This is a genomic window from Vibrio sp. RC586, from assembly GCF_000176715.1.
Lineage (GTDB): Bacteria > Pseudomonadota > Gammaproteobacteria > Enterobacterales > Vibrionaceae > Vibrio.
The window spans coordinates 403,700-461,370 of record NZ_ADBD01000008.1 but is presented as its reverse complement, the minus strand read 5'-3'; the positions used below and the strand labels follow the sequence as shown (position 1 = coordinate 461,370).

Here is a 57,671-nt window from a genome sequence, read left to right as displayed (position 1 = left end):
AGCAGGTAGCGGAGAGTTTTTCGGTGGGTTGGCGATTTTACTCGGTGTATTCACTCGCCCTGCGGCTTTCGTTTTGTCGATCACCATGCTGGTTGCCATCTTCAGCGTTCATTTCAGCAGCGGTCTATTTTTAGCAAATGGCGGTTACGAGTTTGGTTTAGCTCTGCTCGCAGGCGCTTTATCGCTCCTCATCTCTGGTTCAGGTCGCCTGAGTGTCGATAATCTGCTCGCGAAACGTTACTCATAATCCACAGCAGAGCATTCGCAAAAGCAAAAGAGGATCGCCAAAAGCGATCCTCTTTCAATATCGATCCCTCAACCCTTGTGTTTCAGGTCAACGACAAGGAGAAATAGGGGTAAACGTGGCTAGCTTTCAACTCAATACTCAGTTATCAGCTAATCTGGCCTCGGTTTTCCCTAAGCTACGCGCAAAGCTGAGTGGATCGAGCGTTTTCATCAATTTTTCAACTTGTACAATCGCCTCAATCGATGAGCTATTTTTACGATAGCTCAGATAAAGTGGTCGCTGCCATTCATTGACCTCAAACACTCGATACAATTGCCCTGCATCTAACAAAGGTTGCACCATGGTGTAAGGTAAGTACGCGCTTCCGCCTTTCTCAAGAATAAAGTCGAGAGCGATTCGCGCCGTTGACGTTCTCAAAAAAGGTGCCGGTGCTTTCGGGTGACGATCCGTGTGCTCGGATGCAAAACGTGATCCCCAGTCCACATAGACATAACGATTTTCAAAAACACTTTCGGCATCATCTGGTCGGGTGGAAACCAAAACCAAAACGAGATCAGCGACTTTCTTACACTGCAACTCTTCCGCTTTGATAGGATCCAGTGCAAATGCCATATCTAAAGTGCGTTCAAGCAACCCACGATTAAGCTGCTCACGCCCCATCACTTCGGCCAAAAAACCGTAGCCTTCAAAAGTATCGGTTATCCGACTTAAACAATGCTGTAAATACGCATCCCAAATGTTTGGCGTACCACCTAAAGTAAGCTGCAACGCCTTACCGCTTTCCAACGACAACTCAAATTTTGCCTGTTGTAGAGTTGCCACCATCACTTCGGCATACCCCACCAAACGCTCGCCGGCTGAAGTCAATTTGATGTTATTACGGTCGCGGGTAAACAGTTGAGCATCGAAATGATTTTCGAGTTGTTTGATGCGCGCACTCACCGCCGCTTGAGTTAAATACAGATTTTCAGCAGCTCGACCAAAGTGACGAACTTTGGCCAGTTCAAGAAAGGTGCGAAAGACTTTTACGTCCATATAGTTTCCTCTGATGTTACCCGTGAAGATTAACAAGTAAGAAGTATTATGACGATAAAAAATTTTTGTTTTTCTTTTCCGAAGATTACGCCTAACTTTCGCCGTAACCCACGGTTACACGGTGGTTGAACATATTCACACGAGGTTGACATGTCTGAGACAGCATTTCGTCAAGGAAAAAAACGTTTTTTCGATACTAAGAAGTTCCCAAGAGGCTTTGCTAAATCTGGCGACTTTACTCTGGCAGAAGAGAATATCCTAACTCATTATGGTGACACTATGCTCGGTTTGGAGAGTGGTGAGCTACACCCCGAAAATGCTGAAGAAGAGCATTTCTTGAAAGCGCTAGAAAAACCAGAGTTGGCAGAAAGTAAATTAGAAAAAGCCTGGTTGAAGTACACCCGTTTGGCTCGTGGTCGCAAGCGTTTCCATACCTTGAATGGCCGCAACAAGCCTGATGGCGTTGAAGATTACACCGATGACGAACCAAGCTTGACTGAGGAAGATTAATTCCTCCCTCGGGCTACATCATCTGTTTGTAGCCCGTCTAGCATGGATGGACGTGAATTTGCGTCCCTTTTGGGGGAAAAATGCCCAACCCAGTTTCCAACATCTATTCTCTTGAAGAGATGCTCTCGCTGATCCAGCGCGAGCAGCCTTTCGCAGGGGAACTCGAATCCGCTGGCTGCTTTATCAAGATTGAAGACTATCTGCCCGTGGTGTGTACCGCCATCCATGCTGGAAGCCGTTTGCGCGATGATCTGCTCAAGCAGTGTCAACTCAGCAAAACTGAGCGTAATCTTGAAGAAGCTCCCTACACAGATCAATTCATCGCTTCACAGCCCATCACTTTGTGTGGCCTAGATTCCCGTTTCGAATACGATCTGAACCGCGCAAAAACCCTCAGTACCCGCTATAAATCGGCTTGGAATCGCCCTTTAAGTGATAAGCAGCGTACCGAAAGCCATCGCAAGCACAGCGAATTTTATCAGCTTTATGAAGCCTTAATTCGCAAGCTCGAAGCCATGCACGGCATGGTCATTGTGTTCGATATGTATGCCTACAACTACAAGCAACTTGGCAACAAACCAGCGCCAGTATTTAACGTAGGTACCGCACAAATCGACATGCAGCGTTGGGGCTCGGTTGTAAAGCGCTTTTGCGCCGAGCTAAGCAAGATCCAGTTGCCGCATATTGAAAACAAAACAGAAATCAACGCCGTGTTTGAAGGCCGTGGTTATCTAATCGCTCATACCAACGCCCATTTTGACCGTACTTTGGTGCTCCCCACTGAAGTTAAAAAAGTGTTTATGGAGGAAGATACCGGTACTGTTTATCCCTTGGTATTGAACGCGCTGTGCAGTGGTCTCAAAGGTGCTCTCAGCCATACAAGTGCTTATTTTCAGCGTCGCCATAATCGCCGCCGGATCAGCAAAGCGAAAATGCTTGGCTCATCGATCGAACCTGCGATTCTGAGTATTGATGATGCGCTGTCCAAACTGACCCGCAAAGTGGAAACGCTCAAATACGTCAACCCAACCAATATTAATATTGAACAGAAGCGTTTTGAGTCAGCACCGAGCCGCTATAAGCCCGAATTTCGCTACAAACAGTTACCGATCAACGCCAATGAATTTAAGCAGCATCTTTACCAATTGCCGATCGATACGATTTCCGATCCCGACTTAAAACAGCTGTATGGATCTATGGTCGATAAGCTGAGTGAAAAGATCGATTTGCTTACGAGCATTGGTCAGGAATCGTTTCTGTATAACTCGCTACGCTTTTATGGCCGCCCCAACCGCACTGCCATTGAAAACGCTAAGTTTCTGCTTTATGCCAAAACCTTGCCTGAAGAGAAAGGGCAGCTATATAACGCAGATCAAGCCGCAGAGATCATGCTGAAAAAAGCTCAGGAGTGGGGAATGCACTGTCATATTACCCCAACAGCATCATTAGCCGCGCGTGCAATGGTGAGCGGCAAGAAGCCACCAACCTTATATCTCAACAGCAAAGTGATGTATTCACATGCCGAAATACAGCGCCTTATCCAACATGAGATTGGCGTACATTTAGCCACGACCTTTAATGGCCGAATGCAACCTTTGCGCGTGTTCTCGATTGGGCTACCTGGTGCGACCGAATCACAAGAAGGCTTAGCTATTTTGGCGGAATACAAAGCGGGTTATATGTCTCATGAGCGACTCAAGACCTTAGCTACACGGGTGTTGGCGGTCGATTCTATGCTCAAAGAGCACAATTTTTACCAAACGTTCAGCTATCTCACTGAAGAGTATGGGGTAGATCGTGATACGGCTTTTGTGACCACCACTCGGGTGTATCGTGGCGGCGGCTTCACTAAAGATCACCTCTATCTTGAAGGATTTATCAACACCTTGCAGCAAGCCCAAAAGCGTAGCTTAGATAATCTGCTGGTCGGAAAATGCAGCTATCAGTACCTCGATTTGATTGATGAACTGGTCGAACGGGGTTGGCTCATCAAACCGCAGTTTAGATTTGATGATTTAGGCAGTGAGCCGGAGCCAACTCTCAAATATTTAATTGAATCGCTACGCCATTAATAGCCTGCTCACTTTGTGTTTCAAATACAGAAATTTTTCCTCAAGCCCTGATGCCAACAACCTTCAGGGCTTGTTTTTTCACTCGTCCCCACTTACTTGGCGAGCATATTCAATTTCTTCAAGAAACTATCGCGCAGGTGCTCCTGCTCATAGTCCAAATGATAAGTATTGTGGAAGCCAACTTTCAACTCGACTCCGTTACCACGCATGAACACGTTGTAGCCATCATAATCGGCATACGCCTCAATGCCTTCATAGAGCTTACCAAACTCAGTGGGTGAACCGTTTTCCATCACCGCTTCATAGGCTAACAAGACTTTGCTCGGATCCAGTTCATTTTTCATGATCTTATCCCTCTAGATTTATCCATCTTAAGTATTGGCAATCTGGAGAATACCCGCCAGTCTGTAATCTGAGCTACCTCAAAGAACCACTTAATTTTGTCTATAAATTTTTTATTGCTTTGCTTTATGAAGCTAGAGCGAATATGGTGTCGAGTTAGTTAAGAGTGCTGAATGAACGTGCAGTTAAGGGCGATTTACTATGATGTTTTAGTCAAACTATAATTTTTTGACCTAAAACAATAGCAGTCAGAGACAACTTATTTTATAATAAAAATTAACATATACCCACACTACTTGGTGCAGCAACCATGACTGCAGCTTTAAGTAGGAAGGGGATTGTAAAGCATCATAAATCTAATCTAGGGGCAATACATGAGACTTATCCCACTGAAAGCCGCGGCACAAGTTGGTCAATGGGCAGCAGCACACATTGTTAAGCGTATCAACGAGTTTAAACCTACCGCTGAGCGTCCTTTCGTTTTGGGCCTGCCAACAGGTGGTACACCACTGGCGACCTACAAAGCATTGATCGAGTTGCATAAAGCGGGCGAAGTAAGCTTCAAACACGTTGTGACCTTCAACATGGATGAGTATGTTGGCCTAGCGGCAGACCACCCAGAATCTTATCGTTCATTCATGTACAACAACTTCTTCAATCACATTGATATTCAAGAAGAGAACATCAATCTGTTGAACGGTAATACCGAAGACCACGAAGCTGAGTGCAAACGTTACGAAGACAAAATCAAATCTTACGGCAAAATCAACCTGTTTATGGGTGGCGTAGGTAACGATGGTCACATCGCATTTAACGAACCGGCCTCTTCTCTTTCTTCACGTACTCGTATCAAGACGCTGACCGAAGATACTCGTATCGCTAACTCACGTTTCTTCGATGGTGATATCAACCAAGTACCTAAGTACGCGCTGACTATCGGTGTAGGTACTCTGCTGGATGCACAAGAGATCATGATCCTTGTCACTGGCCATAATAAAGCTCTGGCACTGCAAGCCGCGGTTGAAGGCAGCGTAAACCATCTGTGGACAGTATCCGCACTGCAACTGCACCCTAAAGCAGTAATCGTGTGTGATGAGCCATCAACTCAAGAGCTGAAAGTAAAAACTGTAAAATACTTCACTGAGCTTGAAGCAAAGAACATCATCGGTTTCTAATCAGAAGCTGATTTAAAACCTACAAAAACGCCCCAAAAATCGGGGCGTTTTTTATTACTCAATGTCCAAAAATATCGTGGTTCTAACTCTATTATCTTTTATCCATTGAGCCTTGAGAAAAGTCTAAGCGTTCACTCTTCCCCTCTTGCGGTAGATCAGCGAGTCCATTATGCCCCTCTAACTCAACAAGTAAGGAGTCTGCTTCTTGTTCAGCCAAAGGATCCACATCGTCCTTTGTTGGAATAGGGATTTGGCGTTTATACAGCTTATTAAGCGCACGGATAATTGAATGCTTGGTCACAGAACCGGAGGCCAATTTACGTTGCAGTGGCTTAGCTAAAGATTGCAAGCCAACAATCGACTCAACCCCCATTCGGCCACCAATCATATCACGCAAATTTTTCGCCTTTTCATAACCCATTGAGGAGGAGAGAAAGAGCCAAATATAAGCAATCGGATTGCCATGTGCACCTCGGTCAATCCAAGCCTCACCAGCGTGGTACATCGCTTCTGGGTGACCTTTTTCTGACGCACGTTCTAACCAATAGCACGCTTTAGGAAAATCGCTGGCTCCACCAACGCCATGAAGTAAGTTTTGCCCTAATCTCATCATCCCTTCAGCGCTGCCCATATTGGCCGCTTTGCTATACCAGAATGTGGAATCTGCCGGTGTTGGGGCAATATTGTCTTTTGAAACACACCAACTGCCCATAAACAAAATTGCATCAATAAAATTGGCTTCTGCCGCTTCTTGGATGAAACCAATGCCTTTCGCCACATTGACTTCAATCCCACGACCATACAGCCATGCCATACCGGTTTCGAATTTAGCCGCCAATTCCCCTTCCATACCACGCACGCAGGTGTGCCAAAACTTAGCTTTCTCTTTAGCAATCACATCCTCACGGATACGCTGACAAACTCGGACGATGCCATACATCGCGGAGATATTGTCGAGATGTGCGGCCTTTTCGTACCAAAATAGTGCTTCTTTTAAACTGCTGCGCTCCGCTTCTTTGGCTAAAAACAGAATGGTCGGAATATGGCCAGCTTCTGCTTTGAATAGACGCTCTTTGCGCTCTTGCTCGCGATTACGTTCTAAAGCTTTGCGATAGGCCTCTTCTCTGGCTTTACGCTCGGCTTCCAGTCGCTTACGTCTTACAGATAACGCTATCATCCAGACAAAAATCAGGATCAAGGTTAACCCTGTAGCGCCAATCGCAATTCCAATAATATTCATAGTTTCTCTAATTGGGTAACCACATTTGCCACTGCGAATTTGGCAGTGCAAGAAAAGATGAGCTGAATTGTACTTTACATCCAACTCAGAAACTATGTTCGAAAAAAAATGGGTGAAGATCCTTCACCCATTTTTATCGATTCAGCACATTATTTGCGAGCGTTAACCGCTTTCACAAATACCTCTTGCACCCCTTCAACCCCAAGTGCTTTCGCTTCATCTAACAAGCTCAGGGCTTTAGGCAAATCATTGACTTCCACGGCACGTTCAATCGCGGTGAAATAATAGGTTTGCGTATCGGGTTGAACCTTGAGTGAGGTTTTAGCCGCATCAGCATCAGAAGATGTCGCAGCTTGGCGATCTTCACTGCTCACAAAAGAAAGGAAGGAAGGCCCCGACACATCCAGCTCAATGGTGCCAGTTAAGGCATGCGAAACCGGAATATCTTTTACTTCAGGCAGATAGTTCCCCCGAGCCTCTGCATCAATTCGAGCAGGATGCGCAACATAAGTCACAGCTTGTAAGTCTTGCTCTTGAGTGTAAACCAATACGAAAAGTGATTTGTAACCTTGCGGTGGATAGAACGCCAACTCAGCCACTAAGCGGTTGCCCAAATTCAAGCGCGGCTTACGGTATTCAAACACCGTATCCTCATACGATTCCACCACTTGACCTTTGGCATCGACAATCATTACATGCGGGTAGAATACCGAATCACCGATCTCACTGGTGATGGTCAAGGTCATTTGCCCACGATCCGCGGGAATCTCAAACAATGCGACAGGGCTTGCAATCACCTGATTGCGCAAATACTGCGTTTCCTTGGTCAACGCCACCTTAGTCGTGCTAGGTAATTTCACCTTGGTCGCTTGCAATTGCCCAATCTGCTGCACCTCCTGCCCTGTATTAGGCTTTACTTGCTCAACAACAGCCGTACTCTGACAACCCGCTAAGGCAATGCATCCCCCCAGTAATAAAGCTCTAAGCACCATAACAACTCCTATTTATCATTTTTTTAAAGACTCTCACCAAACCGATCTGCGAGAAACCACCACACCACAATTTTGTGCGATATACCCAAACTACAATGTGAAAACCCGTCAACGTGTGAACCTTGAAAAAAATAGCCGATCAATATCGGCTATTTGGATTAAGGACAATAAATGTTAAGAGCAAGTAGGTTGATTACCACCAAGCTTCAACTTGGATACCCACTACGAAATCAGAATCACCTTTGCTACCGAAGTTAGTGCCTTCGTGGTCAGTCAAGTATGAACCGTAAACACGCAGCTCAGGGCGAGACCAGAAGCTGTTGCCCATCGCCCAAGCTTGAGCCACGGTGAACTTACTGTATTCGAAATCCGCACCTGATGTATCTTCACCGCTGTTGTAACCCGCTTCAAACACAGTACGCATCGTGTCATTCCACTTGTACATTGGGCGAACCACTACTGAGTATTGATCAATATCTGCTTTAGAAGCACCGATGTCAGAACCAGACAGGTAAGCAAGTTGGTGCCCCATTTCCCACGTTTCACCAAGGTTAATCACACCCCAGTTCAACAGGCGGAAACCATTCGCATCGTTGTTGTCAGCAGAACCACGACCATAGTAAGCGCCCGCCCCCCAGAAGTTGGCCACTTGAGCACCGTAACCCGCTGTACCGTATTGGAATACTGTTTGGTTAAAGCCATTGCTCAGGCCTTGATGCAAAATTGCAGTACCCATCACGCCATCGTCAGCCGCTTCGGTTTTATTGTCTTTTTCGGTTGCAAAGTTGTAAGCCACGGCTAGCTCAAGTGTTGCATCAGACCACAGGCCAATATTCGCTAGACGAGCATCAAAAATGTAACCAGAAGAATCTGTGTTATCGCCGTCTTGGATCAAAGCTACCGAAAGTTTTTGATCACCGATAGAAAGGTTTTCAATACCACCACCAGTGCCAGATGTGTTCAAGAAGTAGAAGTCAGTAATGTGAATGTCTTTACGTTGGTAGTAACGCTTACCTGCCCACAGAACGGCTTCTTTATCCGATGTTAGCAAGCCTTTAGCTTGTACGTTGAATTGAGCCACGTTGATTGCATTGTCTGATTCCCAACCAACTTTGCCGTCATCACCTTTAGCCAACATAGAGTCGATCTTCCACGTTTGGTCGCCTGTTTTCAGCTCTTCTGAAAAACCAAACTCATAGTAGTTGTCGTTTTCGTTACCAAGACGACCGATACCATTTTTTTGGAAAGCGACATCCGCAGTACCATTACCACTGATCCCAGTACCAGCACGGAAGTAGCCATTGAAATCGACAGCGAAAGCAGAACCAGCTGCGAGCGTTGCAGCCACTGCGGCAGCAATTACACTTATTTTTTTCATCGTTAACTCCATTTAGGTTTTTTATTTTAGATTCTTCGCTCTCTTTTCTGTCGAGCCCCCAAAGGCAGAAAGTTGGCAGCATAAAAGAGAGATAAGATGGGAACGAATCCCCAGTTGTTTCAACTGTCGAGAGCTTACGTGAGGAGGAATAAAGGCACTTCCTCCACCCTACTTTTATTTAAGGGGGAGGAGAAAGGATGAGAAAAATTACAGCATGCCATTTTTAAAACTTGGATCACGTTATTTGGGGGGAGGAGGTTACTCACTTTCTAAATAGCCTAATACAAAGTGTATTCATGATCACTTTTCCGCCCTAATGGGTTCATAAAAAAGAAATAAAATTACAAAGAAATATTTGTGAGCCTGCGCTTGACCTGAAGCGGTCAAAGCCTTTTACTTAAAACAATGGTGCGCTAAAACAACGACTAAAAATGAAAATGAACCCATCAACACCTTTTCCATTAGGGGCAACGCTCGATACTGGGGGTTGTAACTTCGCGGTCTATTCGCCCGCCAATAAACATATTTTATTGGCGCTGTTTCATTCCGATGGCAGTTATGAAACTCATCAACTTGAACAAGAATATGCAGGCATTAAACACACTTATCTAGCAGGCATTCGTGCGGGCCAAAAATACGGTTTTTTAATTCAACTTAATGACGAGCTTCATTATATTGCTGACCCTTATGCTCGTGCGCTTGATTGCCCGTTACACTATGAGCCACCGTTTGATAGCCACAAAAGTTTCGACTTACCCAAATGCGTGGTTACGGATACCCAGTTCAATTGGCAAGGAGTCGCGAAACCAAACATTGCGCGCGATGAAATGGTATTGTTTGAAACGCATGTCAAGGGCTTAACTCAATTAAATCCACAGGTAGAAAGCGCACTGCGTGGCAAGTATTTAGGCTTGGTGAGTGAGCCAATGCTCCATTTTTATCGCCAACAAAATATCAATACCTTGCAGCTGCTGCCGATTGCCGCTTGCATGCATGAGCCACACTTACTGGAAAGCGGCAAAGTAAATTATTGGGGATACAACCCCTATGTGTTTATGGCGCCGGATCCTCGTTACGCAAACCAAGATGCAGTGAACGAGCTAAAATCCACCATTCGTGAACTACACCGTAACGGCATTCAAGTGATTTTGGATGTGGTGTACAACCACACTGCAGAAGGCGGAGCCAGTGGGCCGGTGTTTAACCTAAAAGCCCTCGATCCAAATTACTATCTGCACCACGGTGAGCACTATGCCAATTACACTGGGTGCGGCAACACGGTGGATCTTTCGAATCAAGCGGCACTGAATTTAGTGATGGATACCTTGCGCTGCTGGGTAACGGAATATCACATTGACGGTTTCCGCTTCGATTTAGCCGCAACGCTCGGTCGCCGTGGCGATGAATTCAGTAGAGAAGCCGCATTTTTCAAAGCCGTGGCGCAAGATCCCGTATTACGCCAAGTAAAGTTGATTGCAGAGCCTTGGGACATCGGCCCAAATGGTTACCAAGTGGGCAACTTCCCTTTCGGCTGGAACGAAACTAACGACAAATTGCGCGACATCACCCGCAGCTTCTGGCGTGGCGATCTCGGTTTTTTGAAAGAGTTTGCGACCCGTCTTATGGGGTCACGTGACTTGTACAGTGCCGCCAACTGGCCATACAAGCTCACCGTTAACTACATCACTTATCATGATGGCTTTACTCTACAAGATCTGGTGTCGTACAAACACAAGCATAATGAAGCCAATGGCGAGCAGAACCGTGATGGGCATGGCGACAATCGCTCAGATAACTACGGCTGCGAAGGGGATTCCGACAGTATAGTGATCCGCGCTACCCGTGAGCGACAAAAACGTAACTTTATGGCCAGCTTACTGTTTGCGTTTGGCATTCCCCATATTCTCACGGCCGATATGCTGTCTCATACCCAGCAAGGTAACAACAACGCATATTGCCAAGATAATGAGATCAGTTGGCTGAACTGGGAAAGCAACGAAACGAAACAAGATTTTCGTGAATGGCTCGCTGGCATGGTGGCGGCTCGGCAAACCTACATGGTGCCTTTCATCCGTGCTTTCAGTGGAGAAAAACGCAACGATAACCGCATCGCATGGCGGCGAGTGGATGGCAAACCAATGGAAATGGATGACTGGAATCGTCTTTCCTCGGTGGCATTGCATATCGGCATTGGCAGCGATGGACCAGAAATGCTCTATTTAATCAACCAGACCAATGCTCCAGCACGTTTCTTGCTGCCAAGGGAGCAACAACAGGAATGGTGTTTGATCTGCGATACCAATATGCGCCATGCCCAACCAGGGCACGCACAAGGGGAAATTTTACAACTCCCCGTTTCGATGTCGATTTTGTACTATCAACCGAAGAAGAAACACGCTTAAGTCATTAGCAATGCAAGGACAGGCAAAAATATCGCCTCGCGAGCAAGGCCACTGAGTAACAACCACATTAAATTTATTGATTTTAGTGATTGACATCTCTGGCCTTACTCTCTAACATTCGCGCCCAACAAAAACGGAGCCGTAATGGCCCGACAATTCAAGAGCTTAACTGCTCTATGCCAGCTGATCTCGGTCAGTTGTCTTTCCTTTTTTATAAATAGAGAGACAACAAAAAATCGAGATTCGGCATGACCACCAAAGCACACACTCATCTCAAGACTGACTGGCAATCCAAGGCGATTCTCAGCGTTGCATTCCTGATGGCGACAACCTCTGTTGGCCCTGGATTTCTCACCCAAACCGCGGTTTTTACCAATATCTATAAAGTCGATATGGCATTCCCCGTGTTTGCTTCGATGTTCATCACCTTTGGTATCGTTATGAACTTGTGGCGAATTGTGGGTGTATCAAGTCTGCGCATTCAAGACATCGCCAACAAAATTGCCCCAGGTGCGGGTTACTTTATCGGTGTTTTACTGGCGCTTGGCGCTGTCGCCTTTAACTTCGGTAACGTAAGCGGTGCAGCACTGGGGATTAATGTACTGACGGGCGTAGATACCACTTGGGGAGCCTTGTTTACCGGTGTGGTCGGTTGCCTACTCTTTGTGGTGCACAATGCCTCAAAACGTATGGATCAGATGGCGCGTTACTTAGGCTTCTTCATGATCATCTTGATTGCATATGTCGCAATGACCAGCCTGCCTCCAATGGGAGAAACCTTAACCGCAGCAGTAATGCCAACCGACATGGGTAGCCTGCTACTCCCAACCCTAACCATTGTGGGTGGTGCTGTCGGTGGTTACTACACTGGCGCACAACGTCTGGTTGATGTCGGCCTACAAGGTGATCACAACGTTGAGCACATTAAAAAAGCGGCTTGGGCAGGCATTTCGATTGCAGTGGTGATCCGCATTCTACTGTTTATGGCCATTTTCGGTGTGATCGCCACCGGTGCAGTGCTAGATAAAACCAATCCTGCTGCCGATGCGTTTCGTCAAGGCGCTGGGGACATCGGTTATTTCATCTTTGGTCTGGTACTGTTTGTGGCTTCTATCACTTCAGTTGTCGGTAACTCTTACATGGCTATTTCACTGATCAAAACCCTATTCCCTGTCGTAGCTCGCAATGAAAAAGCTTGGTGTGTCGGATTTATTATTCTGACCAGTGTCGGCACTGTGATGATGAATATGCCCATTCTTCTGCTGATGTTGGCAGGTTTGATTAACAGTATTATCCTACCTGTGGTGCTTGGCTTCGTTCTTGCGGCAACTCGCCGTAAAGATATTGTCGGTGATTATCAGCACCCAATTTACTTGACTGCGATTGGCGCACTGATTGTGGTTGTGATGGCCGTATCCAGTTTCAGCAACATCCAAAACTTTATCGGAAAATTCATCGGTTAATTTTCCATAGGGAGGTGATGTCGAGTTGTATCGATTTTGCCGCCCAAAACCAAGATGAATAGAGGAAATCAAATGAACCCAATTCTAGCCATGTTGAAAGAAAACAATATCAGCAATGAGCAGATCAACGCGCTATTTCAAACCCTAACCCAAAACCCTTTCGCCGCGATGGCAACATTAGCGCAATTGGGGCTTCCACAAGACCAATTGCAACAGTTGGTCGCGCAAGTGATGCAAAACCCTACACTCATCAAACAAGCGGTTGAAGAACTGGGGCTAGACTTCGCCAAAGTGGAAGAAGCCAAGGCCAAATTACAGCAGTAGCTCTGTCGCATACACAGGCAAAATCACTACGCTTATTCTTTGAACCTACCAGCTGTTGGGCTGCACTCTAACGGCTGGTATCGCGTTCATCACCTCCCCCAGGTTCACCGCCAATTCCATGTCCAGAAAAATGAACACTTCACGCTATGAAAGTTGTCATAAGAACGACAAAAAAATGTGATAAAAAACACGCAAAATCATCCCATTAATGCAATTAGTGTTATACTCCGAGCCGATTTTCAGCCAGAGCCTCTACGCATCTTGGCTAAGTGCAACTTGGATAGCACCTTTAACATATGGAAGTGGCCACCCCGTTTATCACTAGGTCACGTGCTCTATGTCCTTCTTCAAAAACTTAGCGATCGGTAAAAAAATTGCCGTCGCACTTGCTGTGATTGCTTTGATCAACTTAGCATTTGGTAGCTACCTGTACCGCTCACTCGACACTATTAACGCTGATGTGCTTAACCTCACTGACGATACCCTGCCTTCCATGATGTTGGTTAACAGCATTAAATACGACATGTCTTCTGTGCGTCGAGCGCAAATCGGCTTACTGTCTTCAACCGATGCAGCAGAAATCGCTGACGATATCCGCTGGATGAACGACCACTACAAGCAAATCGAAAAAGATTTGAATCAATATGAACGTAGTATTTGGACTGACAGTGAACGCCGTGTATTTATGCCGGTGAAAAACCTGTGGCAAGACTACTTACACCAGCTCGATTCCTACAATAACGATATTCTGAACAAAGATTTCGATACAGCACAACTAGACATTCAACGTACCCGACCAACCTATGAAAAATTGGAAGTCGCGATTGATGAATTGCTGAAACTCAACCTTTCTTATGTTGATGGTAACCGCACCGAACTCACTTCGCTGATCGATACCATTACTCACTTTTCCATCACTAGCATCATCGCTCTTCTGGGTTTTATGTGCCTTATCACTTGGTTACTGACCAACCTGATCTGCCGCCCACTGCAACAAGTCGTTGCTCAAGCAAACGCGATTGCTGAAGGCAACTTAGGGCACCGTTTAGACCGAGAAACAATCGGTAAAGATGAGCTCGGCGAGCTAGCAGATGCCTGCAGCAAAATGCAAAACAACCTGCGCTTAATGGTTGAAGAAATCATTACTAGCGCGACCCAATTGGCTCATGCCGTTGATGAAGTGAGTGCGGTGTCTGAGCAGACTTCACAGGGAATGCAGATCCAACAAGGTGAAGTGATGCAAATTGCCACAGCAATGACGGAGATGAAATCCACCGTTGAAGAAGTGGCACGTAACACCGAAATCGCATCCGATTCTTCTCGTGAAAGTAGCCAACACGCAGACTTAGGTTCACAACAAATGCGTGCAGTGAACGACTCGATTGAGCAAGTTAATCAAGAGATCGGCCGTACTGAGCAACGTGTACTTGAGCTAGAAACTCAGGCGCAGCAAATCAATATGGTGGTAGATGTGATCAGCAGTATTGCCGAGCAGACTAACCTGTTAGCATTGAACGCTGCGATTGAGGCGGCACGCGCTGGTGAACAAGGTCGTGGTTTTGCGGTGGTGGCGGATGAAGTTCGCTCTCTAGCCGGCAAAACTCAACAGTCAACGGGTGACATCGTTGAGATCATCCGAAACTTGCAGGTTTGTGCACAAAAAGCACGCGAAACAACCAACAACAGCCGTGAATTGATCAACCACTGTGTGCAGCAAAGCCAAGAGACCCAGCAGGCGATTGAGCAGATCCGCTACCAAAGTAGCCAAATTGCCGATATGACAATTCAAATCGCTAGCGCCTGTGGTGAGCAAGATTCGGTGAGTGAAGAGCTTAGCCGTAATATCGAACGCATTAACGATTCCGCTAAAGAAGTGGCGCAAGGCTCCACTAGCGCAGCGCAATCTTGTGCTGAACTTAGCCAGCTTGCAAGCCAATTACAGCACACGGTACAACGCTTCCGCCTGTAATCAAGGTATGCGTTTGAGGAACACCATGAGTCATCCCCAACGCAGCCATTAAAAGCACAAGGGCGAATGATAAGTTCGCCCTTATTTACATCACTTGAACCGTGCGCAGGCTCTGTCTACAATGGCGCACTTTTATCGAGTCAGGTCACATACAATGAACGACACTACAACAAAACCCGCTTTACCTGATCGCCTATCAGGCAACTCACGCAGCCCATTCTTCGTTAAAGAGTGCTTTGAACACCAAATCGGCATTCGTTTTAACGGTAAAGAGCGTACCGATGTAGAAGAGTACTGCATCAGCGAAGGCTGGATTAAAATCCCATCACCAAAAGCGAAAGATCGCTACGGCAACCCAATGCTGATCCAATTGAAAGGCACAGTAGAAGCTTATTACGTGTAAGTATTCACTTTGAGGCTAAGCTTGCTGTGGCAGCCTTCCTCTTTGAAAATGCCAATAAAAATCCGCCCTCTAGAAGGCGGATTTTTTTATGTGTTCCTTATTTGCAAACGTGATTACTCATCACGCAGCAGTGCTTTGGCAAGCAGTGATACCGCAGCAGAGAGCAACACAATATCTTTTAGCAAGAATTGCCCCGGTACAACTGAAATAGCCGGGAAACCACCTAAGCTTGGTTCTGTAATTGGAGCACTCAGCAAGAAGCTACTGGTTACCGCAAACGTGAGTGTGGCACTGGCTGCACCTAATACGGCAATGATGCGATGTACTGGAGCGAATAGCAGAGCAAGCGCTGTCACCACTTCAACAAAACCAATCAGGTTTGATGCACCTTGTAAACTAAACACACTGTACAACCAACTGGTTAGAGGACTTGAGGCGACAAGCCCCTCAATCGCACCTGCTTCATAGCTGGTAAATTTCATCGCACCGATCCAAGCCAGCACAATAACGATGGAGAAACGTACGGCGTTATCGGCCACTTTATCCAACGAATATACCCAAGCTGGGTGATGTTGAGCGTTGTGTAGTGTTTTCATAATTTATTCCTTTAACAATCTGATTTATATATTAATTTTTGAGTTATCTAGTGTTTGTTTAACGAGCTAACGCCTTCTTAAACTGGCCGTTTTTTATCGCGATCACTAAGTCGTCATAACCGCCGATATGTACATCACCGACAAAAATCTGTGGCACGGTTTTGCGCTGACTGCGGTTAAGCATTTCGTTAAACAAAACCTGACTATCACTGACTTCTATTTCGCGATAGCTCAACCCCATGCTGTTCAAAGTTTGTTTTGCGGCTTTGCAATAGGGGCAGTAGCTTTTGGTGTAAATTTCAATCTTCGGCATGGTAGTGACCTCGTTGTGTTGTGTATGGTGCTACTTTAAGGCTTGCGCTCAGTACTATCTATGCACAATAATCTTGAATTAATACATCGATCGTACATTCTAAGAGAGAATTTAAATGGAAGTGATGAGCGACATTCTCCGCGCGATACGGGTGTCTGGCAGCGTCTATTTTTGCAGTCAGGTCGAAGCTCCTTGGACAAAAAACTTTCATGATGCCGAGCAAGCCAGCTTTCACATGATTCGGCGTGGCACGTGTTGGGCGAGTGTCGATGGCGATGTTGAGCGTTTGGAAGCGGGTGATTTGATTTTTCTTGGCCCAGGCCAAGAACATGTACTTTCCAGTCAGTCTCCGGTTAAGGGGAAGCCAGATTTTGAAGAGTCAACTCTGCTGCTGTGTGGATCATTCAGCTTCACGCGCACGGCGACGACACCACTATTGAGTGTGTTTCCTCGCGTTACGATAGTGCGAGACAAGGACTTTGCTAAATACCCTTGGCTGCGCAGCACTTTTGATCAGTTAAGTGCGGAATACCTATCGCAAGGCCCCGGCTCTGAGCTGATTGTGAACAAGCTGACCGAGATCATTTTGGTTGAGCTGATCCGAATTAACTTTGGCCGTGAACAAAGCAGTCCATTCTTAGAAGCGTTGAACGACAAACGTATTTCTCGCGCACTACAACTGTTGCATGATCACCCGCAGCAAAGTTGGACACTCGAATCACTCGCTAACCAAATTGGCATGTCGCGCGCCGCTTTTGCGAACCGTTTTTCCAACTTGGTTGGCCGCCCGATGTTTGAGTATTTAACTCACCTTCGAATGCAAAAAGCGCAGGAATTGCTGCAAGAATCCCTGCTGCCTATTGATGACATCGCCGAACAAGTCGGCTATGAATCAGAGCGCGCTTTTACTTTAACCTTTAAAAAGCACACGGGCACCACGCCCAAGCGATTTCGCTCGCAAAGCTGACGGCATAGGAATGAACTCGGTAGGCATCAATCAATTAGCCTGTTCACGCAATAGCATCAGGCTAGGTTGCGTGATATCTTTTTGATTCAAAGAGCAAAAACTAAAAAATGCTGTTGGTGACAGAAGGAGGCTAGGGATCACAATGAGTCAAATCACATTCAAAAACATAGAAACCGCGAAAAGTGTCACGCTTGATTCTCATCTCTGCACACTAAAATCGTCTGGACGAGAGGTTTTTATCCAAGATGCGGCGATCTCGGTTCTCCTTCACCACCTTTTCACTCTTCAAGCACCATTAATCAGCTACAGCGATATAGGCAATATCGTCAGAGATCAGAAATCCACCTTCCATATGGAAGATAGTCCAGACAGTATTATCGCCAACAAATACGTATTCAAAGCTCGTGCAGTATTAAAGAGCGTCATGATCGAAGATTTTATCGTGACTGTACGCGGACGTGGGTACAAAGTTTCCAACAAATGGCTGCCTCTTGTCGAAGAGCAAACCGATGATAAAAGTAAAAATGCATTTCTGGCAGAAATCACCGCTATCATTGAAAACTGTATTGCCTACAGCGAATCCGCCGACATTACGCAAGACAAAAGTGGGTTATCGTTTATCAAGCCAGATCAAGAGATTGTGATGGAACATTTTCGAAGAATGAACGATTGCTATCATGCTTTCCTGCGCCGTTATTCTGCGCCGGGCAACAGTATTGAACTGTTCGAACTCCGAGAGAAAATCACCAAAGTGCTTCTTTACGCCATCTATTGGCGAGTCGGCGATAGCCTGACCGATGAAAAATTTCGGTCAGACTATAAAAATGAACTCAAGCTGCTCCTAAGGCAAATTAACCAAGCGGCAGCCCTACTCAGCTAACAGCATAATGCACAGGCTTAAATCGACTCATCTGTTCAAAAGTTTGATCGATAAGTGATTTATCGTTTCCACAACAGGTGACGTGCGCACAGTAATCGAGGTTGGAGAAACAACCTTGGTGTATATCTCCAATCGAGGCTTGATTTAAAAAACGCATACTCAGTTGATCATGCGTTGGAGGGGTGTTGAGCAATTCAACGCGCCCCGTACCTTTGGGATACACCAAATAGAACGCATGTTGTTGTCTAGAAAAGTGAAATGCAGCAGGTACTGAGTGTGTCTGAATCATAATATCCAGATTGAGCAAATTCACTCCCGTCGCTTTCTCATACATGGTCGTCACCAGCATACCGGGAGGCCTCGCCCCGACTTCCAAAAAAACCAAGTCCTGAGTGCTATTCTGCCGCACGAATATTTCCATGTGATAAACACCATCTCTCGCCTTCAGCACAGATAAGGCATTTTCGGCAAACTCGATGAGTCGCTGCCGCAAAATATTCTCAACATCCATAACCCTTCCGCCAAGCGGTGAACCAGATTGAAAATCTATCGTGGGACATAGATATTCCGTACATTCCGAGAAGAGGTTTTCACCTTGCCAAATCGCGATATCACAATGATACAAATCACCCTCAATATACTCTTCCACTTCGTATTCGCTGAAAGCACATCCCACCTGCGATCTCATCTCGATGAAATCGCCTTCAGTGCGAACGATATAAATGTTATTTGAACCAGCCGAACGCTTGGGTTTCACCACAAAAGGTGAACCAAGAACCGATTCTATAGAACGATAGCCTTGTTCATCATCCAACGTTTCCAAAAAGCGTGGTGTGGTGATGTGTTGTGCAGATAACCATTTTTTCATAGTCACCTTATCTCGAAACCGTTCAAGTTCACTGTCATTGAAAGAGTTGTGACGCAGTGCATGTGTAAGCTCGACATTACCTTCATCAAAACAGATGAAATCGATATCGGGGTACGAGGCTTGAATCAAACCCACAACATGAGCAATCTCTTGATTATCGTATTCGACGATCACGCCATCATTTGCCGTAATGGATACTGGAAATTGACGAGAAAAAACCGCCGCAATATGCGAAGGCAATTTGTCTAGTTCTTGAGCTGAAGCGATGACAATAAGGTCATAACTATTGAAAAGAGGCATTGAAAAATCAACCTGAGTTAACTGCCTCGTTGAGAGAAATACCATTGCTTGGGTCATTTTATTTCATCCTTGAAATCATGCGGTTTTCAGAGTGGCCTGATAAAGCATTGTCAACGCAATCAGGAGAGTTAAGCCAATTTCTAAAACAGAGAAACGTTGGTTTTCTACCAAGCTCATAAACAGCAGGCAAAGAATGGGCGTCAACGGGGTAAATTGTGCTGTCACTTTGGCACCAAGTTTCTTAATCGATTTTTGCATCAAGAACAAAGGCACAATGCTGCCTGTCACCGCAATTAAACACAGTAATGCCAAGTCGTTGAAGGCTAGACCTTGCTGACCAATAACAAACAAGCTGTAAAGGCCACATAAAATGATGACAAAAAAGAATCGGACTGAGAGGATTTGCGAGGCAGAGATTCCTGTTTCTTTGTGTAAATTCGCACTTTCTCTCATGTAAAAAGCACCAAAAAGCGTTGAAATGAGTGTTAACCCCAAGCCAACCACGGTGTCTTGAGGGGCCGCATCTGAAATCAAAAACGACACAGCAATCGCAAGCACCATCGCTACGATATTCACGGAGATCTCAAGGTGGCTTATCGCTTTTCGGTTATGAAGCATATTGAAAAACGACAGCCCTGAGAAAAACACCATGATGTAGGCGATTGGGCTAATGTAAAGCACGACATAAAACGCCAATACCGTATTGATTAATGTCGACAAATTGATTTTTAAAACCAACTTCTTTTGGCTAACCAGAACCCCCCATATCACCTGGCGGCTTTGCACATTGATAATAAAAAAGAACACGGCAGCTAACCCGTAGGTAATAAAGGTCGACACAATGGGGTCCACACTTTTCACCACTTTTGACATAAAGACAAAAGACAGTGAAAAGAAAATGCAGAACGCAATGATTTCTTTATATTTAAGCATAATGACTCAACAACCCCATTTTCGTTTGGCGATCAGACATCGCGATATGAGAAACAATTTTTTCCGCTTGAATAACGGAAGAGCGCACGTAATTGATGATGGGAACTTCTCCGGTTGCGGGTCCACCAATCACGTACAGCGGAACCACATTATTGTCGGAACGAACTTTCATTGTGCTGGCATCAAGGCTAAGCCCACCCGATTTATTTCGGCGTACTGAGAATGCAGAAAGGGCTCCAATTAATTCATCGTTCAATGGCTTATGAGAGATGCCTGATGCATTAATCACCAAGTCGTAGGGTTCAATAACACCTGCGTTGTTCCCACACACTTTATTGTCTTGAATGCAAAGATATTCAGCCAAATTCTTCTGGATAATGTGGAGCCTGCCCGATGTTGTGGCTTTGAGTACAATCTCGGCATTTTTAAGAGGGAAAGAAGATACATAGTGCTTGATGAAATAGTGAAACTGTGTAGAAAGTTCGAGCTGACGTGTCGTGGGCATCAAAGGGATCTGCTCATTAAACTCCTCAATAAACTGACCCACAATGTCTTCCCAATCATTCTGATTTGATTTGCAGTTAGCAATATCTCGCCCAAGCTTTTCAACAACGTTCGCTTCTCGATAATAAGAGGGGGCACTCAAACGACTCAGAATATTTAAATCTAAAAGGCTAGGTTTTTTAATCAGTAATGAGTCCCGCACCGAAGGCAATTCACCGGAGCGCGATACCATCGTCATGTTCGCATCGGGATAGTGATTGTGAATAGCAACCGCGACATCAATGGCCGACAGCTTTGAACCAAGGATCAAGACGTTACTGTGATTATTCACACGTGATAGAAAATGGCGCTCTGGGTAAGGCGTTGCAATGAAGTTTTCACACTCTTGTTCAATCTCATTTGGGATAGACGTGCGAATACCTGTTGCAAGGATCACGGCATCAAATACAAAGTCGATGTCGTATTGATTCGTGACTATCATCCTCTCATTTTTATACGCTAGCGCTTTCACTTCCGAGCGTTCCACCAACGTAGAGCATCCAAATGACGCCGCGTAGTCTTTCGATTGTTGAAAGCGATCTAGGCAGTATTCACTGAAATAAAATCGGCTGATGAAATCAGAACAAGTGACGTTAAGTTCTGGCTTCTTATCCCGAAGCCATTTGAAATAATCCAGTTTGTCATCAGCGTACAAAGAGGTAACGCCGACACTGGTGTTGGTTAAAGACGAGGCCAAATCCGTATGAAAACTGAAACTTTTTCCAACCCCTTGAGGGTCGAAAAGCGTAATCGATGAAAGTTCTGTGTGTTGCTCTTTTACCAGTTGTAGATACGCAGACAGCCCGCTAGGCCCCGCGCCGATAATGGCGATATTTTTAATTTTCGTCATGGTTTTCCATTCCGTGGATAGGGTGAATGTTACGCTCAACGTGTAACGCTGTTTCTTTGGTGCTTAAACATCTGCGACTAACCAATGGAATAAGTGGCAATCATATACAGCCCCATCATGAGCATGAATGCTCCTAGAACGCGGTCGATAAGATAGACCTTACTATCAAACTTCACCCGAACACTTGGAATGGTAACAATGAAAATAAAGGTCAAATACCACGCCATTTGCACTGCAATAATCGAGACAATGACTAATAACAATTTCTCAATGCTCATTGATGGAGAAATAATGATGGAGAAAAGAGAGATAAAATAAATCGCCGCCTTGGGATTGAAAATATTCACGATCAATCCGCTCCAAAACGCAGATTTTGCAGCGGTGTCGCTTCCTTGTTCACCTGATGGTGCTATTTCGCCAGAGAATGACCCTTTGATGGATTTATATCCAAGAAAAACCAGATAACTCCCCCCAAAAATACCAATGCCTTGGGTCAACCACGCCGAACGCTCAAGCACCGCCGTTAATCCCGCGATGGAATAACCCATGTGAAATTGCAACCCCACACAAACTCCCACCCCGCAAAGAATTCCGGCTTTTCGGCCCTGAAGCAGGGTTTTTTGAGACACCACAACAAAATCTGGACCGGGTGAAATAGAAGCCATTAGATGGATGGTCAGGATAGAAAACAGAGCAGTAACGAAATCCATCATTAACCTCCGTGAATTGAATAACTAACTTTAATGCGATCTTTCTTACGTTTTATGCGGGTCACTTGAAGACCATTGAGCTCAGTGGTACTCACAACGTGCGTACCACCACAAGGTACGGGAGTAAACCCATCGATAGCGATCATGCGAATTTGGGTGCTTTGTGGAATGAATTTACACAGTAAAGGCCTCAGTGATTGCACTTCCGCCAAATCCAGCTCTATAGATTGAATGGCTCTTGGCGCTCGGTTAACCAGTAAATTAATCTGCTCGTTAATCAGCTCTACCGAGAAATTATCGTTAGTTCTCTCACTCTCAATCAGCTCAATATAGGAATCATCGGGGTAATGATGCCCTTTCGCGGGTGATAGGTTGTTATCCATCTCCTCAATGATGTGAGAAATTAAATGCCCTGCAGTGTGTGACTTGGCGTTGATCAGGCGACGCTTCATGTCAATGCGTTGGATACATGGCATACCATTACAGACAAGAAGTGAAGGATGAGACTCCAACACATGCGCAATCCCCTCTTCTGTTGTTTCGGTGTGATGAACTCGGTAAGCGACACCGTTAATTTCAAGGCTGCCAAGATCACACGGCTGTCCACCACCTTGAGGGTAAAAAATAGAGCTGTCGCAATACACAGCAACCGTGTCATCCATTTCCACCACCTGAGTGATCGTAGCGGTGCTTTCCGCTCGATAGGTATCTGAAAGGTACTTAGGTATCGTCATAGTATTAACTCCAAACTTGCAGTGCTTTGTGGTTATCTTCCAAGCCGATGAAGCATGACCATGTCAATCTGGAACCCTGTTGGATTGTCTCAACCGAGTGAATGCGGGTTGGGTTAAATAGAATAAGCTCACCCACTTCTGGCGTGATTTCCAAATAACCGCCGTTCAGCAGCTCTTCTTTCACACCGTAGCTGCCTTCAATACGTATCGCGTTGTAGGCTTCTTTCGACTCTGGCCATTCGTGCCATAAGCGTAATTCGCCACCTTGCTCCGAAGTTTCCAAATACACATTGGCAGCAAGCTGGTTGGTAATACCGGAATGCATTCCGCTCACCAAGTCCCAGCTCAGCACATCATTGTGTGGCTCAGCATAAGAGCCCGCTTTGAACTCTCTAACTAATCCAGCAAAAAGCTTATGGCCACCAATTTCGGCAAGGTTGCAGTGTGAAGGCCACACTTCACTAAGTTCTAACCGCAAACGGTCAATTGGAGAAAGAAATGGACTCACTTCCTTGCGCATTTCTTTAATCCAGATGTTTGCGAATTCACGATAACGGCTCAAAGAAACCTCATCATTCTGACATTCGAAAAACGCCTGACCTATGCGACCAATTTTCGGCGCGTTAACGTAATTACCAAAGAATGCGCTGCGCTTAATTTGGTTAGCGATGTCGTGTGCGGCCTGTTGCGAGAAATATCCGGGCACGCGAACCGCATCAATGGTTCGGTCGAATAAACCATCCAAGTGCCATTTTTCGAGCTCACGGGTGATGATGATATTGTCTGGCTGCTGGTACTTAAGTACAGGAGCAAGATTAGATGAAGACATTGAATTACCTAGCGTTGTGTCGTTGTTTTAGTGATTGACATGCTAAGTAATCGCTGTACATGAATAAAATACAGATAAATCCAGAATAAAAAGATAAAGCTGGAATAGTTCCAGTGATGCCGAACAAGCCGTGATGGAAACATCACGCGCGGCCCCTCCTCCACTGCCCCTAATTTTGCGTGATTGAAGACCAGCCCGTATCAATGATTACAGTTCGGTCGAAGCTCAAGGTTAATGGTGTAGTTGGGTGCTTAACCACTCGATAAACGCAGCATTTTTCGGCCTATGATGCTGACCATTCAAACAAATTAAGTCGTATCCTCGCCCTGCGCTTACACGTTCAAAAGGCGCAACCAGTTCACCATTGGCTAAACTGGTTTGCACTAATGACTCTCGTGCCATTGCAACCCCCATACTATTTTTGGCGGCGATCATCGCCATGTCTGAGTGATTAAACAGGTAAGTTCTTTCCATCACATCAAGTGTTTTAAGTTCGATATTATTCTGGCTTTCAAGCCAAATTTTCCATTCATGATTGGGTTCACTTGCTTCGAGAGATTCAGTGCAATGAATAAACGTCATCGAAGCAAATTGGCTAACAGAGTCACCATTCTCAGAGAAATGTATATCGTAGTATTCTGGGCTACAAACAGGGACTAACACTTCATCAAACAGTCTTTGGTGATAAAAGCCCGGATGCTCACTATCACTGTAGTAAATAGCGATATCCACTGGTTCATGTTGGAAATCTAATCGGCTGGCTTTCACTCGCAGCTTAACATTGAGAGAAGGATACAAACGCTGGAACTCAACCATACGTGGTAATAGCCAACTCTGAGCAAACGTCGGAGCAACTCCGATATAAAGTTCGCCACGCAACTCGTTGAATTTAATGTCTTCAAGTTCAGAAAAAATAACTTCGAAAGATTGGTTCAGCGCATGCAGCAGTCGCTCACCTTCTTTGGTCAGTTCCAAACGTCGGGTCATGCGCACAAACAGATTGAAACCCAGTTGCTCCTCGAGCGACTTAATTCGTTGGCTTACCGCCCCTTGGGTAATGAAGAGCTCCTCTGCCGCCTTAGTAAAACTCAGGCATTTACCAGCAACGGCAAAAGTATACATGTTGGAGAGCATCTGCTGTTTTCGATCCATTGTTCCGCCTCAGATAAATTAACAGAGCTAATGCATAACAAGTTTTAATTGGTTTGTATAGCCAACCTCTATGTTTTTAAATCAGATTGTCTTATCCATAACGAGAAACAATACGATGAAAAAAAACCTAAAGATTACCATTATTGGCGCAGGCTCAAGCTACACACCTGAACTGATTGAAGGTTTGATCAAACGAAATCATGAGCTTCCGATTGGTGAACTGTGGCTGGTCGATATTGAAGATGGCAAAGAAAAAGTGAGCATCATCGGTGACTTAACTCGCCGTATGTTGGCAAAAAACAACATGTCTCACATCAATGTCCACGTTACGCTCGATCGTAAACCAGCGTTAAAAGACGCGGATTTTGTCTGTTCTCAATTCCGTGCAGGTTGTTTAGAAGGCCGTATCCGTGACGAACGCATATCACTGAAATACGGCATGATTGGTCAAGAAACTAACGGCCTAGGTGGTTTTGCTAATGCATGCCGCACCATTCCTATCGCACTAGAAATCTGTCAAGAAATGGAAGTATTGTGTCCAGATGCATGGCTACTCAACTTCACCAACCCATCAGGTATGGTGACGGAAGCAATTCTAAAACACACCAAAGTCAAAGCGGTTGGTTTATGTAACGTGCCAGTGATCATGCAAAAAGGTATCGCTAAAATGCTTGATGCCGACGAGCAAGACTTTGTATTGCAAGTGGCGGGTTTAAACCACTTTATCTGGGCTCGTCAAATTCTGCATGAAGGCCGCGACAAACTACAAGATGTGGTGGAAGCGATCTTGTCTGGCAACGATCCTTTGGTACCACAAAACATTCCTCCGTTTGAATGGCCAGAAGAGCTGCTGCGTAATATGGGAATGATTCCATGTGCTTACCTTCGCTACTACTACACAAGCGAAGACATCATGCAGCAAGAGATAGAAGAGGCCAAAGGCGAAGGCACACGTGGTGAAGTTGTGAAAGCGATGGAAAAGCGCCTATTTGATATCTACCGCAATCCGGAATTGAACGAGAAGCCAAAAGAACTCGAGAAGCGTGGGGGCCAATACTACTCGGAAGCAGCATGTGAACTAATGAGCTCCATTTACAACGATAAGCGTACCATCATGCACGTGAACACGCGCAACAATGGCACGATTGCTGGCTTGCCAGACGACTGCACGGTTGAAGTTAGTTGCATGATCACACGATCAGGGCCTGTGGCATTAAATGTTGCACCGTTTCCGTCAGATACTCTGCGTTTAATTCAATTAATGAAAGAATTTGAATCGCTTACCGTAGACGCTGCGGTGACTGGGAACCGAAATGCAGCACACCGAGCCTTGATTCTCAATCCATTGGTCACAACTGGTACGGTTCTAGAAAAAGCCTTGGAAGAGACGATTGAAGCTAACCTCGATTATATGCCGCAGTTTCGTTAATCCTCAATAAAGCAGAAGGGATGGTTGATGCCATCCCATTCTTCTCATCAATCTCATATCTGTGATCTTACTGCTTTCTCTATGCTTTCGCTGTTGATGTTTCGTTCAATAACGTCATTATCTACCACAAAATAAATGCGTTACATCGTTTACTAAGCGGCCAGAGTTTCTGTGGTTTCGGTGTGGCTTAATAAGAACATTACGTCACCTATCGAGGTATAACATGCAATTTTCTATGCTTTCGCGCACGCTGCTGGCGGTTTCAACGCTGACTCTGGCTATCCCAACTCATGCTATTAAGATGACGGATAAACAGATCGAACTGAGCATCAATACTCAGATCGCTTGGATGAGAGATAAAGGGGCTTTTACCGATATGGCCGCCTGCAGTGGCAAGCCAGAAGACACCATCATTAAAGGCATCCGTAGCCTACTTGAGAAATGTATGAAAGGGGATGAGAGTCAATATGAGATCTGTTACAGCAATGGATTTAAGTCTGTGCTCGGGGTGACAGATGCACGCTTAGAAGCCTGCATGGATCAATACGGCGACGATGACGAAGAGCAGTATTACGCGCTACAAGAGAAAGAAGAGAAGTTAAGGGCTGAGCTCGATGAACTGCAAAGCCGCAATGACAATTCAGACGCCCATTGGAATAAAATCGAAGCGCTCGAGCAGCAACTGCAAGATCTCTATCGAGAAATGGAACCGCTGGAGCAAGCAGAAGCTGAGCGAACCAAACGTGAGTGGGAGTTAGCGACAAACGAAGTGCGTAAGATGAACAAAAAGCTCGCTCCGCTGAAAGACCACCCAGAACACAATATGCCGCTCGGCCTTGATGAACCTTGGCGAGGAATGAAACCCAGTTTTGACCACCTTCCTCCAGAACAAGCAATGGCGAAAGAAGCACAATGGATGATTTGTTCCCAAATGGTCAATGATGTGACCCTATCAGCAGAAAGCATTGGAGCGGTAAAACATCAGCCTGAAGCGTACGGCATTACCGATGAGCAAAATCAGCAAGCGCTACGTGAACACTACCATGCTTCGAGTGGCACTTTCCTCGATAAGATAGATGAGAAAATCGTCGAAATTAGCTTAAATGATTGGGAATTTGCGCATACCGCCAAAGGCATGTACGACATCTCGAAAAAAGCATGGGACTGGTGCCAAGCACAACCCGCGGAGAAGTTTATCGATGTAGATGATTCTCGCCTGTAATCGCGAGTAATAAAAAAGCACTGAGTGAGTCCAGTGCTTTTTTGTTTTCGGCTATTCACAAGGTTAACGTGGCTTAGTTACCCCAAATGTCATCTTATAGTTCAAGCCACAAATGGCTTACTTAGCTCGAGGCACGGATGGTTTCGACTTACCTTGAAACTGCTTAACGCTCTTTTTATTTTGCGTGCGGCGATTGGCCTGTTTATCGCGCGGAGCACGTTTGCTTTCACCCGTTGATGGCTGATCGGTCACTGGGAAACCTTCCAGATTCTGCACAGGTAATTCACGTTGAGTTAGGGTACGAATGGCATTCAGTGCATCCATTTCTCCGTGACACACTAACGAGATCGCAATGCCTTGCTGCCCCGCTCTGGCGGTGCGGCCTACACGGTGCACATACGTTTGCGCATGCATCGGCAACTCAAAGTTGATCACCACAGGAAGCTGTTCAATATGAATGCCGCGCGCGAGCAGATCGGTGGCAATCAACACTTGGGTTGAACCGTTTTTAAACTCTGCCAGTGCAGCTTCACGTTCCGTTTGGCTTTTATCACCATGCAGCGCAGTGGCTACCACTCCAGCTTTGTTGAGTTTTTTGGTCAAACTATCGGCATTCTCTTTTGCGCCGATAAATACCAGCACTTGCGGCCATTGGTGCTGCTTTAAAAGGGCCACCAAGGCTTGCGTTTTACTGCCTTTGTTCACCAAATACAGCGTTTCTTGCACTGCTTGGTTGATGCTGTTTTCAGGATTGGCGGAAACTTGGGTTGGCGCATGCATCAATTGCTGCGCTTTAAGTTTCAAATCATCAGAGAAGGTCGCAGAACACATCACGGTTTGGCGCACACTGGCGGTTTGGCTTGCGAGCGCTTGCACTTGCGGCCAAAAGCCCATGTCGAGCAGACGATCGGCTTCGTCTAACACGAGCGTCGATACGCGGTTTAAGCTCAACCCACTTTGGGTTAAATCGAACAAACGCCCCGTGGTTGCCACCAGAATAGTCGGGTTCTCGGCCAACGCATTTTGCTGTTCAGTCTTATCAACCCCACCGCACAAGCAGAGCGTGTTCAGCTCTAACGGCGTACCAACGTGAGTGAGCACTTCACTCACCTGCATGGCTAATTCACGCGTGGGAACCAACACTAAGGCTTGCTGCTCAGGGCTGGTTTTTAAACGTTCAAGCAGAGGCAGACCGTAAGCCAAGGTTTTTCCACTTCCCGTATTCGCCAACGCCAACACATCTTTGCCCGTTAACATGGCAGGGATCACCAAAGTTTGAATGGCTGTGGGCTGGGTGATCTCTTTAGGCAGAGCTTGGATCACATCGGCGCTTAACGCGAGAGAAGAAAATAACATGGGTTGGGTACCTGAATATTCAAAAAAACAATGTGGGGCGAATTATCGCAGGCGTGGACTTTACCACAAGCCTATTTGGGAAGTGTCACTCTTTTCCACTCAAGCGTATAGCCCAGCGTTAAAACGAAAAACGCAGAGCCGAAGCTCCGCGTTTATGAGGTTGCGCTTTATGTTACTCGCGCCAGATTAGATTTTAGTAAAGAAAGCGCGTTTGAGAGCCATTTCAAGGCCACGCACTTCGGCTAGCCCTTTCAAGCGGCCGATCGCCGAATAACCCGGATTGGTCTTTTTCTTCAGGTCATCCAGCATTTGATGGCCGTGATCAGGACGCATCGGGATCAAACGATGATCGCCTACTTCGGCGCGGCGGTGTTCTTCATCCAGAATCGCCATCACTACGTTGTACATATCCACATCGCCATCAAGGTGAGCCGCCTCGTGGAATGTCATCGGGTTGCTCTCTTCACGTTTCGTTGAACGTAAATGCGTGAAGTAGATACGCTCGCCGTGCTTTTTGATCATCTTGACCAGATCGTTATCACCACGCACACCGTACGAACCAGTACACATGGTTAAGCCGTTCATTTTGCTTGGCACATTTTCGGTCAGCCAATCAATGTCTTCAATCGTTGAGACAATACGTGGCAGGCCAAGAATCGGGCGCGGTGGATCATCAGGATGTACCGCCAGTTTCAAGCCATAAGATTCACAAATCGGCATTAGTTGTGAGAGGAAATACGCCATGTGCTCACGCAACTTATCTTTGTTAATACCGGCATAGCGATCAAGCTGGGCTTGGAACTCTTCTAAGGTGTAACCTTCTTCCGCACCAGGTAAACCGGCAATAATGTTGTTGGTGAGCTGCTGAATCTGCGCTTCACTCATGTTGTTGAAGTATTCCAAGGCTTGCGCTTGTTCTGCTTCGGTATAATCCGCTGCCGCCCCTGGGCGTTTGAGAATATGCAGCTCAAACGCAGCAAACGCGATTTGGTCAAAACGCAGCGCTTTTGAACCATCGGGCATTTCAAATTCCAGATCGGTACGCGTCCAATCCAGCACGGGCATAAAGTTATAGCAAACCGTATCAATGCCGCATTCCGCTAAATTACGCAGGGTTTGTTTGTAGTTTTCGATCCACTGTTGGTAGTTGCCGGTTTGAGTTTTAATTTCTTCATGGACAGGCACACTTTCCACGACAGACCAAGTCAGCCCTTTCGCTTCAATGATCGCTTTACGTTTTAAAATCTCTTCTTTGGACCACACTTCCCCGTTCGGGATGTGATGCAACGCATTCACGATGCCCGTTGCGCCCGCCTGACGAATATCGTCTAAAGAAACGGGATCATTCGGGCCGTACCAACGCCAAGTTTGTTCCATGACACTCACCTTTTTTAAAACGCACTTATCTCGCTCGAAAATTTCAAGCTCAGTGCGTAACGACTTCTTATTATGCGGTTGCAAGAACAACCGCGCTGATCAGTGCCAGCTTGCGCTGGCAAGGTGGTTATCTTTTTTCAGCACCCAATAGAACCACTGGATTTGAGCTAAATAAGTAACCATCAAAGTTAGGATCGTCGACGTCGGACAACGCCAGCAGGCGCTGCTTTACGTTTTCAAGGTGTTGCCACATGGCACTTTTGGCCGCGATAGGATCTTTACGCTGCAAAGCGGCAAGAATTTTGGCGTGATCGTCAAGCCACTCTTCACGATAGTCTTGACTGCTGATGTGAGAATGCAGTTTTTTCCACATCGGGCTTTTTTCGCGTCGTTCCCATGATTGTCTCAACATGTCCACCAGCACAGAGTTTTGGGTCGCCTCTGCAATGCACATATGAAACCTTTCATCACCATGACACTCTTGCGCGCCACTCAACAGTTCATCACGTTCTAGTTTGAGTGCCGCACGCATCTTCACGATGTCTCCCGGCGTAACTTGCGTTGCGGCAAATTCAGCAATATTGCTTTCGAGCAACTGTCGCGCTTGGAGCATTTCGAACGGGCCAGCATCATCGCTGATCACATTCTCACGAGCGTTATTTTTCGATGGAATATTAATGACATAGACACCCGAGCCTTTTTTCACTTCGACTAAGTTTTCCAATTCCAACATGATGATAGCTTCACGCACTACGGTACGGCTGATATCTAAACGTTCAGCAATATCGCGCTCAGGCGGAAGTCTATCCCCCACTTTATAGTGGCCGTTGATCAACTCTTTTCTTAGTTCTAAACCAATCTCTTGATATGGTCTTTTCGGTTCAAAAGGCATCATGATGCTATTGTCACTGTATTTCATCTCACTACTCACGCCATCATAATGACCAATAATAATTGGTCAACCTATATGTACCAGTATGTGGTAACACCTTGTTTTAATTTTACAATTACGACGATTTTAATGAATTACTGAACGGCTTTAATGCGTTCAACCAACTGATTTAGTTGTGGATTGCTCTTTTCAATCTCTTGATACATTGGTTGAACAGCTTCCACGAAAGCCGCTTTGTTTGGTTCAACAAACGTTACGCCCATTTTTTCTGCTTTGGTGCGCTCTTTCGCTTCTGATTCTGCCCACAGCTTCTTCATGTATTCCGAAGAATCCGCGGCGGCTTTCATTAATACTTTTTGCTGCTCTGGCGTTAACTTGTCGTAGGTCTTAGTCGAAATCACCAGTACATCTGGAACCATGGTGTGTTCGTCTAAGCTGAAGAATTTAGAAACTTCACTGTGGCGGCTCAAGCTAAACGATGGGATGTTGTTTTCAGCGGCATCCACTACGCCTTGTTGCAGTGCGGTGTAAAGCTCGCCGTAAGCCAGTGGCGTTGGGTTACCACCCAGAGCCTTCACCATCGCGATAGCCGATGGGCTTGGCTGAACACGGACTTTCAACCCTTTCAGATCTGTTGGCGTATTCACTGGTTTACTGGTGTAGAAGCTACGCGCACCCGCATCGTAATAGGTCACACCAATAAAGCCGCTGCTTGCTGATGAGTCGAGGATTTCACGACCAACTTCGCCATCCGTCACTTTGTAGTAATGCTCTTTATCACGGAACAAGTAAGGCAAGTTGAAAGCAGAGTAAGCCGGTGAGAAAGCCTCTAACTCAGCCGCATTGCTTTTCACCATATCAAGCGCGCCGTTTTGCATCAGCTCCATCGACTCACGCTGTGTGCCTAGCTGCGCATCAGGGTAGATACGGATACGCACCTCCCCGCCCGTCAATTCATTCACTTCTTTTGCCATGTAATCCATCGCTTTATGCACCGCATGGTCACGAGGGTGGTTATGGCTCAGTTTTAATGTGGTCGCAGCATAAGCAGAAGCTGTGGCGCCGAAGGTCATTGCAGCACCCACAAGGGCACTTAATAGAGTCTTACGCGTCATCATGATTCTTGTCTCCGTGGATTGGTTGTCCAATGTGTAGGGTAATTGTTCTTCTCTAATATTGTTGTTTCGATGGGCATGTTGACCTTCAAAAAAGTCATCGTCAAAGCAAAAGATCAAATTGATTGACCACAATCACACTAATAACCCTCAAATTGGTCAACCAATTCATTTGTGAAGCCGCTCACGTGACAACCAAATCGACTAACTTATAATCCGCTCAAAAATACCCTACACATTTTGAGACCACACACAAACACGCAACCCAAAGTGGTAAACCAATTGTCATGCAACACGCGTGTTTATTTTAAGGAAATGAAAATGAATAAATTGGTCACATACATAAACAGAGGATTGGCGGCGTTCACCATTTCTCTTTCAAGCTTTCTTGTCTTTTGTGTTGTTTGGCAAGTGCTGTCTCGCTATGTACTTGGTAAACCAAGTACCGTCACGGATGAACTCGCGCGTTATCTGTTTATGTGGGTCGCTTTGATTGGTGCAGCCTATACCACTGGGCTAAAACGCCATCTTGCGATTGATCTGTTGACCATGAAACTGACGGGGAAACGCAAACTGATTAATGAAATCGTCATCCAAATCGCCATCGCCCTTTTCTCTTATGTCGTTTTGGTTCACGGCGGTACCCAATTAGCTTTAAAAACCTTAGCCACTGGGCAGCTGACTCCCGCGTTAGGTTTAGAGATGGGGTACATCTATTTCTGCTTACCGATCAGCGGAGCACTAATGATTTTTTATTCCGCCATCTTCACTTATGAACGCGTTAAACAGCTCATCCTTGGTGAAGCCCTACTCACCAACTCACCACTTAACTCATAGAGGGTTCCATCATGGAATGGCAATTAATTCTTACCCTGTTTGGTAGCTTCGCCGTTTTACTCGCAATTGGTGTACCGGTTTCGTTTGCGATCGGTTTGTCATCGTTAGCCACTATTTTGATGGGCTTACCGCTTGAACCCGCGATTGCGGTGGTTGCACAGCGCATGGCGGCGGGTTTAGATAACTTCGCCCTGCTAGCCATCCCGTTCTTTATTCTGGCAGGCAACATCATGAACCAAGGCGGTATTGCTTTGCGCCTGATTAACTTCGCCAAAGTCTTAGGTGGCCGACTGCCAGGCTCACTCGCCCATGTTAACGTGATGGCGAACATGATGTTTGGTTCGATTTCAGGTTCAGCGGTGGCTTCTGCTGCCGCAGTGGGTGGCACTATGTCTCCGCTGCAAAAGAAAGATGGTTACGATGAAAATTTCTCTGCCGCTGTGAACATCACCTCTTGTCCATCCGGCTTGTTAATTCCACCCAGCAATACCTTGATTGTGTTCTCGCTGGTTTCTGGCGGTACTTCTATCGCGGCTCTGTTTTTAGCAGGCTACATCCCGGGTATTTTGATGGGTCTGAGCATCATGGTCGTGGCAGGCATTATCGCCAAACGCCGTGGTTACCCTGTGGCAGCACGCCCAACGCTCGCGATGGTGTGGGATACCTTCCTCAAAGCAGCACCTTCACTCGCGCTAATCATAGTGATCATGGGCGGCATTATCGGCGGGATTTTTACCGCAACGGAAGCGTCTGCGATTGCGGTGGTGTACACCTTTGTGCTCGCGGTATTGGTTTACCGCGAAGTGAAGTGGCGCGATCTACCGAAGATCATCCTTGAATCGGCGGTCACCACGTCCATCGTGCTGCTGTTGGTTGGCGCGTCTATGGGTATGTCTTGGGCGATGGCCAATGCGGATATTCCTTACATGATCGCCGATGCCCTGCTCGCGATTTCCGATAACCCAATGATGATTCTGCTTATCATCAACATCATCCTGTTGATTGTCGGCATCTTCATGGATATGACACCAGCGGTGCTGATCTTCACGCCAATCTTCCTGCCTATCGCACTCGATATGGGCATCGACCCTGTGCACTTTGGCATCATGATGACCTTCAACTTAGCGATTGGTATCTGTACTCCGCCGGTCGGCAGTGCGCTGTTCATTGGCTGTTCGGTGGCTAATGTGGCGATCGATAAAGTGATTAAGCCTTTGCTGCCTTTCTACGCGGCGCTGATCTTGGCGCTGATGGCGGTGACCTTTATTCCTGAACTCAGCCTGTTCTTACCCAAACTGGTACTTGGCTACTAACTCTTTCAATGAATCATCCCGCAGAGCACTCTGCGGGAGAAGGGAAATAAAATGAAAACCATTGCAAACTCCACACTAAATGCTGCTGTTTCACTGCCAGATTACGATCGTTCAGCCCTCAAAAGCCGCATTGTTCATCTTGGTTTTGGCGCTTTCCACCGCGCTCACCAAGCCCTATTCACCCATGAAATGCTCAGCAAAACGGGCTCTGATTGGGGTATTTGTGAGATCAACCTGTTTGGTGGTGAAGATTTAATTCAATCACTGCGCGCGCAAGATCACCTCTACACCGTCGCAGAAAAAGGTGCGCAATCGACTGAAGTCAAAGTGATTGGTTCGGTGACCGAATCTCTCCATCCCACTATGGATGGAATTGCAGCAGTGCTGGAAAAAATGGCCGAGCCGCAAGTGGCGATTGTTTCGATGACGATTACCGAAAAAGGTTACTGCGCCGATCCTGCCACCGGCACGTTGGATAAAAACAATCCGTTGGTGATTGCCGATCTGGCGAATCCAAGCGAGCCAAAATCCGCCCTCGGCTACATTGTTCAAGCGCTGAAACTGCGCCGCGATCGTGGTTTGAAACCTTTTACTGTGATGTCTTGCGATAACGTGCAAGAGAACGGCCATGTCGCCAAAGCCGCGATTCTCGAATTTGCTCAACTGCTTGACCCACAATTGCGCGACTGGATTGAAACGCATGTGACTTTTCCATGCACCATGGTTGACCGCATTGTGCCGGCAGCAACAGAAGAGACTTTGACAGAAATCGCGCAGCTGCTTGGCTGTGAAGACCCATGTGGCATCGCTTGCGAACCTTTCCGTCAATGGGTGATTGAAGATCACTTTGTCGCTGGTCGCCCTGATTGGAATGTGGCAGGCGCAGAATTTGTCGCCGATGTTGTACCTTACGAAGAGATGAAACTGCGCATGCTCAACGGCAGCCACTCATTCTTAGCTTACTTGGGCTATTTGGGCGGCTACGCGCACATTTCAGACACCATGACGGATGAAGGCTACCGCAAAGCTGCTTTCGATATGATGATGAAAGCACAAGCGCCCTCCCTCACCATGCCAGAAGGCACGGATTTAGCCGGCTACGCCAAGCTACTGATCGACCGTTTCACCAACCCAAGCCTAAAACACAAAACGTGGCAGATTGCGATGGATGGTAGCCAGAAAATCCCACAACGTATGGGCGGCAGCTTACGCTTCCACCTCGCACAAGGCTCTAATTTTTCATGGTTGGCCACCGCGATTGCCGGTTGGATGCGTTACGTGGCCGGTGTTGATGAACAAGGCAACGACATTGACGTTCGCGACCCGATGGCCGCGACTCTGCGCCAAATCTGCGATGAACACGGCTTAAACGTTTCAGTGGTCCCAGCCCTACTCAGTGTCGAAGCGATTTTCCCTGCTGAATTAGGCCAAAACGCCAAAGTAATTGAAGCGGTCAGCCGCGCTTATCAAGCTCTACTGGCTCACGGTGCACGCGCCACTGTGGCAGCGCTGTAAGAGGAAGGAACCATGAAGAATTTTTTGTGTGAAGATTTTTTACTCTCCAATGAAACGGCGCGCCGCTTGTACCACGAACATGCGTTCCACCAACCGATTTATGACTACCACTGCCATCTCAATCCGGCAGAGGTGGCGCAAGATCGTCAGTTCGAGAATTTAAGCCAAATTTGGTTGGTCGGCGATCACTACAAATGGCGCGGCATGCGTTCCGCAGGCATTGAAGAGCGTTTGATCACTGGCGATGCGAGCGATTACGACAAATACATGGCGTGGGCGAAAACCGTACCGCAAACCTTAGGCAATCCGCTGTATCACTGGACGCACCTCGAACTGCGCCGTCCATTTGGGATTAAGGATACATTGTTAAGCCCGAAAACGGCCGATCACATCTGGCACCACTGCAATGAACGGCTGGCAACACCGGAGTTCAGCGCTCGTGGCATTATGCAGCATATGAATGTGGTGATGGCAGGAACAACGGATGATCCGATTGATTCACTCGAACACCATAAAGCGATCGCCGAAGATGACTCATTCAATGTGCAAGTGCTGCCCAGTTGGCGTCCGGATAAAGCGTTCAAGATCGAACTGGACGTCTTTGCGGATTACATGCACAAACTGGGGGAAGTGGCCGACATCGAGATCCGTCGCTTTAATGATTTACTGAGTGCGCTCGATAAACGCTTGGCGCACTTCAATGCACACGGCTGTCGCGCAGCCGATCACGGGATTGAGATGGTACGTTACGCCCCAATTCCAACCGAGCAGGATTTGGATGCATTGTTAGCTCGCCGTTTAAAAGGCGAAGTGCTTTCCGAGATCGAATGTGCACAATTCTCGACTGCCGTTCAGGTTTGGCTTGGCAAGCGTTATGCGCAATTGGGTTGGGTGATGCAGTTGCACATTGGCGCGCAGCGCAACAACAACACACGCATGTTCCAATTGCTGGGCGCGGATGCGGGTTTCGATTCGATTGGCGATCGTCCATTTGCCTTTGAGCTGGCGCACCTACTGGACGAAATGGATCAAACCAATGAGTTGCCTCGCACGATCTTGTACTGCTTGAATCCGCGTGATAACGAAATGATGGCGACCATGATCGGCAACTTCCAAGGTGGGGGGATTGCAGGTAAAGTGCAATTTGGCTCGGGTTGGTGGTTCAACGATCAGAAAGACGGCATGCAACGCCAAATGGAGCAGCTCTCGCAGCTTGGTCTGCTCAGCCAATTTGTGGGCATGCTGACCGATTCACGCAGCTTCCTATCGTACACACGCCACGAATATTTCCGCCGCATTCTGTGTGATATGGTCGGCCGTTGGGCAGAAAATGGAGAAGTACCGAATGATCTCTCCCTGCTTGGCCCAATGATTGAAAACATCTGTTTTGGTAACGCTAAACGCTATTTTGAAGAGAGGGCGTAACGAATGAAACATATCGCCATTGTGGGCGAATGTATGATTGAGCTGAACGGCAAGCCGTTCGGCGCAATGCATCAAACATTTGGTGGTGACACATTAAACGCCGCGGTTTATCTGCGCCGCAGCTGTGAAGCCAATACTAACCCAGACGACATTAAAGTCTCTTACGTGACCGCACTCGGTACCGACCCAATCAGTTCAGGCATGCTGTCGCGCTGGCAAGAAGAAGGCGTTGCAACGGAACTCGTGCTGCGCGATCCCACTCGAACGCCCGGTTTGTACCTGATCCAACTTGATGATCAAGGCGAACGCACTTTCTTGTATTGGCGAAACCAATCTGCGGCGCGTTACCTGCTGCAACACCCCGATTTTGGCCAGATTAAGCAAGCGTTAAATCAGGTCGATATGGTGTTTATCAGCGGAATCACTCTCGCGATTTTGCCTGTCGAAGATCGTATTGCCCTGCTCAACCTGTTGGTGGAACTCAAAGCCAATGGCGTAGAAGTCGCGTTTGACAGCAACTTCCGCCCCGCCCTGTGGCCGCAAGATGACAACCATACGGTGAAAGAAATCTACCAAGTCATGTACCAACTGACGGATGTGGCGCTCGTTACCTTTGATGACGAGCAATGGATTTGGGGAGATAACACTCCAGAGCAGACCATTCAACGCCTCACCGCACTTGGCGTACAAAAATGCATCGTCAAATTGGGAGCTGAGGGCTGCTTGATTCAAGATTCCTCGGCTTCAACTGTCGCTCCACAAGCGGTGCCAACCCAACCGGTAGCGCAGGTAGTGGATACCACTTCCGCGGGGGACTCCTTCAATGGTGGATTCCTCTCGGCCTACTTGGCGGGCGCCGATTTAGCCACCGCATGCCAACGTGGTAACGCACTGGCCGGCACTGTGATTCAGCATCGCGGAGCCATTATTCCCAAAGCATTCACACAATCGGCGCTTGGCGTCGCTTAAGGAACCAACATGTCTAGCATTAAACAACAACTGAAAGCTCTGAAAGTGATCCCAGTGATCGCCATCGACAACGCCGAAGACATCCTCCCACTGGGTAAAGTGTTGGTGGAAAATGGTCTGCCTGCTGCCGAAATCACCTTTCGCTCAGAAGCGGCGGTCGAAGCCATTCGCCTGCTGCGCCAAGCACAACCTGACATGCTGATCGGCGCAGGCACGGTGCTCAACCGTGAACAAGCGATTGCAGCCAAGGAAGCGGGCGCGACCTTTATTGTTTCCCCAGGCTTTAACCCTAATACCGTCAAAGCGTGTCAGGAGATTGGCATCGATATCGTACCGGGCGTGAATAACCCGAGCACGGTTGAAGCGGCACTGGAAATGGGCTTAACCACGTTGAAGTTTTTCCCTGCCGAAGCCTCTGGCGGTATCAACATGGTGAAGTCCCTGCTTGCGCCGTATACCGATATTGAGCTGATGCCCACTGGAGGTATTAGTCCTGCCAACATCAAAGATTACTTAGCGATCCCACGCGTGTTAGCGTGTGGCGGTACTTGGATGGTGGATAAAAAGCTGATTGAAGCCGGCAAATGGGAAGAACTGGCTCGGCTGACTCGTGAAGCCGTTGCGTTAGTCAACTAACCCTCTGACTGAGTTTAACCATCTTGACGCCCCTCACTTTGAGGGGCGCTTTCACTAAAGAGACACAACAATGGACAATGCATTAGCGCAAGGCATAGGTGGTATTGCGTTTCTGGTCGGTGTGATGGCCTTTTGGCAAAAAGACGACATGCGCTTTCGTTATCAGATGGTCGCATTTTGCTTCATCATGGGCATTCATTTTGCCTTGTTGGGTGCGACCGTTGCAGCCATCGGTGTCGTGATTAACGGCATGCGCAGTTTTGCTTCGATCAAAACGCAATCGCGCAGAGTCATGTGGTTTTTTATCGCGTTGATGTGGCTGATGACGCTGCCCAACATCACCCACTTTTTCGAGTTTATGACTGTGTTTGGATCGTCAGTGGCGACTTGGGCGCTGTTTTCTAAACGAGGGGTCGCCCTGCGCAGCCTGATTCTGTTTAACTCGCTGTGTTGGGTTAGCCACAATATTTGGCTTGGCTCCATCGGCGGCACGCTCGTGGAAAGCACCTTTATTGTGACTAACTTGATCACCATTTACCGCTTACATCAGCACAACCAAGGTAAGCGGTAAACCCATGGTCTAAATGGCTTAACTCATACTCTTGTCTGGGTTACGTCATTTCGCAATGTGTCGCTTCACTATGTGCCGTTGAATTACGCCCCTCGTAACCGTCACCTTGTTGATACTGCGCTTTAATCACATCGGCAATTTTCTCCGCAATCATAATGGTCGGGGCATTGGTATTGCCACCCACTAAAGTGGGCATAATTGACGCATCGACCACTCTAAGCCCCTCAATTCCATAGACATTCAATTCATGATCCACGACCGCCATAGGATCATCCGCAGGCCCCATTTTACAAGTGCCAACAGGGTGATATTGCGTATCGGCACGTTGGCGAATATCGTGCTCAATCGCTTTATCATCAGAGGCATCGACAGGATAAAAGTTCTCGCCACGAACTGCGTTGAACGCTTCACTCTCTAACATCTGATGCTGCTTCTTCCACCCTTTGATCATGATCTCCATATCTTCTGGATGGCTAAAAAATGCGGGATCGATGCGAAGTGCATCATAAGGATTCGAGCTATTGAGCTTTACGGTGCCGATACTCTTGGGTCGTAACAAGGTGACGTGCGAGCTAAAACCATGGCTGATATGTATTTTCCGCGCATGATCATCCACCACCGCGACCACAAAAACGAACTCCAGATCCGGAACATCAACCTGCTCATCAGAATACAGAAAGCCAATCCCTTCGGCGTAGTTACTGCTTAATTTCCCAGTACGCTGTTTTATCCACTGTGGAAACGCCTTGATCATCTCGGAGACCATTGGCAATGAGATACCAAAGGTTTCGCGCTTTGCGCTGCATCGGTAGGTATGCACTAAGTCGATATGGTCTTGCAGATTCTCACCAACACCTTTCAGTTCATGGATGGCGGTAATTCCATGCTTTTCAAGATCACTCTTGGCTCCTATGCCAGACAACATCAAGATTTGTGGTGAACCAAAGGCCCCTGCGGAAAGAATCACCTCTTTCCGACAACGGATCTGAAAAACCTGCCCCTGCATACCGTACTCAACACCAACGGCGCGCTGGTCTTCAAACAGCACTCGATGGGTTGTTGCAGCCGTGAGCACCGTCAGATTCGGTCTGTGCAGATTGGGAGTCAGATAAGCCTTCGCAGCACTACACCGCTCCCCGTTAAGTTGCGTCACTTGCGTGGTCATTGCCCCAAACTGTTCAGCGCCGTTGAGATCGGGATTACGTGGAACGCCAATGGATTCACAAGCGGCCAGATAGCGCTCGACCATTGCACTCGGTGAACGTAAGTTGGCGACATTCAGTGGGCCACCTTGTCCATGATATTCATCATGGTGAACTTCGTTGTTTTCCGCTTTTTTGAAATAGGGCAAACAGGCGGCATAACTCCAACCTTGGTTGCCCAATTCCCCCCACAGATCGTAATCAAACTTATGACCTCGTGAGTACATCATGGCATTAATCGAACTTGAGCCACCTAAGGTTTTTCCTCGTGGCTGATAACCTTTTCGGCCGTTCAGCCCCGGCTGAGGAACCGTTTCAAATCCCCAATTGTTTATTTTGGTAGGCATCATCGCCACCATGCCCATCGGGGTATGAATCAGCGGGCTTGAGTCTTTGCCCCCAGCCTCAATCAAACACACAGTCACATTGGCATCTTCCGTAAGGCGGGAGGCCAAAACACAGCCTGCCGAACCGCCGCCGACAACAATAAAATCATATTCCATCATGTCCTCTCCTCTCACTCGTTTTGATCTTTGTTCTTAGAATGTTTTTGCTCGGTCAACCGATATGGGAAGCACCATTACAGGGTAGGATCTGCTTTACCCACAAAGAGTCTAACCACTAACTTCTGCACCCAATTTCCATAAGGGGGCGCAAACAGCTGAATGGGAAACCAATCTCGCATTTTCAGCACCGTGCGCGCATGGCTCAGCTCACGGAATCCTTCCTCACCATGGTAATTACCCATTCCAGAATTCCCCACACCACCAAATGGCACTGCGTGATTCAATGCATGCCATCCCCAGCCATTGAGAGTGACACCCCCACTGTGAGTCAGTGTTAGCAAGGCTTCACACTGAGCTGCATTCTGACTAAATAGGTAACAAGCGAGTGGCCTTGGTCTTTGAGTAATGTAACGAATCACCTCATCCATCGAACGGTAGGTGTACACCGGCAGCAGTGGACCAAAAATTTCTTCTTGGCAAATACGCATATCCGGCGTCAAATTCGTTGCAATATAGAGTGGCGTTTTTCGACCCTCACCCTCATCAAGACATTGAGTGATCGCGGCCCCTTTAGCGCGCGCATCAAGCAACAAATCATGGAATCTTTTGTGCTGCGCCTCATCCACCAAAGCGGTGTAGTCTGGGTTGGTTTTAAGATCACGGTACATTGCGCGGTGGGCACTTCTCAGCGCGTCAACAAAAGCTTCTTGCTTACCCTCCGGCACAAACGCATAGTCAGGTGCAATACAAATTTGCCCTGAATTGAAGCCTTTCCCATGCGCAATTCGCTGTGCCGCCTTGTTCACGTCATAGTCATCAAACAAGACCACGGGCGATTTTCCGCCCAGCTCTAAGGTCACCGGAGTCAAATTGGCAGCCGCATTCGCCATAATGATTTTGCCGCTCGCCGGAGATCCAGTGAACACCAGATGATCAAAGGGGAGATGGGATATCTCCATTGCTTCAGGATGCTGACCATCAACGATACGCACCAAATTTTCGGGGAAGATTTCCAATAGCATGCGGCGCAATTGTTTTGTCGTCGCTGGGCAGTTTGGCGGCATTTTAATCATGCAGTGATTGCCTGCGGCCAGCGCCGTGATCATCGGCCCTAGCGAAAGATATAGGGGGAAATTCCAAGGACAAATAATGCCCACAACACCTTTGGGTTGGTAACGAACTTCAAGCTTATTGCCTTTAAACAGCCATTCTGTCGGTCTTCGGCTGGGTTTCATCCAGTGGCTTAAATGGCGCAGCACATGATTGATATCGAGAATAGGGGCAAGAATATCCGCCATGATTGACTCTGTATGGCAACGCCCACCAAAGTCTTGGCTCATCGCTTCAGCCAGTACATTTTGATAACGCGAGATCTGTTTTTTCAGCTCTAACAAACGCTGTTTTCTCACCGCATAACGGCTCAAAGGATCAGCCTGATAAGCCATGCGTAATTCAGAAAACCACGTTGCGAGTTCGCTTGTTTGAGACTGATGACCACTCATCTCATCGAAAGCGCCCTGATCTCCCTGCTCTTGCTTTGCTAGCTTATTCATGTTTTTCTCCCACCGTACAATTTGTGTGATTACAACATTTCGATAACACTAAGCACAGGTTACAAAAAGACAAAAAACGGTGATATTCGGACAAATTCGAGCTGACTGATGTGGCTCGCAACCCCTTTTCGAACCATCATTATCGAAATAAATCAGGAGAGAAATGTGGAATACACTGCTGTTTATGAGCCAGATACACAGACTTTCGGTGTACTGGATTTACAGCTTCTGGTTCGTTACCTTGAGCCGACAGTCGATGTGGAAGCCTTACTCAAGGGCAGTGGCATCACGGTCAAACAGTTGCATTCACCGGAAACGCACGCCACGCTCGCGCAAAAGTTGGTGGTTTTTAGCAACGCGCTCGCGCTCTGCCATGAAGCGGGGCTTGGCCTCAAAGTCGGGCAACAAGCCCGTTTTAGTGACTTTGGGGTGCTGGGCTACGCCATTTTTAGCAGCAATACTTTGCTGGATGCATTGATGATGGGCTTTAAATATCTGCGTCTTGCGGGGCCAGTATTGAAGAAAAAGATGTGGGTTAACGAGCAATCCGGCCACTTCCAAGCTGATCAACTTATTGATTTACAATATTTATTACCCTTTTGCTGTGAATATTGGTTTGCTGCCATTCAAAGCCTTTGTGAAGAAGTTATGCAACACCCTTTTCCTTCAACGCTGATTCGTTTTCCTTACCCAAAGCCCGAATACAGCGAGCGGTATCAGCAGATATTTCAATGCACCATTGAATTCGACAGCCCACGGTTGGAGTGGCAGTTTGATGCATCAAGCTTATACGCACCGCTTCCCGCTGCAAACCCAATGACCTTACAAATGTGCTTAAAGTCGTGTGATGAAATGTTGGCAAAAGTCTCGGGCAATGCCTCTTTAAAAGAGAAAATCACCCAGATCTTGGTGGAGAATCTCGGCAATTACCCCTCCATTGAACAGTTGGCTGCTGAGCTGGGGATGTCTTCTCGCACATTGAGACGCCATTTAAAAAATGAGGCGACCAGCTATCAGCAGATCCTCGATCACGTTCGATATCATCTTGCTCGCCATTATCTCGCCTCCACCCAACTGCATATTGAAGAGATCTCTGAACGCGTTGGTTTTTCAGATGCCGCTAACTTTCGCCATGCATTTCGTAAATGGAGTGGGTATTCACCAAAGCAGTATCGACAGCAAACGCTGTAAGTCGCCATCCAACTCCAGCGCCATTAGCTCGCCGCTGGGTATTCTGGCAGTAAGAGTCTTAGTTACCCTTTGGGCAAAAACAGCTCGGCCAACATACAGCGCACACTGCCACCGCCGATGGTTTCTATGGTCGGTACGGCGAAAGGCAGCAACTTACCGTGAGTGGCAAGCTGGTTGAGTTGAGCGGGTGTAAAAGCCTCATAAGCCGATTGCGACATTGCAATCACTTTCTGACCATCATGCGTTTCTAGTTGCAGGATATTGCCGCAGAAGTGGTTCATCTGCTCTAGCGAGATCGAAATCACCTGTTTATCTTTGGCGAGCGATTTCACGACAAATCGGCGCTCATATTCGGGGATCGCTTCATCACAAATCACGCAGAAATGTTCTCCGATCGCCATCATCACATTGGTGTGATAAATCGGCGAGCCAGAGGGCAATCGAGTTTGGAATGACACCACTCGCGAATAGCCGATCTGTTCGGCATACACTTCCAACACTTCACGATCGCAGCGCTGTGAAAGTCCCGCATAAATGGTGCGATTGGGGTGATCCATCACCATCACGCCGGTACTTTCCAAAAACGCTTGCTGATCCGTAAACGCCAGCAAAGAGTGCTGCTCTTTCACCACAAAGCCCTGTTGTTGCAAGGTCTGAATCAAGGCTTCGGGGCGCACTTCCAAACGGCGGTTCGCACACGCCATCGGGAACAAAAACAGCTCGCCCGCGTCAGTGGTACTGAACCAGTTATTGGGGAACACCGCATCCGGCGTTTCACCATGGCCTTGAGGGTAATCAAATACCACAACCTCGACCCCCGCTTGGCGAAGACCGTTTACCATGGCGTTAAACTCAGCCATGGCGCGCTGCAAAATGGTTTCAGCGCTGAGTGCCAACGGGTTTTGAAAGGCATTATCTTGCGCAGTTTGCGCATTAAAACCGAACTCTTTCGGTGGCACCATAACGACGGCGCGAGCCGTTTGCGCAGCAGAGCGCGGAATCAACATATTGGGTTGCAGATGAACATTCATAAATAGGCACTCATCACCGATTTCACCCCAAAAGTGTAAACAGAATGTTAACTAAAGATTTGCTGATTTTGATGAATTTCAATCGATAAATTTTATCTTTTTACTGAAAAAATGATTCATTACAGTCAAATTTACTGGCGTTGTGGATGACATCGGCTGGATTCACTTAGGAATACCACGCCAAACGAATTAGCTCACTCGCCTGTAAGCAAACAACTTGGAGTGGCAGCTTCAACTCGGAAGGTATATACGCAAATGACTTGGCGTTGCAGGTCGCAAGGGTATAACTTCAAGTCACCAATGGATAACGTTATACTGCTGGCGTTTTAACAAAAAATCATATTTTGGCGGACGCTCGAACGCGTGCTTTTTCCTACTCTTCCGCCCTTTCACAGCAAGGATTTTCTCATGTTTAAGCTATTTGAAAGCTTTACCGAACCTTTTCCCCAAGGTGACCCCCAGCGCCCCCCCAATACTTTGTGGGCATTCTGTCGTCACTACACTCGTGGCTTTGAAAAACCGCTGATGGTGATGGCGTTACTCAGCACTTCAATCGCGGTCATTGAAGTTTCCCTGTTTGGTTTTATGGGAAAACTGGTGGATTGGCTTTCCACTAGCCACCCAGAAACCTTTTTGGCGGAGAATCAAAGCACATTGATTGGACTGGGTTTGCTGGTACTGATTGGTATGCCGATGCTCATCGCCCTCTATTCGTTGCTGATCCATCAAACACTCCTCGGTAATTACCCGATGTCGATCCGGTGGTTGGCGCACCGTTACCTGCTCAAGCAAAGCGTGTCGTTTTATCAAGATGAATTTGCAGGGCGCATCTCAACCAAAGTGATGCAAACGGCGCTCGCGGTACGTGAAACCGTGATGAAAAGCCTTGATGTGTTTGTGTATGTGATGGTCTATTTCACCGCGATTGTGGTGATTTTGGCGCAGGCCGATTGGCGCTTAATGATCCCGATGCTGATTTGGCTAACCATCTATGTCACGGTACAAATGTATTACGTGCCTAAGCTGAAAAAAGTCGCCTCCGAGCAAGCCGATGCACGATCATTGATGACTGGGCGCATTGTCGATAGCTACACCAACATCATGACCGTAAAGCTGTTTTCACATAGTCAACGTGAAACACAATACGCCGAAGAAGGCATGCAAGATTTTCTGGGCACCGTCCATCGCCAAATGCGTTTAGTGACCGGTTTTAATATTTGGGTTGAGATGGCCAACTATTTGTTGGTATTTACCATTGCAGCCCTGTCGATTTATCTGTGGACCACCAGCGCCATCAGCGTCGGTGCCATTGCAGTTGCAGTCAGTTTATCCTTGCGTATCAACGGCATGTCTAAATGGATCATGTGGGAAGTCAGCGCCCTGTTTGAAAACATCGGTACCGTCGTGGATGGCATGACCATGCTCGGCAAACCGATCACAGTGAAAGATAAGCAGGATGCTAAACCCTTGGTGGTTAAGCATGGCGGCATTACGTTTGATGATGTGAGCTTCCACTACGGTGAAAACAAAGGCGTGATCAACCATCTCAACCTCAACATCAAACCGGGTGAAAAAGTCGGTTTAGTGGGGCGTTCTGGAGCCGGTAAATCGACGTTGGTGAACCTATTACTGCGTTTTCATGATGTGGAAAGCGGGCGGATTTTGATTGATGGTCAGCCGATTTCAGAGGTGACCCAAGAATCACTGCGCAGCAAAATCGGCATGGTGACACAAGATACTTCACTGCTGCACCGCTCCATTCGCGACAACATTTTGTATGGCAATCCGAACGCGACCGAGGAGCAGCTGTTGAAAGCCACAGCGCAAGCCCACGCTCATGAGTTCATCCTTGGTTTAACCGATCCGCATGGCAACAGCGGTTATGATGCACAGGTCGGTGAACGTGGCGTCAAACTCTCCGGCGGGCAACGCCAGCGGGTTGCGATCTCTCGCGTTCTGCTCAAAGATGCGCCTTTGTTGGTGCTCGATGAAGCGACTTCTGCGCTCGATTCCGAAGTGGAAGCGGCGATTCAAGAGAGCCTCAATGAGCTGATGCAAGGCAAAACCGTGATTGCGATTGCGCATCGTCTTTCGACCATCGCCGCGATGGATCGCCTGATCGTGCTCGATAAAGGCCAAATTGTTGAGCAAGGTACTCACCAAGAGTTGATTGCGCAAAACGGCATTTATGCTCACTTGTGGGCGCATCAAACCGGTGGCTTTATCGGTTGTGATGAAGACGAAGCGGAAGAAGCAATACTGGCGTAACTCGAATCAGCACAGAATAAGCCCGCGACCATTCGCGGGCTTTCCTCTTTCTGGGCTTTTGACTTAGAATTTCGCTACTTTTTCCATGCATTAACCGAGAAGCACTTGGCCGTTATGCCAAGGTGAGACTTTGAGTAACCAAGAGAACACCATGAATAAAAGCCTTATTACCAATGTAGTGGCGCTGGCCCTGATGGGTGTCGGCTATTTCCTGCCTAACCACTATGCCTTTTACGCGGGGCTGTTTGCCTTTTCCGGCGCGATCACCAACTGGCTCGCCATCCATATGCTGTTTGAAAAAGTGCCGGGACTGTATGGCTCTGGCGTGATTCCCGCACGTTTTGAAGATTTCAAAGCCGCCATCAAAAATCTGATGATGGAGCAGTTTTTTACCGATGCCAATATCGACCGCTTCCTCAATAAAGAGATGAATGGCGCGTTGAACCTCGATCTGCAACCGGTAATCGCCAAAGTCGATTTCAACCCGACCTTTGATTCGCTTGTCGAAGTGATAAGCCAATCCTCCTTCGGTGGCATGCTGGCGATGTTTGGTGGCGCGACCGCGCTTGAGCCACTGAAACAGCCATTTGTGGAGAAGATGCAAACGGCGCTTGTCGAGATGAGCCAAAGTGAGTCGGTACGTGAAGCCCTAAAGGGGCAATTGGAATCCCCCGCGATGCTGGATGAAATCAAAGCCAATATCGAAGGCATCATAGATCAGCGCTTAAATGAGCTGACTCCGCAATTGGTCAAAGAGATCGTGCAGAAGATGATCAAAGAGCATCTAGGCTGGCTGGTGATTTGGGGCGGCGTGTTTGGTGGTTTGATTGGCCTTGTTTCAGCGGCTTTGGTTTAACTTTGGTTTAAACATCCGCACTGTAAACCTAAAAAAATCAGCCCCAATAATGGGGCTGTTTTTATCAATAAAGGTAAAACACCGGGTTAGTAAAGCTCCGTTAACATCGAATCTTGGTACGCTTTTAGCTCTTCACCCTGTTGAACACGGGCGATGTAATCTGGGTTAGCGATAAATGGACGACCAATCGCGAGCAGATCAAACTCATTATTTTCAATCGCAGTGGCACCCGTTTCTGCACTAAAACCGCCTACACCCATCAGCGTTTTTGAGTAGTGCTGACGCAAGTAAGTCGACACTCGGCCACCTAAGAAATCAAAGGTCACACTGTCATCAAACATCCCTTCATGCAGATAGGCCAAATTGCGTTTTTCCAACTCAGGCAGTAAATAATCAAACACTTCACGATCACGCGGGTCAGCTTTGATGTTGAAATACGCCCCCGGAGACACACGCAGCGCGGTGCGCTCTGCGCCAATACGTGCGATCACCGCATCCACCACTTCCAAAGCAAAACGCGCCATATTGGCCGGCGTTTCGCCGTACTCATCGCTGCGTTGGTTCGAATCAAAATGCAGGAACTGGTCAATGAGATAGCCGTTCGCGCCATGAATCTCGACGCCATCAAAACCCGCCAAGCGTGCATTTTCCGCCGCTTGTGCGTAATCGGCCACCAGTTGCTTGATCTCCGCTTGGCTCGCCGCTTTCGGTACTGTGTACTGCAATTCACGGCGGCGTGGCAAGCAGCCTTCTAAACCAAGTGCAGAAGGTGCCAGAACGTATTCACCCGCAAAAAAGGCAGGGTGCGCCACTCGTCCGGTATGCCATAGCTGAGCGAAAATCTTACCGCCATTGGTATGCACCGCCTCTGTCACTTTCTTCCAACCAGCAATTTGTGCCTGTGTAAACAGCCCAGGAGTATTCGGGTAGCCTTGCCCGTCGGGGCGAATAATCGTGGCTTCGGAAATGATCAATCCCGCATCAGCGCGGCGCGCGTAATACGCCACCATGGCATCGGTCGGCACCAAATCATCATCGGCCATGCAACGCGTCAGTGGCGCCATTGCAATTCGGTTATTTAAGGTAATCACATCGTTGAGCGCGTATGGCTGAAAAAGAATATCGGTCATTTGAGTTGTCCTGTAGTTGTCCGTTGCGCTTATGCTAGATCATTCTTGAACAATCGCTCAAGAATTTTTTTGAATGAACGTTCAAGATACTTTGTCATCGACTCCGTTTAGCGCTAGAATCGCGCCATGTTCGATGAAGAGAGAGTGTTGTGCGAGTAGCTGAATTTGACCGTGAGCAGGTGTTGCGATCCGCGATGGATGAATTTATGTCCAAAGGATTCAACAAAACCAGCATGCAAGATTTAAAACGCGTGACCGGTTTACACCCTGGCTCGATTTACTGCGCGTTTGAAAATAAGCGCGGTTTGCTGATTGCCGCCCTTGAGCAATACACCAAGCAACGCGTTTCGGAATTTAATGCGATTTTCGCCGCACATCCCACCATCTTAGCGGGATTAGAGCAGTACATGGCGATGGTCGTGGATGAGTGCGAACGCGATGAGATCAAAGATTGCTTGCTGCAAAAAGCGCTCAATGAACTCTCTTGTCAGGATGAAGAAGTCGAAACGCTGATCCGCGCCACTGTCGGTACTTGGAAGCAAGGCATGCTTGCGCAATTGCAAGAAGCGCAGCAGCGCGGCGAGATAAACCCAGACAGTGACTGCGTGCTGCTCACCGAATATTTGGTGATGGGGATTTATGGTTTACGCTCATTTGCCCACACTCGGCCGGAAAAGGGCTTACTCAGCAAGCTCGCCGATAAACTGTTGGACGCGATTCGTTGATCCATCGGTCTTGGTCGTTCTTACAAAAAAGCCACAGATGCAGTCTGTGGCTTTTTCACTTTTTGGGCGATATCACACAAAATCGCTGAGCATCCACAGCGCTAATAACAAAAATACCCCACCCATCACTTTGTGCTGATAAGTGCGAAAGCGCTGATTGTCGACCAGCGAGCGACCAAACACGCCAATCAAAGCCACCAACAGCAGATTAAACAGCAAGCCGCACACATTCAGCACCATACCCAGCGCGAACATCTGTTCGGCAGAGCTGGCCGCGATATTGGTTGAAACAAACTGCGGCAAAAACAGCACAAAAAACACCAAGGCTTTTGGGTTCAGCAAATTGCTCACTAAAGCGCGTTGGTAAAAGGTTTTTGCTACCGCTTGTGCCTCATCCAAGGTGGGCGCTTGCGCTGCATCAGCGCGCAAACAATCCCATGCCATTTTGAGTAGGTATGCCCCACCCAACAAATGCAGCACATTGAGCGCCAATGGGTTCATCGCAATCAGTGCAGAAACCCCGAGCGCCGCGAGTAAGGTTAAAATCATCCCTGATGTCGCATTGCCCAAGCTGGCAAACAAACCCACTCGGCGTCCGTAGCTCATACTAGAGCTCGCAATCAGCAGCATATCTGGCCCTGGGATCAGCAACAACGCCAATACCGCGGTGAGATAAACCGGTAATACCGAAACATCAATCATGTTGAAAATCTTGTGAAAGCAGGAAAGCGGCGGATTTTATAGGAGACATACTGCCATTTCCATATGAAAGATAATCCAAATAAACTCATTTCTAGCCAGAGATAAAATAATGCGGATTTTGATTAGTACAGAAGCGCAATTTTGTACAAAAATTTTCTCGCACTTTGCAGTAGACTCGCAAAGGAAAAGCACAAGGAAGCGTGATGAGCGACTCAGCAGGCAAAATTAAAGAACAAGCAAAATTTCAGATTGCCGAAGAATTTGGCGGCCTAGAGCTGCTCGATGCGCAATACGAAACGCAGAATTTTTCTCGCCACAGCCATGAAGGCTATACCGTGGGAGTGATTGAGCGCGGTGCACAATCTTTCTACCGCACCGGCGGCACTCATATTGCGCCGCAAGACAGCATTATTTTGGTCAACGCCGATGAAGTGCACACCGGACACTCTGCCGTCGAAGGTGGTTGGGCGTACAAAGCCATGTACCCGCTGCCCGAGCAGTTTGCCACGGTTGCAAAAGAAATTGGCGCCAATACCGGCGCGCCTTATTTTCCACAAGCGGTGGTGTATGACCCCGAACTCGCAAGCCAACTGCGCTTAGTGTTTGAAACCCTTGAGAAATCGACTAACCGCTTGCTACGTGAAACCCTGATTTACGCCAGCTTAGTCAAGCTGATGACGCGCCACGGCCGCACTGCGCCAAAAACCGATCAACCGCTATCTGCACTGCGGCCATTATTGCTAGTTAAAGAGTTTCTGGATGACTTTCCGCAGGCCGATGTTTCACTCGAAGAGCTGGCACAGCTGGCGGGATTAAGTCCTTTTCATCTGGTGCGGACCTTTCAAAAACAGTTTGGCTTACCGCCCCACGCTTATCAAATCCAAGCACGCTTGCGTCTCGCGAAAACCCTGTTAAAGCAAGGCGTAAGTATCTCGGAAACCGCGCAAGAGTGTGGCTTTCATGATCAAAGCCATCTGCATCGCCACTTTAAAAAAGCGCTCGGCATCACGCCAAAACAATACGCCAAACCTTAAGCAAGCAGAGCAAGATTATCCAAGATGACCCGCTTATCCCTATGCTTTGATAACCCCGAACGGTACCCAAACCACTTGGAGTTTCAGGTAAGAAGGGTATAAGGTTTTCTTCTATACATTGGAAAGAGTATGAATAGCCAAGTGTTAACCATTGATCATTCACCTACCCCCACCCGGCTGTTTTGGCAGGGCACAGTCGCTATGCTGCCGTTGAGCATTGCGGTGTTACCTTGGGGTTTACTGGCCGGTTCGTTTGCGATTGAAGCAGGGTTGTCGGTCATCGAGAGCCAAGCCTTGTCTGCAATCTTGTTTGCTGGAGCGGCACAGTTAGTCGCTATCGGCATGTTTAAAACGGGGGCGGGGTTACTGAGTTTGTTGATAGCCACTTTTTTTATTACCTCACGCCATTTTCTGTACAGCGTATCAATGCGCAGCAAAATCAGCTCATTACCCTTGCGCTGGCGGCTGACACTGGGCTTTTTACTCACCGATGAGCTGTTTGCGATTTGCGGCGCGCAGTCCGACAAGCAGTTTAATCACTGGTATGCGTTAGGCGCAGGGCTGAGTTTTTATCTGATTTGGAATTTAGCCAGCTTGGTCGGCATTGTCGCAGGCAGCTATCTTCCCGATCTCAATCAGTGGGGACTGGAATTCGCGGTCGCCGCCACTTTCATCGCGATTGTGATCCCGAATATCAAAAGCTGGCCAGTGCTCATTTCGGTACTGACTGCCTTGTTGTTATCAGTGTCACTCAACGTGATGGGGATTGAAGGCAGCTTGATGTTCGCCAGTATTGGCGCAATGCTCACCGGCTATGGTGCTGAACGTTTATTAGGAGCTCGCTCATGATCATGCTTTCGATATTCGCGATGACGGCACTGGTGTTTCTCAGCCGTTATCTGTTTCTTGAACCTAAGCTACCCCTGCGTTTGAGCCCCACGTTGCAACGCTTACTTAGCTACTCGGGGCCTGCAGTACTCACCGCGATTTGGGCGCCGATTGTGTTTATGCCAGAAAAAACCTTGTGGTTAGAGTGGCACAACCCCTATCTTCTCGCCGCACTGCTTTCCGGTGTGCTGGCTTGGTTAAGCAAAAATGTCCTGCTGACGACCGTCGTGGGGATGGGGAGTTTCTTACTGCTCAAGCTGGTGGTATTGGCCTAAGCCCGTAAAAACGGGCTTAGTGTATGTTGGGCGAGAGGGTGAAAGCTCGGTTATTCCGCCAACCATTCCACTTCAATCAACGTCTGTTCACCACATTTCAGGCGGCCTACAAAACGGTCGCCGACATGCACTTCCCCAACGCCTTGTGGTGTGCCTGTCATGACCACATCACCATCATACAAAGTCGTGTATGAATTGAGTTCTCGGAGAATCACCTCTGGTGAGTAGATCATCTGCGCAACACCACCACACTGAACACGAACACTGTTGATATAGAGCTCCAGCTGTAAATCGGCAATCTTCATTCCATTAAGTGGTACAAAACGACTAAATACTGCAGAGCCATTAAACGCCTTGGCGCGCTCCCAAGGCAAACCCTTACCTTTCAAAGCCGATTGTAGTTCACGTTTCGTCAGGTCAAGCCCCAAACCAACCGCTTGATATTCTCCGTCATGCACCACAAAACAAATTTCCGTTTCATAATGCAAGGGCTCTTGATGGAATGCTTTCAGTGTTGAAGTAATGCTGCTGTTTGGTTTATTAAATACCACCATTTGATCTGGCAAGACATTATTTAATTCGCGGATATGTTCCACATAATTACGCCCAACACATAAGATTTTGGAGGGGTAGATTAACTCTTCACACAAACGGATCGCATTCATAATTCATCCTTGAAGCCAATAAGCAATTCAAAATCGGAAAGAGCAGAGTTTAACCGATTCAGTCAGTTAACCAATCATTCGCCACTTTTCTCTCTCAATATTCTGATCTTTCGCTCAATTATTCTGCAGAGTACCCGTTCATTTAAATTATGTAGAAATATCCGCGATATACACGAAATAAAAATGAAACAAATTTGTGACAAAAGTTCAATCAAAGTTTCATATGCATCATATACTTTACCTCGAGATAAATGACCGAGCAGCGAAGCTCATCAACGATGAATAAGGTATAAAAAATGAAAAAGACAGCAATGGCAGTCGCCGTTCTTTCCGCAGTGGTATCAGGTTCAACTTTGGCAGCAACCGTTTATGATGCTGAAGGCACCTCTCTAAACGTTGGTGGTCGTTTAGAGTTTCGTGGTGATTTCGGCGGCGCAAACATCAGCGGCAAAGAAATTGAAGGTTCAATGCAAAACAAGAGCCGTATGCGTTTGAATATTGCGGGTGAAACCGAGCTTTCTTCCAGCCTCAAAGGTTTCGGGTTCTGGGAAGCGTAGCAAACCGTTAAATCCTCTGCTGACAACGAGGCAAATAGCAGCTTCAAACAACGTTATATGTACGCTGGTATGAAAGGTGACTTCGGCGCAGTGTCTTTTGGCCGCCAAAATACAGCTGGTGTGCAAATCTCCGATATGTCTGATATCGCCACCTTTACTGGTGACCAAAAAGCCTTCATCAACTCAGGCAATGAGCAAGTAAACAATACATTCCTTTACGCCTACAACATGGATGCCCTCAAACTGAAAGCAAGCTACATTGCAGGAGAAGCTAAAGATACTGATGGCTATGGTATCTCTGGTATCTATTCTCTGCCTTTTGGTCTGGACATTGGTCTTGGTTACTCAGGTAACGACAACGGTGTAGGGGCTGGCTCTGCTGACCAAATCATCGCAGGTTTAGGCTACACCTTCGATGCGTTCTACTTAGGCGCGACCTACACTTCTGGCGACATCGATGACAAAACGAAAGAAGAGTTCGATGGTGTCGAAGTTTCTGCTCAATACAAATTTACTAAAGAGTTCCGTGTGATTGCGGCTTACCAAAACCGTCAAACGGAGCTGAGTAATGTTAAGACCGATGAATCCGATTTCTTCGAACTGACTGGTCGTTATGACTTCAACAAAAACTTCCGCTCTTACGTTGCGTATATGCTGAACAATTTGGATGACGACAAAGTGGGCTACAAAGTAGAAGATACCATTCGTCTTGGCTTACGTTACGATTTCTAATAACTCTGCCTTAACTCCTTAAATTGTCCTTGTTTGGCCAAGCGTAAGCTTGGCCTTTTTCATTGCAATATTTCGTTCTTGTAATACTCAAACGACTTGGTGTTGCAGGTAAACGATAAGTAAGCGAGCGCCGATGAGCATAGATAACCGATGTCATTGAGATAAACGAACGTAGCCAATACCGCTGTAACATAGAGCAGGCAGAGTATAAGCAACCGCAAACATTGGTTTTCCATACATTACAACGTATGATTCAGCCCAACTTTTCGACTACTTGCTTGATTCATGAGTATAAAACACCACCCAATCCAAGGTGCGCTTTGGATGCTGACTGCCGGTTTATCTTTCGCCGTTGTAAACAGTATTGCGCAATATGCCAGCATTGAATTTGGCCTCGCCTCTACTACCGTAGCACTGGTTCAATACGCCATTGCGATTGTTGTCATCCTGCCTTATCTCAAAACATTAGGCATTCGTCAGTCTCTCCATACACAGCGCTTTGGTGCACATTTGCTGCGCGTGTTTTTAGCCGTAATTGGAATTCAGCTCTGGCTATGGGCATTGGCCTACCCAGTGCCAATTTGGCAAGGCATCGCGCTATTAATGACTTCACCACTCTTTGCCACCATCGGCTCTGGATTGTGGTTACGCGAAAAAGTAGGCATGGCACGCTGGCTTGCTACCCTCACCGGTTTTATTGGCGCAATGATTATTTTAGAACCTTGGGCGGATGATTTTAACCTCGCCTCTTTACTGCCTGTGGGTGCGGCATTCTTTTGGGCATGCTACTCACTCATGGTGAAAAAGCTCTCAGCGCACGATTCTCCCTCCACTATGGTGGTCTATTTACTGCTGCTCATCACCCCATTTAACTTACTGCTTGCCCTCCCCGACTGGCAAATGCCAAGCGGCCAAACCTTATGGCTATTGTTGATCGGTGCAGGTGTGATGACAGCCCTAGCACAATGGTCGATTGCTAAAGCCTATGCCGTTGCAGATGCCTCCTTCGTGCAACCTTTTGATCACGCCAAACTACCGCTTAACGTATTTGCCGGATGGCTAGTATTTGGATGGGTTCCACCAGGTCGCTTATGGCTTGGGGCAGCGATCATTGTGCTTTCTGTGGCATTCATTACCCAGTGGGAAACAAAAAAATCTCGCCGTGAAATAAAAATGGCCTAGAACCTTTCCTATCTTTTAATGAAAAGATTTGTATGAGGAATACCTTGATGACGACACCCATTAAAGTAACACTTTACCGCTGGGCTGGCAGTTTTGGCCCATTTAAAGTCAACATCCCTTGTGGGGAATGCACGCTGACCAAAGATATTTTAGCCGATACCTTTGCCAATGAATTGGCTGGCATTCCGATTGAATTGGAAGTAAAAGATTGGCTTTCTTACTGGTGGGAACCCTTGAAGCTAGGCGCATGGCATGCGCCGATTGTGGTAGTAGCAGGCAAAGTGATCAGCCAAGGCGAAGCACTCAACCGTGGTGTCCTCGTGCAATCTATCATCAAAGAATGGGCGAAGCAGGACACTTTACAAGGCAATATTGTCTTTGGTAAAGCTACATGCCCTTACTGTGTGAAAGCCAAGCAATTGCTCGACAATGCAGGAATTGACTATCGCTATCACGATGTAGTGAAAGAAAGCGCAGCACTGTACCGCATGATCCCAGAAGTGAAAGCGATCATTGGCGAAAAAACACCGGTTACGGTTCCGCAAATCTGGTTGAACAGCCAATATATCGGTGGTTGTGACGCGTTAGAGAAATGGTTGAAAGACAATCCCCACTCCGTTCCTGATAATGTGGTTGAGCTAGAAAGCACACGTGTAGCTCCATAATCCAAAATTGTCGTTATCCAAATCAGCCAAACAAAAACGCCCCACAAATCTGTGGGGCGTTTTTCTTCGCCAACGTTTTTTGGTCTCGCTTCAGCCTGCAAAAATGCCACTTGAAAGCCTTAACCAAGCGAACTATTGACTGAATTTTTGACGTATTCTCTGCAATAAAGAACGCTTTTTCGTTTTGGTTTTGCCAAATTGAGCTTGGTGTATCGCTTGCTTAGCGATCAATTGACCAAGGTAAACCGAACCGAGTTCATTATTCATAGCGCATGCCTCTGTGCTGTTGAGTAACATTTGCGCTCAATATAACAGCGAAAAACAACAAAACAAGAATCAAGTCACATTTTTATGTAATTAAATTACAAGTTAACTGCGCTTGGGTTGTTTGTAAGTTTTACCTGCCGCTTGGTAAATCTCTTTTTGTTTAATATCGAAGAAACCTTCAAAGAACCACGCCACAAATTTCACCACATCATCGCCTTCATTCATTATGTGTTCAACGTACTCTTGCTCTTCACCCTGTTCATCCACTTCAGTTGTCACATGGTAAATGCGTTGCTCACCTTCCACTTCTGCTAAAGCAAACTGGCCAGAGAGTGACTGCGCCGCTTCGGCAATCGCT

The 57,671-nt window shown here is 47.2% G+C and carries 54 protein-coding genes and 2 pseudogenes (2 of these 56 running past the window's edge); 30 read left to right on the top strand and 26 right to left on the bottom strand.

Annotated features, from left to right (window positions below):
* Window positions 1–247 carry the 3' portion of a DoxX family protein gene (locus VOA_RS08410; protein ID WP_001259625.1) on the top strand. The gene continues 197 nt to the left of window position 1, outside the view, so the window shows 247 of its 444 coding nt (coding positions 198–444); its start codon lies beyond the left edge, outside the window; it ends in the stop codon at window positions 245–247.
* Window positions 248–385: 138 nt separating this feature from the next.
* Here VOA_RS08410 and VOA_RS08415 read toward each other — a convergent pair whose 3' ends face one another.
* Window positions 386–1,282, bottom strand: coding sequence for a LysR family transcriptional regulator (locus VOA_RS08415; protein ID WP_000382708.1), 897 nt, complete (start codon window positions 1,280–1,282; stop codon window positions 386–388).
* Window positions 1,283–1,432: 150 nt separating this feature from the next.
* On the opposite strand from VOA_RS08415, the gene VOA_RS08420 reads away from it, so the two are divergent.
* A complete protein-coding gene (locus VOA_RS08420) occupies window positions 1,433–1,792 on the top strand; it encodes a DUF413 domain-containing protein (RefSeq protein WP_000004729.1) in 360 nt (119 codons plus the stop codon).
* 80 nt (window positions 1,793–1,872) lie between these two features.
* Window positions 1,873–3,864, top strand: a complete 1,992-nt coding sequence (locus VOA_RS08425) for a flavohemoglobin expression-modulating QEGLA motif protein (protein WP_001133562.1) — start codon at window positions 1,873–1,875, stop codon at window positions 3,862–3,864.
* Window positions 3,865–3,956: 92 nt separating this feature from the next.
* Here the strand turns inward: VOA_RS08425 and VOA_RS08430 are convergent, their stop codons facing one another.
* Window positions 3,957–4,208, bottom strand: coding sequence for a DUF3081 domain-containing protein (locus VOA_RS08430; protein WP_000787135.1), 252 nt, complete (start codon window positions 4,206–4,208; stop codon window positions 3,957–3,959).
* A gap of 372 nt (window positions 4,209–4,580) precedes the next feature.
* Here VOA_RS08430 and nagB point away from each other — a divergent pair, with 372 nt between their 5' ends.
* Window positions 4,581–5,381, top strand: a complete 801-nt coding sequence (gene nagB / locus VOA_RS08435; protein WP_001237053.1) for a glucosamine-6-phosphate deaminase — start codon at window positions 4,581–4,583, stop codon at window positions 5,379–5,381.
* A gap of 91 nt (window positions 5,382–5,472) precedes the next feature.
* Here nagB and VOA_RS08440 read toward each other — a convergent pair whose 3' ends face one another.
* From VOA_RS08440 to lamB, 3 genes are all read right to left on the bottom strand, one after another.
* A complete protein-coding gene (locus tag VOA_RS08440) occupies window positions 5,473–6,621 on the bottom strand; it encodes a tetratricopeptide repeat protein (protein ID WP_001021269.1) in 1,149 nt (382 codons plus the stop codon).
* Between the two features lie 149 nt (window positions 6,622–6,770).
* Window positions 6,771–7,613, bottom strand: a complete 843-nt coding sequence (locus tag VOA_RS08445) for a MalM family protein (protein WP_000244225.1) — start codon at window positions 7,611–7,613, stop codon at window positions 6,771–6,773.
* A 193-nt stretch (window positions 7,614–7,806) separates the two neighbouring features.
* Window positions 7,807–8,991, bottom strand: coding sequence for a maltoporin LamB (gene lamB / locus VOA_RS08450; RefSeq protein ID WP_000724323.1), 1,185 nt, complete (start codon window positions 8,989–8,991; stop codon window positions 7,807–7,809).
* 431 nt (window positions 8,992–9,422) lie between these two features.
* Between lamB and glgX the strand changes: the two genes are divergently transcribed.
* From glgX to VOA_RS08475, 5 genes are all read left to right on the top strand, one after another.
* On the top strand, window positions 9,423–11,393 hold the full coding sequence (gene glgX / locus VOA_RS08455) for a glycogen debranching protein GlgX (RefSeq protein WP_000783477.1): 1,971 nt from the start codon (window positions 9,423–9,425) through the stop codon (window positions 11,391–11,393).
* A gap of 248 nt (window positions 11,394–11,641) precedes the next feature.
* Window positions 11,642–12,856 (top strand): NRAMP family divalent metal transporter, encoded by a 1,215-nt coding sequence (locus VOA_RS08460; protein WP_000208337.1) that lies wholly within the window; start codon window positions 11,642–11,644, stop codon window positions 12,854–12,856.
* A 72-nt stretch (window positions 12,857–12,928) separates the two neighbouring features.
* Entirely contained in the window at window positions 12,929–13,180 is a 252-nt protein-coding gene (locus VOA_RS08465) for a DUF2999 family protein (protein WP_001068176.1), read from the top strand.
* 337 nt (window positions 13,181–13,517) lie between these two features.
* Window positions 13,518–15,149, top strand: a complete 1,632-nt coding sequence (locus tag VOA_RS08470; RefSeq protein WP_000007669.1) for a methyl-accepting chemotaxis protein — start codon at window positions 13,518–13,520, stop codon at window positions 15,147–15,149.
* 154 nt (window positions 15,150–15,303) lie between these two features.
* Entirely contained in the window at window positions 15,304–15,552 is a 249-nt protein-coding gene (locus VOA_RS08475; protein WP_001000493.1) for a DUF3297 family protein, read from the top strand.
* 113 nt (window positions 15,553–15,665) lie between these two features.
* On the opposite strand, the gene VOA_RS08480 is transcribed toward VOA_RS08475, so the two are convergent.
* The gene (locus tag VOA_RS08480; protein ID WP_000853801.1) at window positions 15,666–16,148 is read right to left on the bottom strand and encodes a YkgB family protein; all 483 of its coding nucleotides are present in this window, start codon (window positions 16,146–16,148) and stop codon (window positions 15,666–15,668) included.
* A 58-nt stretch (window positions 16,149–16,206) separates the two neighbouring features.
* The gene (gene grxC, locus VOA_RS08485; protein ID WP_001124147.1) at window positions 16,207–16,461 is read right to left on the bottom strand and encodes a glutaredoxin 3; all 255 of its coding nucleotides are present in this window, start codon (window positions 16,459–16,461) and stop codon (window positions 16,207–16,209) included.
* Between the two features lie 115 nt (window positions 16,462–16,576).
* Here grxC and VOA_RS08490 point away from each other — a divergent pair, with 115 nt between their 5' ends.
* On the top strand, window positions 16,577–17,428 hold the full coding sequence (locus VOA_RS08490) for an AraC family transcriptional regulator (RefSeq protein WP_000453522.1): 852 nt from the start codon (window positions 16,577–16,579) through the stop codon (window positions 17,426–17,428).
* A gap of 142 nt (window positions 17,429–17,570) precedes the next feature.
* Entirely contained in the window at window positions 17,571–18,308 is a 738-nt protein-coding gene (locus tag VOA_RS08495) for a hypothetical protein (RefSeq protein WP_000078410.1), read from the top strand.
* Here VOA_RS08495 and VOA_RS08500 read toward each other — a convergent pair.
* The 7 genes from VOA_RS08500 to VOA_RS08530 form a co-directional block, all read right to left on the bottom strand.
* Window positions 18,301–19,533 carry an ATP-grasp domain-containing protein gene (locus VOA_RS08500; protein ID WP_000189525.1) on the bottom strand — a complete coding sequence of 411 codons (1,233 nt, stop codon included), beginning with the start codon at window positions 19,531–19,533 and terminating at the stop codon, window positions 18,301–18,303. The genes VOA_RS08495 and VOA_RS08500 overlap by 8 nt on opposite strands.
* An 18-nt stretch (window positions 19,534–19,551) precedes the next feature.
* Window positions 19,552–20,409, bottom strand: a complete 858-nt coding sequence (locus tag VOA_RS08505) for a DMT family transporter (RefSeq protein ID WP_000922390.1) — start codon at window positions 20,407–20,409, stop codon at window positions 19,552–19,554.
* Entirely contained in the window at window positions 20,402–21,802 is a 1,401-nt protein-coding gene (locus VOA_RS08510; RefSeq protein ID WP_000161451.1) for an FAD/NAD(P)-binding protein, read from the bottom strand. Before VOA_RS08510 ends, VOA_RS08505 begins: the two co-directional genes overlap by 8 nt.
* A 77-nt stretch (window positions 21,803–21,879) precedes the next feature.
* A complete protein-coding gene (locus VOA_RS08515) occupies window positions 21,880–22,515 on the bottom strand; it encodes a LysE family translocator (protein ID WP_000968649.1) in 636 nt (211 codons plus the stop codon).
* Entirely contained in the window at window positions 22,515–23,246 is a 732-nt protein-coding gene (locus tag VOA_RS08520) for an alanyl-tRNA editing protein (RefSeq protein ID WP_000154991.1), read from the bottom strand. The genes VOA_RS08515 and VOA_RS08520 overlap by 1 nt, the downstream gene beginning before the upstream one ends.
* A gap of 4 nt (window positions 23,247–23,250) precedes the next feature.
* The gene (locus VOA_RS08525) at window positions 23,251–24,075 is read right to left on the bottom strand and encodes a 2OG-Fe(II)-dependent halogenase WelO5 family protein (protein ID WP_000099218.1); all 825 of its coding nucleotides are present in this window, start codon (window positions 24,073–24,075) and stop codon (window positions 23,251–23,253) included.
* Window positions 24,076–24,306: 231 nt separating this feature from the next.
* Window positions 24,307–25,227 carry a LysR substrate-binding domain-containing protein gene (locus VOA_RS08530; protein ID WP_000375387.1) on the bottom strand — a complete coding sequence of 307 codons (921 nt, stop codon included), beginning with the start codon at window positions 25,225–25,227 and terminating at the stop codon, window positions 24,307–24,309.
* 115 nt (window positions 25,228–25,342) lie between these two features.
* Here VOA_RS08530 and VOA_RS08535 point away from each other — a divergent pair, with 115 nt between their 5' ends.
* The gene (locus VOA_RS08535) at window positions 25,343–26,656 is read left to right on the top strand and encodes a 6-phospho-beta-glucosidase (RefSeq protein ID WP_000739871.1); all 1,314 of its coding nucleotides are present in this window, start codon (window positions 25,343–25,345) and stop codon (window positions 26,654–26,656) included.
* Window positions 26,657–26,879: 223 nt separating this feature from the next.
* Window positions 26,880–27,878 carry a hypothetical protein gene (locus VOA_RS08540; RefSeq protein ID WP_001160690.1) on the top strand — a complete coding sequence of 333 codons (999 nt, stop codon included), beginning with the start codon at window positions 26,880–26,882 and terminating at the stop codon, window positions 27,876–27,878.
* A 117-nt stretch (window positions 27,879–27,995) separates the two neighbouring features.
* Here the strand turns inward: VOA_RS08540 and VOA_RS08545 are convergent.
* The 4 genes and pseudogenes from VOA_RS08545 to VOA_RS08560 all read right to left on the bottom strand — a co-directional run bounded on the left by VOA_RS08545 (window position 27,996) and on the right by VOA_RS08560 (window position 32,621).
* Window positions 27,996–29,301: pseudogene (locus tag VOA_RS08545) on the bottom strand (DEAD/DEAH box helicase).
* A 119-nt stretch (window positions 29,302–29,420) separates the two neighbouring features.
* Window positions 29,421–30,611, bottom strand: a complete 1,191-nt coding sequence (gene uxuA, locus VOA_RS08550) for a mannonate dehydratase (RefSeq protein WP_000438600.1) — start codon at window positions 30,609–30,611, stop codon at window positions 29,421–29,423.
* 127 nt (window positions 30,612–30,738) lie between these two features.
* The gene (locus VOA_RS08555; RefSeq protein WP_000877541.1) at window positions 30,739–31,530 is read right to left on the bottom strand and encodes an FCD domain-containing protein; all 792 of its coding nucleotides are present in this window, start codon (window positions 31,528–31,530) and stop codon (window positions 30,739–30,741) included.
* A 107-nt stretch (window positions 31,531–31,637) separates the two neighbouring features.
* Window positions 31,638–32,621, bottom strand: coding sequence for a TRAP transporter substrate-binding protein (locus VOA_RS08560; protein ID WP_000989021.1), 984 nt, complete (start codon window positions 32,619–32,621; stop codon window positions 31,638–31,640).
* A gap of 318 nt (window positions 32,622–32,939) precedes the next feature.
* On the opposite strand from VOA_RS08560, the gene VOA_RS08565 reads away from it, so the two are divergent.
* From VOA_RS08565 to VOA_RS08595, 7 genes are all read left to right on the top strand, one after another.
* Window positions 32,940–33,455 carry a TRAP transporter small permease gene (locus VOA_RS08565; protein WP_001038354.1) on the top strand — a complete coding sequence of 172 codons (516 nt, stop codon included), beginning with the start codon at window positions 32,940–32,942 and terminating at the stop codon, window positions 33,453–33,455.
* A gap of 11 nt (window positions 33,456–33,466) precedes the next feature.
* On the top strand, window positions 33,467–34,768 hold the full coding sequence (locus tag VOA_RS08570; RefSeq protein WP_000455167.1) for a TRAP transporter large permease: 1,302 nt from the start codon (window positions 33,467–33,469) through the stop codon (window positions 34,766–34,768).
* Window positions 34,769–34,819: 51 nt separating this feature from the next.
* Window positions 34,820–36,283, top strand: coding sequence for a fructuronate reductase (locus VOA_RS08575; RefSeq protein ID WP_000848191.1), 1,464 nt, complete (start codon window positions 34,820–34,822; stop codon window positions 36,281–36,283).
* Between the two features lie 12 nt (window positions 36,284–36,295).
* Window positions 36,296–37,708 carry a glucuronate isomerase gene (gene uxaC / locus VOA_RS08580; RefSeq protein WP_000787785.1) on the top strand — a complete coding sequence of 471 codons (1,413 nt, stop codon included), beginning with the start codon at window positions 36,296–36,298 and terminating at the stop codon, window positions 37,706–37,708.
* Between the two features lie 3 nt (window positions 37,709–37,711).
* The gene (locus tag VOA_RS08585; RefSeq protein WP_000680389.1) at window positions 37,712–38,677 is read left to right on the top strand and encodes a sugar kinase; all 966 of its coding nucleotides are present in this window, start codon (window positions 37,712–37,714) and stop codon (window positions 38,675–38,677) included.
* Between the two features lie 9 nt (window positions 38,678–38,686).
* The gene (locus VOA_RS08590; protein ID WP_000094951.1) at window positions 38,687–39,313 is read left to right on the top strand and encodes a bifunctional 4-hydroxy-2-oxoglutarate aldolase/2-dehydro-3-deoxy-phosphogluconate aldolase; all 627 of its coding nucleotides are present in this window, start codon (window positions 38,687–38,689) and stop codon (window positions 39,311–39,313) included.
* 70 nt (window positions 39,314–39,383) lie between these two features.
* Window positions 39,384–39,884 (top strand): YgjV family protein, encoded by a 501-nt coding sequence (locus tag VOA_RS08595; protein ID WP_000367970.1) that lies wholly within the window; start codon window positions 39,384–39,386, stop codon window positions 39,882–39,884.
* A 40-nt stretch (window positions 39,885–39,924) separates the two neighbouring features.
* On the opposite strand, the gene VOA_RS08600 is transcribed toward VOA_RS08595, so the two are convergent.
* Together VOA_RS08600 and VOA_RS08605 are read right to left on the bottom strand one after the other, a co-directional pair.
* Window positions 39,925–41,592, bottom strand: a complete 1,668-nt coding sequence (locus VOA_RS08600) for a GMC family oxidoreductase (protein WP_000970842.1) — start codon at window positions 41,590–41,592, stop codon at window positions 39,925–39,927.
* 74 nt (window positions 41,593–41,666) lie between these two features.
* The gene (locus VOA_RS08605) at window positions 41,667–43,145 is read right to left on the bottom strand and encodes a coniferyl aldehyde dehydrogenase (protein ID WP_001037091.1); all 1,479 of its coding nucleotides are present in this window, start codon (window positions 43,143–43,145) and stop codon (window positions 41,667–41,669) included.
* A gap of 165 nt (window positions 43,146–43,310) precedes the next feature.
* On the opposite strand from VOA_RS08605, the gene VOA_RS08610 reads away from it, so the two are divergent.
* Window positions 43,311–44,336, top strand: a complete 1,026-nt coding sequence (locus VOA_RS08610; protein ID WP_000456850.1) for an AraC family transcriptional regulator — start codon at window positions 43,311–43,313, stop codon at window positions 44,334–44,336.
* A gap of 62 nt (window positions 44,337–44,398) precedes the next feature.
* Here the strand turns inward: VOA_RS08610 and ctlX are convergent, their stop codons facing one another.
* Entirely contained in the window at window positions 44,399–45,367 is a 969-nt protein-coding gene (gene ctlX, locus VOA_RS08615; protein WP_001100617.1) for a citrulline utilization hydrolase CtlX, read from the bottom strand.
* A 408-nt stretch (window positions 45,368–45,775) separates the two neighbouring features.
* Here ctlX and vcaM point away from each other — a divergent pair, with 408 nt between their 5' ends.
* Both vcaM and VOA_RS08625 read left to right on the top strand, forming a co-directional pair.
* On the top strand, window positions 45,776–47,635 hold the full coding sequence (vcaM, locus tag VOA_RS08620) for a multidrug efflux ABC transporter VcaM (RefSeq protein WP_000475364.1): 1,860 nt from the start codon (window positions 45,776–45,778) through the stop codon (window positions 47,633–47,635).
* A 151-nt stretch (window positions 47,636–47,786) separates the two neighbouring features.
* Window positions 47,787–48,491 (top strand): hypothetical protein, encoded by a 705-nt coding sequence (locus VOA_RS08625; RefSeq protein WP_001043275.1) that lies wholly within the window; start codon window positions 47,787–47,789, stop codon window positions 48,489–48,491.
* Window positions 48,492–48,577: 86 nt separating this feature from the next.
* On the opposite strand, the gene VOA_RS08630 is transcribed toward VOA_RS08625, so the two are convergent.
* On the bottom strand, window positions 48,578–49,621 hold the full coding sequence (locus VOA_RS08630; protein WP_000129740.1) for an alkene reductase: 1,044 nt from the start codon (window positions 49,619–49,621) through the stop codon (window positions 48,578–48,580).
* A gap of 149 nt (window positions 49,622–49,770) precedes the next feature.
* Between VOA_RS08630 and VOA_RS08635 the strand changes: the two genes are divergently transcribed.
* Window positions 49,771–50,346, top strand: coding sequence for a TetR/AcrR family transcriptional regulator (locus tag VOA_RS08635; RefSeq protein WP_001261553.1), 576 nt, complete (start codon window positions 49,771–49,773; stop codon window positions 50,344–50,346).
* A gap of 72 nt (window positions 50,347–50,418) precedes the next feature.
* Here the strand turns inward: VOA_RS08635 and VOA_RS08640 are convergent, their stop codons facing one another.
* The gene (locus VOA_RS08640) at window positions 50,419–51,048 is read right to left on the bottom strand and encodes a LysE family translocator (RefSeq protein ID WP_000568040.1); all 630 of its coding nucleotides are present in this window, start codon (window positions 51,046–51,048) and stop codon (window positions 50,419–50,421) included.
* Window positions 51,049–51,251: 203 nt separating this feature from the next.
* On the opposite strand from VOA_RS08640, the gene VOA_RS08645 reads away from it, so the two are divergent.
* The 3 genes from VOA_RS08645 (at window position 51,252) to VOA_RS08650 (ending at window position 53,245) form a co-directional block, all read left to right on the top strand.
* Window positions 51,252–52,082, top strand: coding sequence for an AraC family transcriptional regulator (locus tag VOA_RS08645; protein WP_001283937.1), 831 nt, complete (start codon window positions 51,252–51,254; stop codon window positions 52,080–52,082).
* A gap of 129 nt (window positions 52,083–52,211) precedes the next feature.
* Entirely contained in the window at window positions 52,212–52,931 is a 720-nt protein-coding gene (locus VOA_RS0117870) for an AzlC family ABC transporter permease (RefSeq protein ID WP_001088321.1), read from the top strand.
* Entirely contained in the window at window positions 52,928–53,245 is a 318-nt protein-coding gene (locus VOA_RS08650; RefSeq protein WP_000605633.1) for an AzlD domain-containing protein, read from the top strand. The genes VOA_RS0117870 and VOA_RS08650 overlap by 4 nt, the downstream gene beginning before the upstream one ends.
* A gap of 50 nt (window positions 53,246–53,295) precedes the next feature.
* Here the strand turns inward: VOA_RS08650 and VOA_RS08655 are convergent, their stop codons facing one another.
* Window positions 53,296–53,910 carry a fumarylacetoacetate hydrolase family protein gene (locus tag VOA_RS08655; protein WP_000991747.1) on the bottom strand — a complete coding sequence of 205 codons (615 nt, stop codon included), beginning with the start codon at window positions 53,908–53,910 and terminating at the stop codon, window positions 53,296–53,298.
* Between the two features lie 296 nt (window positions 53,911–54,206).
* Here VOA_RS08655 and VOA_RS0117865 point away from each other — a divergent pair.
* The 3 genes and pseudogenes from VOA_RS0117865 to VOA_RS08665 all read left to right on the top strand — a co-directional run bounded on the left by VOA_RS0117865 (window position 54,207) and on the right by VOA_RS08665 (window position 57,046).
* Window positions 54,207–55,199 (top strand): annotated as a pseudogene (locus VOA_RS0117865) (porin).
* Window positions 55,200–55,523: 324 nt separating this feature from the next.
* Window positions 55,524–56,381, top strand: coding sequence for a DMT family transporter (locus tag VOA_RS08660; protein WP_000954347.1), 858 nt, complete (start codon window positions 55,524–55,526; stop codon window positions 56,379–56,381).
* Window positions 56,382–56,428: 47 nt separating this feature from the next.
* Entirely contained in the window at window positions 56,429–57,046 is a 618-nt protein-coding gene (locus VOA_RS08665; protein WP_000211012.1) for a glutaredoxin domain-containing protein, read from the top strand.
* 132 nt (window positions 57,047–57,178) lie between these two features.
* On the opposite strand, the gene VOA_RS20345 is transcribed toward VOA_RS08665, so the two are convergent.
* Both VOA_RS20345 and VOA_RS08675 read right to left on the bottom strand, forming a co-directional pair.
* Window positions 57,179–57,313 carry a hypothetical protein gene (locus VOA_RS20345; RefSeq protein ID WP_009355947.1) on the bottom strand — a complete coding sequence of 45 codons (135 nt, stop codon included), beginning with the start codon at window positions 57,311–57,313 and terminating at the stop codon, window positions 57,179–57,181.
* A gap of 102 nt (window positions 57,314–57,415) precedes the next feature.
* A protein-coding gene (locus tag VOA_RS08675; protein ID WP_001187745.1) for a hypothetical protein crosses the window boundary here: on the bottom strand, window positions 57,416–57,671 show its 3' portion. 95 nt of this gene lie beyond the right edge of the window; 256 of the gene's 351 nt are visible here — the last part of the coding sequence; its start codon lies beyond the right edge, outside the window; the stop codon is at window positions 57,416–57,418.

What these genes read in the sequence shown, in the direction of transcription:
- VOA_RS08415 (WP_000382708.1), bottom strand. Translation starts at nt 1,282, where the DNA reads ATGGACGTAAAAGTCTTTCGCACCTTTCTTGAACTGGCCAAAGTTCGT.
- VOA_RS08420 (WP_000004729.1), top strand. Translation starts at nt 1,433, where the DNA reads ATGTCTGAGACAGCATTTCGTCAAGGAAAAAAACGTTTTTTCGATACT.
- VOA_RS08425 (WP_001133562.1), top strand. Translation starts at nt 1,873, where the DNA reads ATGCCCAACCCAGTTTCCAACATCTATTCTCTTGAAGAGATGCTCTCG.
- VOA_RS08430 (WP_000787135.1), bottom strand. Translation starts at nt 4,208, where the DNA reads ATGAAAAATGAACTGGATCCGAGCAAAGTCTTGTTAGCCTATGAAGCG.
- nagB (WP_001237053.1), top strand. Translation starts at nt 4,581, where the DNA reads ATGAGACTTATCCCACTGAAAGCCGCGGCACAAGTTGGTCAATGGGCA.
- VOA_RS08440 (WP_001021269.1), bottom strand. Translation starts at nt 6,621, where the DNA reads ATGAATATTATTGGAATTGCGATTGGCGCTACAGGGTTAACCTTGATC.
- VOA_RS08445 (WP_000244225.1), bottom strand. Translation starts at nt 7,613, where the DNA reads ATGGTGCTTAGAGCTTTATTACTGGGGGGATGCATTGCCTTAGCGGGT.
- lamB (WP_000724323.1), bottom strand. Translation starts at nt 8,991, where the DNA reads ATGAAAAAAATAAGTGTAATTGCTGCCGCAGTGGCTGCAACGCTCGCA.
- glgX (WP_000783477.1), top strand. Translation starts at nt 9,423, where the DNA reads ATGAAAATGAACCCATCAACACCTTTTCCATTAGGGGCAACGCTCGAT.
- VOA_RS08460 (WP_000208337.1), top strand. Translation starts at nt 11,642, where the DNA reads ATGACCACCAAAGCACACACTCATCTCAAGACTGACTGGCAATCCAAG.
- VOA_RS08465 (WP_001068176.1), top strand. Translation starts at nt 12,929, where the DNA reads ATGAACCCAATTCTAGCCATGTTGAAAGAAAACAATATCAGCAATGAG.
- VOA_RS08470 (WP_000007669.1), top strand. Translation starts at nt 13,518, where the DNA reads ATGTCCTTCTTCAAAAACTTAGCGATCGGTAAAAAAATTGCCGTCGCA.
- VOA_RS08475 (WP_001000493.1), top strand. Translation starts at nt 15,304, where the DNA reads ATGAACGACACTACAACAAAACCCGCTTTACCTGATCGCCTATCAGGC.
- VOA_RS08480 (WP_000853801.1), bottom strand. Translation starts at nt 16,148, where the DNA reads ATGAAAACACTACACAACGCTCAACATCACCCAGCTTGGGTATATTCG.
- grxC (WP_001124147.1), bottom strand. Translation starts at nt 16,461, where the DNA reads ATGCCGAAGATTGAAATTTACACCAAAAGCTACTGCCCCTATTGCAAA.
- VOA_RS08490 (WP_000453522.1), top strand. Translation starts at nt 16,577, where the DNA reads ATGGAAGTGATGAGCGACATTCTCCGCGCGATACGGGTGTCTGGCAGC.
- VOA_RS08495 (WP_000078410.1), top strand. Translation starts at nt 17,571, where the DNA reads ATGAGTCAAATCACATTCAAAAACATAGAAACCGCGAAAAGTGTCACG.
- VOA_RS08500 (WP_000189525.1), bottom strand. Translation starts at nt 19,533, where the DNA reads ATGACCCAAGCAATGGTATTTCTCTCAACGAGGCAGTTAACTCAGGTT.
- VOA_RS08505 (WP_000922390.1), bottom strand. Translation starts at nt 20,409, where the DNA reads ATGCTTAAATATAAAGAAATCATTGCGTTCTGCATTTTCTTTTCACTG.
- VOA_RS08510 (WP_000161451.1), bottom strand. Translation starts at nt 21,802, where the DNA reads ATGACGAAAATTAAAAATATCGCCATTATCGGCGCGGGGCCTAGCGGG.
- VOA_RS08515 (WP_000968649.1), bottom strand. Translation starts at nt 22,515, where the DNA reads ATGATGGATTTCGTTACTGCTCTGTTTTCTATCCTGACCATCCATCTA.
- VOA_RS08520 (WP_000154991.1), bottom strand. Translation starts at nt 23,246, where the DNA reads ATGACGATACCTAAGTACCTTTCAGATACCTATCGAGCGGAAAGCACC.
- VOA_RS08525 (WP_000099218.1), bottom strand. Translation starts at nt 24,075, where the DNA reads ATGTCTTCATCTAATCTTGCTCCTGTACTTAAGTACCAGCAGCCAGAC.
- VOA_RS08530 (WP_000375387.1), bottom strand. Translation starts at nt 25,227, where the DNA reads ATGGATCGAAAACAGCAGATGCTCTCCAACATGTATACTTTTGCCGTT.
- VOA_RS08535 (WP_000739871.1), top strand. Translation starts at nt 25,343, where the DNA reads ATGAAAAAAAACCTAAAGATTACCATTATTGGCGCAGGCTCAAGCTAC.
- VOA_RS08540 (WP_001160690.1), top strand. Translation starts at nt 26,880, where the DNA reads ATGCAATTTTCTATGCTTTCGCGCACGCTGCTGGCGGTTTCAACGCTG.
- uxuA (WP_000438600.1), bottom strand. Translation starts at nt 30,611, where the DNA reads ATGGAACAAACTTGGCGTTGGTACGGCCCGAATGATCCCGTTTCTTTA.
- VOA_RS08555 (WP_000877541.1), bottom strand. Translation starts at nt 31,530, where the DNA reads ATGAAATACAGTGACAATAGCATCATGATGCCTTTTGAACCGAAAAGA.
- VOA_RS08560 (WP_000989021.1), bottom strand. Translation starts at nt 32,621, where the DNA reads ATGATGACGCGTAAGACTCTATTAAGTGCCCTTGTGGGTGCTGCAATG.
- VOA_RS08565 (WP_001038354.1), top strand. Translation starts at nt 32,940, where the DNA reads ATGAATAAATTGGTCACATACATAAACAGAGGATTGGCGGCGTTCACC.
- VOA_RS08570 (WP_000455167.1), top strand. Translation starts at nt 33,467, where the DNA reads ATGGAATGGCAATTAATTCTTACCCTGTTTGGTAGCTTCGCCGTTTTA.
- VOA_RS08575 (WP_000848191.1), top strand. Translation starts at nt 34,820, where the DNA reads ATGAAAACCATTGCAAACTCCACACTAAATGCTGCTGTTTCACTGCCA.
- uxaC (WP_000787785.1), top strand. Translation starts at nt 36,296, where the DNA reads ATGAAGAATTTTTTGTGTGAAGATTTTTTACTCTCCAATGAAACGGCG.
- VOA_RS08585 (WP_000680389.1), top strand. Translation starts at nt 37,712, where the DNA reads ATGAAACATATCGCCATTGTGGGCGAATGTATGATTGAGCTGAACGGC.
- VOA_RS08590 (WP_000094951.1), top strand. Translation starts at nt 38,687, where the DNA reads ATGTCTAGCATTAAACAACAACTGAAAGCTCTGAAAGTGATCCCAGTG.
- VOA_RS08595 (WP_000367970.1), top strand. Translation starts at nt 39,384, where the DNA reads ATGGACAATGCATTAGCGCAAGGCATAGGTGGTATTGCGTTTCTGGTC.
- VOA_RS08600 (WP_000970842.1), bottom strand. Translation starts at nt 41,592, where the DNA reads ATGATGGAATATGATTTTATTGTTGTCGGCGGCGGTTCGGCAGGCTGT.
- VOA_RS08605 (WP_001037091.1), bottom strand. Translation starts at nt 43,145, where the DNA reads ATGAATAAGCTAGCAAAGCAAGAGCAGGGAGATCAGGGCGCTTTCGAT.
- ctlX (WP_001100617.1), bottom strand. Translation starts at nt 45,367, where the DNA reads ATGAATGTTCATCTGCAACCCAATATGTTGATTCCGCGCTCTGCTGCG.
- vcaM (WP_000475364.1), top strand. Translation starts at nt 45,776, where the DNA reads ATGTTTAAGCTATTTGAAAGCTTTACCGAACCTTTTCCCCAAGGTGAC.
- VOA_RS08625 (WP_001043275.1), top strand. Translation starts at nt 47,787, where the DNA reads ATGAATAAAAGCCTTATTACCAATGTAGTGGCGCTGGCCCTGATGGGT.
- VOA_RS08630 (WP_000129740.1), bottom strand. Translation starts at nt 49,621, where the DNA reads ATGACCGATATTCTTTTTCAGCCATACGCGCTCAACGATGTGATTACC.
- VOA_RS08640 (WP_000568040.1), bottom strand. Translation starts at nt 51,048, where the DNA reads ATGATTGATGTTTCGGTATTACCGGTTTATCTCACCGCGGTATTGGCG.
- VOA_RS08645 (WP_001283937.1), top strand. Translation starts at nt 51,252, where the DNA reads ATGAGCGACTCAGCAGGCAAAATTAAAGAACAAGCAAAATTTCAGATT.
- VOA_RS0117870 (WP_001088321.1), top strand. Translation starts at nt 52,212, where the DNA reads ATGAATAGCCAAGTGTTAACCATTGATCATTCACCTACCCCCACCCGG.
- VOA_RS08650 (WP_000605633.1), top strand. Translation starts at nt 52,928, where the DNA reads ATGATCATGCTTTCGATATTCGCGATGACGGCACTGGTGTTTCTCAGC.
- VOA_RS08655 (WP_000991747.1), bottom strand. Translation starts at nt 53,910, where the DNA reads ATGAATGCGATCCGTTTGTGTGAAGAGTTAATCTACCCCTCCAAAATC.
- VOA_RS08660 (WP_000954347.1), top strand. Translation starts at nt 55,524, where the DNA reads ATGCTGACTGCCGGTTTATCTTTCGCCGTTGTAAACAGTATTGCGCAA.
- VOA_RS08665 (WP_000211012.1), top strand. Translation starts at nt 56,429, where the DNA reads ATGACGACACCCATTAAAGTAACACTTTACCGCTGGGCTGGCAGTTTT.
- VOA_RS20345 (WP_009355947.1), bottom strand. Translation starts at nt 57,313, where the DNA reads ATGAATAATGAACTCGGTTCGGTTTACCTTGGTCAATTGATCGCTAAG.